This window comes from Paenibacillus sp. J22P169 (assembly GCF_059691995.1).
The window spans coordinates 57,672-115,342 of record NZ_JCAUAO010000002.1; the positions used below are offsets into that span (position 1 = coordinate 57,672).

Sequence of the window (57,671 nt, forward strand, 5' to 3'; positions counted from 1 at the left end):
TGATGCGCTCAAGACGATTCAAGCGAATTGGGTCAAACATGGCAACGAAGTTATTTCTTATCGAGACGCAGCCTACCCATTGAACGAAACGTTTAGCTACCCATCCGTTTTTGAGAAGTCGCTTCTTGAGCAGTTGCGAGATGGGAATGATGAGGGAACTTGCTTGGAGTTAGATCGATTTGCTGCCCATCTAGAGCAAGAGGGCATAGCTTTCCAATTGATGAAAACCTACTACGTACAGCTGCTCGTGTCCATCATCAGGGTGCTGCAGGAATATGACGATAATCTCACGCACGTTTTTGGCAATCATAATCCATACGCAGATCTTGTAGGATTGGACAGTACCAAAACCATACAGGACTGGTTCAAGAGCAGCGTTATTGTCCCGATCATTACCTTTATTCGAACGTTGCGTAAAAACCGCACCAAAGGAATGATTGAGCAAACCAAGGAATTTATTGCGGATCGGTATGCCCAAGATCTGAGCCTGCAGTTTGTTGCGGATTATTTCCGAGTTAGTCCTTCCTATCTCAGTCAAGTGTTTAAGAAGGAAGTTGGAGATACGTTCATTAATTATGTAATTCGCTATCGGATTGAGCGCGTGAAGGTGTTACTGGTGGAGTCTGAGCTCAGCATTGCCAAGATTTCAGAGGAAGTGGGTTACAGTAATGCGCAACAGTTGATTCGTGTTTTCAAAAAGTTGGAAGGCATGACACCCGGAGAATATCGCGATTCACAACTAAAATACGCGCTTAAGGAAGGATAGCTGATGCGAAGTTATTATGATATCGAAGGGCAGGAAATTAGGGCCAAAGAAATCAATCGTTTGCTGGTGAATTATCATCTAAAGGATTTTGATCAGCAGGGCACCTATCATGGAGCTAGTGGTGTGGGCGGTATGCGGGAACGGCTATGGTTTGCTCGATCATTCCTTGCTTCGGAATCTTTGGAAGCAAGGAAGATGGCTAACCTCATCATCGAAACCACACCGTTTAGGCATTGCCATTTTGCTCCAATGACGGCGATTCAAATTTTGAGTGAATACAACGAACATCTGACCGATCAGGCACATGCTAAACTGTATAGCTACCTTGAAAATATCATTCAAAACAGTGCTGGCGCTGATATGGATTTTGTTGGTGTGAACGATAATTTTCCATGTATGAGCACATTTATCGCTTTGATTGGAGGCAGGATGCTGAACCTTCCTGCGATAGAAGCAATTGGAGCAAAAAGACTATATCAACTGAAGAGTCTTCTGACGAGACGTGGCTTTGCAACGGAGTTTAACAGTCCAACCTATACAGGGGTGCAATTACGTGCCTTGGCGGAAATATCCAATTATTTGGAAGATGGTGAGCTCAAACGAATTGCCTTGGCCTGCGAGGAGCGTATCTGGGTTGATCAACTCAGTCATCTCCATGTGCCGACTTCTCAGGTGGCCGGTCCTTATTCCCGTGCTTATACGGTTGATTCCGTTGGGCATACACATCACTCTCGATTTGCGCTATATGCGCTACTTGGTGATCAACTGCCAATTAACCTGCGCAATACATTATTTGTTTCAAAAGGCGGTGAGTTCGGCGAGGTGATCCATCATAGTGCTGCGTTCATGCACTTAAGCGCTGCAGATGTATTGAATACGACCTACCATTGTCCGACGGAGCTTGTCCATCATGCACTAAATAAAACGTATCCGTATCAGGTAATCGGTACAACCGAGTTTAGTTCCTCCACAGATGCCACTACAAGTGGAATACCTGAGGGAAATCTGCTCTTGAAGGCAGATATAAAGGAATATCCTGCTGGGACTGGCCAGATAACGACCTATATGAAAGAAGATTATGCTCTAGGCACTTCAACGCATGAGTTTCATAACGGTGTACAAACGGATTCCTTCCACCTGATGTATCGCAGAGTTCCGCAGGCAACTTCACAAAAGGATACACGTGCTGTCTACGCCAGGTACCTGCTGAATGAGCATATGCCTGGTCAAACGAATACGTATGAGCGCATGGCGTCCACATCGGCGGATAGCTTGTTATGGGACGAAGGACGTAAACTGGCGATCCAAGAGAAGGGAACAGCGATGGTTCTCTATAAACCAAAGCAGATGGGCCGTCTTCAAGTCAGCAGCATGAAGGTATCTATTATTTTTCCATGTCATTATGGTGACCCTGAAGAAGTCTGGATCGGTGAACGCAAACTTACGGACCTAGTCGGAGAAAGTGTGGAACCAATTTCTGTCTATGTGAAGGATGGACCTGTGTACATGGCTTTTCATCCACTCCTTTTAACGAATCATGGACGCCAATTTGCGTTGAAGGTAGAGAATGCCAACGGTTATTTGTTGTTTTCATATTACAATTATGAAGGCGAGAGCAGGGATTTCGATCCTGAGGAATACGTCCTTACGGGCAATGGCTTTGTAACGGAAATAGCCAGTGAGTCAGAGGTAGGAAGCTTTGACAAGTTCCGTATGGAAGCAAGCCAAGCCCAGATTCTTGATGAGGCTTCGGCCCATGTGCATTCTCGGCAGACTACGCTCCGTCGAACTTCTTTTCAGGGAAGAGGCGTAACGCTTGCTTGCGAATATAGTCCCGCAAGTGAAGGGATCAAATATGTGGAGATCAACGGTACCATTCCTGAAAACCGTCAACTCTCTGTTACCGGGCTTGATGTGAATAGACTGCCATTTATAAGACCGGAGCGTTAAATAACTGACAAGGTGGGATCCAACGTTATGTCAAGAACTAGGTCTTTGATTATGGAACGTGTGATAGAGGGTACGCTTAGAATGCCGCTTCGGGAATGGAACTGGAGTGAGGGAGTTGCGCTGTATGGCTTAGTTACAATGTGGAAAAAAGAGCGTCAAGATCGGATTATGGATTTTGTCCATCAATGGATTGACCAACAATTGGCAGCAGGTCATGTGTATGAGACCGTAAACGCCACTGCGCCATGTTTTGCGCTTTTGGAATTGTACCAACTGGAAGGTGATGAACGTTATAAAAAGATCATTCTATCTCGCGTTGATTTCCTATTGAATCGAGCGTTGAGATTGTCCAATGGCGCTTATGAGCATACTTTGGAGGAAACAAAATTTGGCGGACAAATGTGGGTAGATACCTTGTTTATGGCAGGACTATTCTTAATCAAGTCGGGTCTCATGTTCGGTCTGCCTGAGGCCATAGCGGAAGGTGTTCGGCAATACCGGGTTCACATCGAGATGCTGCAAGCTGAGAACGGCCTTTTTTTCCATGGGTGGGACGAGAAGCGTGATCGTGTTATTGGCTGCCAATGGGCTAGAGGCAATGCTTGGGCTGCTATCGTGTCGGTAGAACTATTGGAAATGTTGCCTGAGGATCATGAAGCCAGACGCGACATCCGAGACGCGTTGAACCGCCAGTTAGCAGGTCTACAAGCTAATCAAGATGTATCTGGTCTGTGGAGTACAGTTATCACGGATTCAGGCACTTATCTGGAAACTTCTGCGGCAGCGGGAATCTCCTATGCGATAAGCAAAGGTATTCGTCTGGGAGCCGTAGACATGAAATATGCACGCATGGGGGAATTAGCCATGCGGGGTGCACTGGCATTCGTTGATGGGAATGGAGTCTTCAAGGGAGTCTCTGCCGGTACTGCTGTGCAGAATCATGCTGGGGAATACAATGTGATCGCGCAAGATCGGATGGAAGGTTACGGTCAGGGTATCCTACTATTAATGTTGTCTGAGGAATTTACGCCAGTGCATGCATGATAGTAAATGGGATGATAAAAATAGAGAAATATGTTTCGTAAAGAAGTAGGGTAACCTGCTTCTTTTTTCATTATTGAAAATGGATGATGTGGTTGATGCGGTGCAACTGAAGATTGAGAAATCAAAAATTTACAGAAATTTGGAAATTCTGGACGACCGTGAGTAAGAAGTCCTAGTCGGAAGGTTTGGCTTGGAACTTGGTGGAGAAGAGCGGACACTGCGGGAGATTGCGAAGGAGCTGGGGATCTCAAGAAGCTACGTTTCACGGATCGAAAAAGGGGCACTCATGAAGCTTTATCATGAATTTTATAAGGTGAAACGGTATGTCGTTAGGTTGGAGCATCGTATTCTTCATTTATTTGGCTTCAAATAATGGGGGCGAAGATAATGACAGCCTTATTCCAAATTCAAATTGTTAGTAAAGTTTACTATATGGGCGGCGAGAAGATTCGAGCATTGGATGACATTACATTGGACATCGTGCAAGGTGAGTTTGTCGCCATTATTGGGCCGGCAGGTTCGGGCAAGTCCACGCTGATGAAAATTATCGGTTTTTTGGACGTGTCGGACGAAGGCTAGTATGTTCTGGATTGTAAGCAGATTCATTCGCTGAAGGATTCACAATTGGCTGAGATTCGGAATCGGAAGATCGGGTTTGTTTTTCAAAGCTTTAACCTGCTGCCGAGATTGAGCGCTTATGAGAATGTGGAGCTTCCGCTGATTTATCGGGGGAAGACGAGGAAGCAGCGTGAGCCGATGTTTATAGAAGCGCTGGAATCTGTCGATTTATTGGATCGCAGAAGGCACTTTCCTTCGGAGCTATCAGGTGGGCAGCAGCAGCGCGTTGCCATTGCGCGTACGTTAGCAGGTGATCCGCCGATCATCTTGGCGGATGAGCCTACGGGTGCGCTGGATTCGAAGACTGGCGCGGAGATCATGGAAATTTTTTAGGTGGTTGAAGGAGCAGGGACGGACGATTATTGTGATTACGCATGATCGGCAGGTTGCGGAGCAGGCGAAGCGGGTTGTGCGGTTTTGGGATGGGCGGTTGGTGCATTAGCAAGGGGACTAAATTAAAAATGAAGATTCAGGCCTTACGAGAATCGTAGGGCTATTTGAGCAAATGAAGGTGAGTTCTCTTGTTTGGCACCGAAGGTTACTAATCGCGTTTTACTTGAATAACTGTTGTAAACATGTGGTTTTTATGATTAAATCGATGGTGAATTAAACGCTAAGCCAATGAGTTGATTACGGATGCTAAGGGTGTTCAAATGGTGCAAAACTTTAATGCAATATCCACCACAAAAATGGTTGCAAAACCTAGTGGATTCTCTTCTAACTTGAGAGCCGCAGACACATTTTCCTTTACACTAAACCATTCTTCCCCTGCGATTGCAGTGATTGGGAGAGAGGTGCAAAGTATTATTTCTATTCATGATGGTTCTGTCGATATTGATCTGTCCGCTACAAAAATAAGTGTGTTGATTGGTAAAGATACAGTAACTTATGTCGTTACGAATTTACCCGCGCTTGACAGTGGCAAGTCCTATAAGCTGTTTATCAACGATGTCAATATCACAGTAACAGATCACACTTTTCAACCTAAAAGTTCTGCCATTACAAACATCAAGGCGTTAAACAATGGGATTCATATATCTAGCATTGATACGCTAACTAGTTCCGTCTACATGGTTCCCCTTTACAAAGTTGAGCATTTGTTGGCGGAGATCGACTCGACTGACAGCTCAATGCAAACTTATGAAGTTGTGAACAGTGCTGGAACTCTGAAAGCCCTATCCCATGACATCGACCAGGGTGATAAGCTTATTGTCACAGCTGAAAATGGAACGACTAGAGAATATGCGCTCTATGTATCCACGTTGAAAGCGAATCAGGCACAATATACGGTTGGACAATCCCAAGATATCGTGCTGGAATACACAATTAACAAAGCTAATCCAAACAGACAATTTCTATTTGGCACGCTTATCTTTCATTTGCCTGACGGCATTACAGCCTCACCTACAGATTGTTTCGACTTAATTGGGCGTGGTTTTGTAGACTTGAGCAATGATGCTATTTTTGCTGCCCCCAATTATAATCATTCCGGAAGGAATTGGATTACTCATGTAGGGAACAATGATGATTTGAGAACTAAGGTGGAAATTACTAACGGTGGTCAAACAGTTGTAATTAAAAACACGGATTTTAGTAGTTACAACGGGGTTGATCTGACCCTTGTTTTGAAAAATAAGACAATTCCCTCCAAAGGAGGCTGTTTTACAGCAACCTTTACGGGCTCAGGCTATCCTACTACTACAGCAACTGCTGCAGAAGACTACACAGAAACAGGAACAACTAAGTTCAATGTGTCCACCGCAGTAAGTGATTTGGTAATAAAGGCTGAAGAAGTTTCCTATTTGACACCGACAACGGCTGTTTTGGAAGCGCTATCCGCACAAGATGGCACAGTTGTGTATGCCAGCTTGGACAAGGGGCTAACTTGGGAAAATACTCAGGTAGCTCTAGTTGCTCATAGGGCTGTTTTGACCAATCTTTTGCCAGATACGATGTATTACTTTAAGCTGAGAACTGAGGATAGTTCTTCCGGTGTGGTCAGCTACTACACGGGTTTGTACGATGTCACCCGGTTTGGTGCTGTTGCTGACGCCACAATTACAGGCACATTAGAAAATCAAAACATCTACAACGGAACCGATAATACCTCATTTATCAATGCAGCTATTGTGGCAGCTAGTCGAAATGGCGGTGGAACCGTTTATTTCAAAGGCAACTCCAATTTTGGAACAGGTACATTGCATTTGAGAAGCAACGTACATCTTTATTTGGATGAAAATTGCCAGTTGGTTGTATTGCCTAATATTGATCCCATGGAGAGCAGCTTGAATCTACCTTTTGTACTTGCTCAAGACTTTGGTCATTGTTATTGGCAAGACTCGCTCATGTGGGGGGTCCGCGTAGAAAATATTAAAATTATAGGTAACTCTGCCAAAATTTATGGAAATATGAATCTGGATATTGGTGACACACCTACACCTGCGGGTGCGGGGACAAAAACCATTTCATTAAAATTGGCTAGAGATATTGTCATTGGCGGGACAGATGAAAGTCATTTGCTATCATTTGAACAGAGTGGTTGGTTCGCTATTTTAACTACCGGCTGCGATCATATTCGGGTTCAGAATATTCTGTTGGATAACTCCACTGCTGGTCGTCAAAGGGATACTTTCAATTTTATGGCCAACAACAATGCCGTTGCTTATAATGTAACAACTTTAAAATCAACGAATGATGTAGCAAAGGTGGGAAGCGACTTCTCACTGGGATTTGTAAGGCATGTTTCCAATATACATATTGAGAAGATTGTTGCTGGAGATATAAGAGGTGGGAACGTATTCCAATTGGGGTCTGAGACTGTTGGCGATATGGAAAATATTACGGTAACCGACTTGACGCTAACTACGAATTCCAACAAAACAGGTGTTGCCATCTGGGTCAATGATGGCTCCAACATCCGTAATGTGTTCTTATCCAAGTTAAACTTGATCAACACATCAGGTGGTATCGCGATTGGTTTGTCGCCCCGTTATGAAGGACAAGTGAATGGCATTAGCACAAGGCTTCCTAATGAGATCAGAAGACCAGGTTCGATTTCCGACGTGATAGTAGATGGTGCAGTCCTGTCTAAAAATGCTGGCGGACATGGCGGCTTCCCCATTTTGATCCAAGGGTATAAAAGATTTGCTGGCACTGGGGCGGATACCTTGGACTTAGGTTCTGTCGGAACCATTACGGACGGGAATGTTTATCCAGTCAAGAATATTATCTTAAAAAATATTCAGTTAACGGCTGCGCATAATGCAGCCAAGTTTGTGCCCAAGTTATCAGATGCTTTCAGTGTAATAGCAGAAGCTAAAAACAATGGCAGCTATCGGACGTCTGCCTATACCGATGCACAAACATTTCCTGCTTATGGCGTCCTTATGAAATATGTTGATCATGTAACCGTTTCTGACAGCAAGATTTCCTATGAAGATACGTTCAGATATGACCGATATGCCATTGTGATTGACAATGGAACTAACGTCAAACTGAATAATCTGGATATTTTGACTGGCGGCCTGGTTGGCGGTGCTGTTCAAGTAAGAGGTGTCTCCAGCTATGAATTTAGGGACATTCAAATCAGGGCCTTCACCAAAGAGTATCCAACCAAGATTCCTCTGACCATGGAAAGGGTAACAGGTTCTACTTACTTTAATAGTGCAGTTCAAGAAAACCTGCTAGAATCCTATGTGTATCCCACCTTATTTCTTACAAGCCTAATTGAGTCAGCCGCACTTCCCGAAGTTGCGTTAGATCTTGCTTATACCAATAAAGTGTTACATGTAGCGGATAGCAGTTTAACCGTAATACGAGGCGCTCTAGTACAAGCTGTACTGGATGGAATGATCTCACTCAAGCCTGTCAAAGCACTCTCGGTTGTAGATACTTCGGGAGCTGCTAGAGCTCCTGATGCAATTATTGTAACAGGCTACAGGCTGGCAGTCACAGCGCTTGACGGCTCAATTACTTATATCCCGTTACATGTGAGCGAGTAAGAACTCATTCCCTATCGAGAAGACACGGTAAAAAGTCTCTCGATAGGGTATTTTTGTTGATATTCTCCCTTATATCCTCAGATGATAATCGAATCTCCCATAGTGATTATTGCATTGTTGAATCATTGTTGAATTGTTCCTACCTCCCTATAAGGCTTTTGCTAGAATCACAGCGTGCTTCTGAAGTGATTATAGATAGTTATTCAGCCATCTCGTATGATGAACGCATAACATAAGAGTTGATGGGTGGGGTAAGTTGATGGCTTCTAATGAAACTGCCTTGGGACAAATTAGGCCAAAAACGCGCAAAATCAAAGTCAGTTTTTTGCCTTCTAAGCAAGCATTGTACCGAGATCGCTGGTTATATTTGATGCTATTGCCGGGCATGCTATTCTTTATTACAATGAAGTATTTGCCTATGTGGGGCGTACTGATTGCTTTTAAAAACTATCAGCCATTTCTTGGTTTCAACAAAAGCGAATGGGTTGGCTTCGAACATTTTAATACTTTTTTTCATGAATCGTCGTTCTGGCTGCTATTTCGAAATACAATCATATTGGCTTTATACAATATGCTGTTTTTCTTCCCGATGCCAATTATTATCGCGTTGATGCTGAACGAGTTGCGGTTAGAAGTGTTTAAGCGTTTTGTGCAAACGCTTATCTATATCCCTCATTTCTTCTCATGGGTTGTCGTCATCGGTATTAGCTATATCCTGTTTACGACTGAAGGTGGAGTTGTAAACGATCTCATAGTCCAAATGGGAGGGGCAAAGCTTGACTTCCTCTCGAGTGAAAGCATGTTCCGAACTATGATTACGTCGCAGGTAATTTGGAAGGAAACAGGTTGGGGAACGATTATCTTCTTGGCTGCACTGTCTGGCGTTGATCCTCAGCTCTATGAAGCTGCGCACATGGATGGGGCTAATCGTTGGAGACAAATGTGGCATATTACGCTGCCTGCATTGCGCACTACGATTATTATTTTGCTCATTTTACGTCTAGGGAACTTTATGGATAACGGATTTGAACAAATCTTTTTGATGCTTAACGCCATAAATCGTAATGTCGGTGAAGTGATTGATACCTATGTGTATGATACGGGTATTCGTCAAGGCCAATTGAGCTATTCAACGGCAGTTGGTTTGTTAAAGTCAGTCGTGGGACTTATTATGGTTGTGACCTCGAACTATTTGGCGAAAAAGGCCGGCGAAGAAGGGATTTACTAACTGGTATGAATGAGGAGGTGTATCCATGGTACAGAGCAGAATATGGGGCGAGCGTCTGTTTGATGGTGTCAACGTAGTGTTGCTAACTTTATTTTCAATGACGACGATTCTTCCTTTTATGTATATTTTGTCTGCTTCCTTTACGACTTCCGAAGAATTAACGCGTAAAGGAGTTGTCTTATTTCCTACTGTCTTCTCACTAGATGCGTATCAGTATATATTTTCTACTGAAACATTATTTCGAAGTCTTTCATTTACCATATTTTTGACGGTTTTAGGAACGTTTATGAACCTTTTTTTCACTTGTCTGATGGCGTACCCGCTAGCACGGCCAACGTTATTTGGAAGAAAGGCAATTATGATGATGGTCGTATTCACGATGTTGTTTAGCGGTGGCATGATTCCAATGTTTCTAGTTGTCAAAGAGTTCTACATGTTGGATACGATATGGGCTTTAATCATTCCCGGACTTATTAGCGCTTTCAATCTTGTCATTCTTAAAAATTTTTTTCAACAATTGCCTGATGGGCTTGAGGAATCGGCCAAAATAGATGGTTGCAGCGATATCGGCATTTTATTCCGAATTGTACTGCCGCTATCCATGCCAGCAATGGCTACATTCTCACTTTTTTACGCAGTTGGTCATTGGAATAGTTATTTCTCGGCACTTCTCTATATGAATGATTCCAGCAAATGGCCGATCCAAGTGTTATTACGTCAAATTGTCATTATGGCTCAAGGTGGCATCGGGGATGAGACGACGATGGACGCAAGTTTTGTACTTCCGCCAGTGCAAACGATTAAAATGGCCGTTATCGTTGTTGCTACATTCCCCATTCTACTTGTGTATCCTTTTTTGCAGAAGCATTTTGCGAAAGGCGTATTGATAGGTTCGGTTAAAGGTTGAATTATCTTTATGAAATATAATTTTTGATATAATGAATTAAATTTACACTTCAGGAGGTCAAGCACAAATGAAACAAAAGCGGAAAAAAGGTTTTCTTCAAACAACGCTTATTTCCACTTGTATGATGGCATTGAGTGCAAGTTTACTTGCTGCTTGCGGTGGCAACAATGCGGCTCCAGCGGAAAACAAAGCTCCGCTTGATCTAAGTATTATGACGATTTATTATGGCACAGAACCACCCAAAGCGGACAATGAAATCATTGTTGCTTACGAAAAGCTGCTGAACGTGAAGTACAACACAACGTGGGTACCATCAGCAAACTATAATGACAAAGTAAACACAACCATTGCTTCCAACACCATGCCAAAAGTGATGTTAGCTACAGACATTAAAGCGCCAATTATTGTTAACTCTGCTCGCTCAGGCGCATTCTGGGAAATCGGCCCATTATTGAAAGACTATCCGAACCTGGGCAAAATGAATCCAATTTCCGTGGCAAACAGTTCAATTGACGGAAAAACATATGGATTGTATCGTCCGCGTCCGTTGTCACGTGCTGGTGTCGTTTACCGCAAAGACTGGCTGGATACGGTTAATATGAAAGCACCAACAACAATCGATGAATTCTATAAAATGTTGCAAGCGTTCAAAGAAAAAGATCCTGACAAAAATGGCAAAAATGACACCATTCCATTTTACGTAAATCAAGATTTGGCCTTCACTGCCGTTTCCTCGTGGTTCGGTGTGCCAAACAAATGGGAAGTGAAAGACAACAAGCTTTCACCAGATTTTATGACTAAAGAATATATCGAAGCTATGAAATTCTATAAAAAACTGTACGCTGAAAAGTTAATTAATCAAGACTTTGCTGTTGTGAAATCAACACAAGTCTTTGAAAATATCAACAAAGGCAAAGCTGGCGTATACGTGGGCAATATGGGTGATGCGACGAATAAACACGAAGATCTGTATAAATTGTTCCCGAACGCACAAATTGATATTCAAAACGTAATGAATGGTACGAAAGGCGCTAAGTGGCCTTCAGAGCCAGGATTCAATGGTGTCTATTTATTTCCGAAAAAGAGTGTTAAGACTGAAGCAGAATTGAAACAAATTTTGGCTGCATTTGATAAGCTGTCTTCACAAGAAGGAACTGACTTGCAATACTACGGAATTAAAGGGAAGCACTGGGAGTTAGAGAATGGCAAAGTGAAGAAACTGATTGACACGGATTCCTGGAATAAGCTGAAAAATGATGTATGGGCTTATGAATTGACGTATACGAAAGAGACATCATCCGTGATATCTGATAAAGATTCGCCGCTTAGCGTGAAAGTAGCGAAAGCGACAGAAGAGAATGAGAAGTTGGTTACTACGAACCCTGGCGAGGCGATTATTTCGGATACATTCTCAACAAAAGGTCCTAATTTGGAAAAAATCTATAAGGATGCCCGTACTAAATTTATCATGGGACAACTTGATGAAGCGGGGTGGAACGCAGCGATTGAACAATGGCGCAAAGATGGCGGCGACAAGATTATGGAGGAAATGTCCGCTGAATATGCTAAAATGAAAAAATGATTTTAAAACGGAATATGCAGCGAGAGGAAGATTTTGCCCATGATGATAAAGAAACCGTCGTATTTGAGAAGATTGCTGTTATACAGCATTCTCTTGGGAACATTTCCAGTTATCATCTTAGGCATTTCCTCTTATTGGAAGTCATCGTCTGCTATTCAATCAAAGGTTGAGGAAAGCACCAGGCAGTTGTTGCTGCAAAGTCAACTGAAAGTAGAATATGTGCTTCAATCGGCTGACCAGAAGATGACGTCGTTCATTATTTCTAACCTTGCTTATGACGCACTCCAACAGGAGAAAGCTACTTTTCGCTTTGATTTGTTTCAAATGCTGCAAAAGAGTATTGTCGATCTGCAAGTCCCGGGAATAAATGCACAAGAAGTACAATTGATAAACCTGAAGAAGCAGTGGGTGATTGAAAATCGTGGGCTGTATGATCTGAAAGAAGTGGTTGATGACGCTCAATTGGAACAATATGAGGGGCTCTCATCTGCCTCCGAATGGATCAAGATGAGGAATTCACCCAATCATTCAGCCTATGATGTCAGTTTGGTCAAGCATATGCCAATCAACATGCCCAAAGCTGTCGGATTACTGAAGATACAAATTCCTAGCTTTGAGCTGAACCAGCTCATAACCAACGGGGAACGTATCGGCAACATGATGATTTTGGATGGAGATTTTACGATATTGGCTCATTCGCGGACAGAGTTGCTTGGCACGAAGGTATCAGGCGTGTTCCATGATAAGCTTTTATCGGAATCCTCATCACTTTCAGAGGGCACATTTACAGTCAGTCTTGAAGACGACAAACATAGTATCACATTCCGAAAGTCGTCTTATAATGGCTGGATTTATATATCGGATAATGCAATAAGCGACATGACGAAGGATGCGAAAGCAATCCGCTGGTTCACATTCTTAACAGTGCTTATGATTACGTTATTAATTTCATTGCTTTCATGGTACGGCTCGAAAACGATGTACTCCCCCGTGCGTAAATTGTACCAATTAGTTGATTCGAAGACGGGTGCGAGAACGAAAAGCAGTGATGAGTTTGATCAAATTTTGGAATTTTTTGGTAGTTTAGCTGAGAGTGAATCAAGTATGAAAAGCGAGCTTCAGGTGCAATTGCCTCAGTTGAAGGAGTTATTTGTATTCAAATTGCTGCAGGGTGACATTGATGCCAATGATATTGAACAAAAATTAGCCGGATTTGGTTATGCCCATTGGTCTTCTTTTACCGTACTTTCCTTACAATTGGATCAGTTGGAGAACACCCGCTTTCAGGAGTCCGACACGGATCTGTTGATGTTCGCAATCAATAACATTGTGACAGAGCTCGTTTCTCAGAACAATGGCTTACAGCCCATTCTCTACAATCGTTCGCAAGTGACAGTGGTAGGCAACGATTCAATGGATGAGGACCAGTTTAAGCGTATGATTGCTGAACTGACGAATAAGATTCAACATACAATCATGCAATATATGAAAATCAAGGTCAGCATCGGCATTAGCCGGCCGCACCGTTTTCTCAAAGAAGCTCCTCATGCGCTTAATGAAGCAGAAGCCGCGCTAAAGTATCGCATTACGCTAGGTGAAGGCTCAATTTTGTTTATCGATGAGGTGCAGCCAAGCAGGATGACTCGCGACTTTTTTCCTGAAGAACTTAGTAAAAAGCTGCTGGATGCAGTCAAGCTTGCTGAGTATTCGATCGTAGAGGAATGTGTGAAGCGCTGTATGGCAGAACTGTTCAGTGATACGCTATCACAGCGGGAAGTGCAAATGGCGCTTGTTCGTTTCATTATCAATTTTATGAAGGAAGTAGAAGTCGATTCTGAATTGTATGAGAGACTCCATGCCACTCAGCGCAGCTTGTTTGAAGAGAAAGTCGAGATGAAGACGGCTCAAGAAGTGGAGGCGTGGTTCCGCGAGGTTGTTGTATTGCCAGTGACACATTACATGGAGAGCCGAGCGAAGGATCATTACAAAACGATCTCTGACCGCATGCGACAAATGATTCATGAAGAGTTCGATACTGACATTACATTAGAATCGTGTGCAGACCGACTGAGCTACCACCCTGATTATATCAAGAAGGTGTTTCGTAAAGAAACAGGCACCAATTTCAGCGATTATGTGGGTCAGTATCGGATGGATATGGCGAAGCAATGGCTGCGCGAAACAGACTTGAAAATCAACGAAATTGCTGAAAAGTTAAGATATACAAATGCACAAAATTTTATTCGATTTTTCCGTAAGCTGGAAGGGAAAACGCCTGGGCAATATCGCAACGAGTATCGGGAAAATGAGTAAACAAAATATACAAGGCTAAAGGCAGGGATGGACAAGTGAGCAGAAACTTGTACTGCAAACCAGAGCAATCTGATCTGTTTGTACCGTGGGTAGACCCAGAATCTGGCGTTACCAGTTATTTATTAAAAGACCGTCATGCTCCTTTTCAACAAGCATTTTACTTTACGAACTCGAATATGACCAATGACGGGCGATACATGTGGTTTTATGCATCATATCCGCCATCGCCGGGTCAGTGTATGGGCATTGTGGACATGCAGAAGCAAGAAGTTCGGATTTATCCAGAGACACGCTTTGTGTCAGAAGCGCCATGGATTGATCCGGATACTGGGGTCGTGTATTGGGCAATTGATGCTAATGTGTACAGACGGGGACCAGAGGCTAATGACATTCCACAGCTACTCGGTTATTTCCCGAAATCAACGTTTGGCAGCGAGATTCGGCGTATTACCACACACTTGACACGTTCGGCTGATGGAAAGAGCTTGAATTTGGATTTAATCGCCGGAGATAACTGGCGTTTGTGCACGATGGAGATTGAAACAGGCAAGCTAGATGAGTGGCAATCGTTCAAGGCTTGTTATAAGCACGCCCAGTTTAGTCCAACTGATACTGATCTAATGATGTTGTGTCAAGATCATTGGAACGATATTAAGACGGGTGAGCATTTCGGTTACCAAAACCGTATCTGGCTCATTCGTCGGGGAGAAGAAGCAAAGCCACTTTATCCAGATGGTTCAGGCCGCAATATGCATATGCATACCCATGAATGGTGGGCGAAGGACGGTAACGGCATTTGGTACGTGGATTATGATTATGGTACGGAGTATTTCGACTTACGTACTGGTGAGCAGACAAATGTTTGGCCGCATGGCACCTGCCATTCGCATGCCTCGAGAGATGATCGATATCTAGTCGGCGATATAGGCACGTATCAGTGGAATAACGGTCCAGCACTATCTTTGGTTGCGTTCTATAACACCGTAACCAAAAAGGAAATTGCCATTGCGAGCGGCATGCCTAATCCTCCGGAAGTCACAAGGCGCGGGTTCTTCCATGCCCACCCCCATCCACAATTTGTGCTTGATGATGAATACATCGCCTACACGTCTACAGTACGAGGGACACTAGATTATGCCATGGTACGAGTAGCGGACTTAATTAATCGCACTTCATAAGCCACGAATGTAAACGCTTACGTATTGTTTAAGAGGGTTGGCACAAGTACAAGACTACTAGACAAGGAAGTGTAAAGCAATGGATGATGTCTCTAGCATATGGAGTATTTCACACGGAGAGTTACTGTTACGGATGGTTCTAGCCGCAGTTCTTGGTGGATTAGTAGGCTTAGAACGGGAGTGGCATAACCACGCCGCTGGATTTCGCACGCACATTCTCGTATGCCTTGGTTCTGCCATGATTATGCTGCTTTCCATATATGGCTTCTCCGAATATGTGAATGAGCCGAATGTCCGAATTGATCCAGCACGTTTAGCGGCACAGGTCATAAGCGGTATTGGGTTTCTTGGTGCCGGAGCTATCCTTCGTAATGGCTCAGCGATCAGCGGTTTGACAACGGCAGCCTCTGTTTGGGTCGTTGCTGCAATTGGCTTATGTGTGGGCGCGGGTTTCTTATATCCGGCTGTATTGTGTACAATGATGGTTTTGGTCAGTCTATTGCTGCTCAACAAGTGGGAGAAGCATCTAATGAGACATCGCAGAAATCATGAAATAAAGTTAAGAGCAATTGATTTTCCTGGAGTACTTGGTAAAATCGCTTCTACCTTTGGCGAGCAGGGGATTCAAATTGACAATATTAAAATAGAAAAGGACCTCGAGGTATCTGGGGGGATCGAGAAGAATGACAGGCAGCCAACTGTTCAACTTTGCTTCCAATTAAAGGTTCATAGTCAGGATAAATACATAGCTGCAGTAGACCAGATCAAAGCCCTCTCTTTTGTTATAGGGATGGAATTTTCAGGTACTGCTGCAACTGTTGAAAGTTCAAGGAAACGATTAGCAAGGGCACATGTCAATTAGCTGAATCGATGAAATGATTTCGTGATACTGCAGACCTGCCGATGAAGGCAGGCTGTTTTTTTTGCTATTTTCCGCCGTGGCAATATTGCCAATCCGGATAATCATGAGAATAAACGATAGTCTATTCTGATTATTTACCCGGATGAAATGCTTCATTTATCCGTTTTTTCTGAACACCCCCTAAATGATTGTAGAGTGTTATCGCATTCCCCGCTACGATGAATGTGCAACAACAATCACCGAACATCAGACATATGCTGTGTTGCGGATTCTAGGGGGGACTGTGCTTGATTTTAAATGGATCCAAATTGGGAGGAAGGATGGTACGAAACCGGTGGTTATACTTGATGCTATCACCCGGCTTATTGTACTTCATTCTCTTCAAGTATTGGCCGATGTGGGGGATCTCCATCGCATTTATGGATTACCAACCATTTCTCGGCGTGACAGGGAGCAAGTGGGTAGGCTTAAAGCATTTTGAACGGTTCTTTAGCGAGCCCTCCTTCACTACATTATTCGTCAATACCATTGTGCTGGCTTTTTATAATTTAGTCTTTTTCTTTCCGCTGCCAATTATTATCGCGCTCTTGTTAAACGAAGTGAGATCGGCCGTTTATAAACGAATTGTGCAAACGCTTACCTATGTACCGCATTTCGTATCGTGGGTCGTTGTCGTCGGGATCGTCTATATCTTCTTTACGACCGAAGGCGGACTTGTCAACGAAGCCTTTGCGGCCTTGGGAATTGAAAAGGCACCCTTTCTCGTAAGCGCCGAATGGTTTCGACCAATGATTACAGCGGAAGTCATCTGGAAAGAGACAGGTTGGGGGACTATCATCTTTCTTGCCGCGCTGGCTGGAGTCGACATGGACTTGTATGAAGCGGCCCGAATTGATGGGGCGAACCGGTGGCGGCAAATGTGGCATATTACCCTCCCTTCAATTCGCGGAACGATTATCATTCTGCTGATCCTTAGGCTCGGATCGTTCTTAGATAGCGGATTCGAGCAAATATGGCTGATGCTCAATGCGATGAACCGCCAGGTAGGAGAAGTGTTCGACACCTATGTTTATACCACAGGAATTGAAAACGCTTTATATAGCTACAGCACGGCCGTTGGTTTATTTAAATCCGTTATAGGATTGATATTGGTCATAGGCTCTAATCGTTTGGCAAAGAAATTTGGCGAAGAAGGCATCTATTAGAGGCCAGAGCACGCCTTGAGTCGACATCAAGAAAGGAATGACTCCAATGCAAGACAAATCATTCTTAAACCGATGCTTCAATTGGTTCAACTACAGCTTTCTCTTACTTTTTTCTATCGTTACTGTCGTCCCTTTTATCTATGTACTAGCCGCATCATTCACTGCGCCGGAGGAAGTGCTGCAGCATCGCTTCACGCTTTTTCCGACCAAGTTCTCATTTGACGCCTACCGCTACATCTTTTCCACACCGACATTGACTAGGAGCTTATTAGTTACAAGCTGGATTACCATAGCAGGTACTTTCGTTAACCTGCTTCTGACTTCGCTCATGGCTTATCCATTAGCCCGTAAAGACTTGGATGGCAGAAAAGTAATTGTCATGATGGTGCTCTTTACGATGTTGTTCAGCGGTGGGATGATTCCGACGTTTCTTGTTGTAAAGCAGCTGGGTCTCTTAAATTCGTACTGGTCAATCATTCTTGTAGGTGCAATCAATCCCTTCAATTTGATCGTAATGAGAAGCTTTTTTCAACAGCTGCCTGTCGGGCTGGAGGAGTCTGCTAAGATTGATGGCTGTAATGATTTGGGAATATTTTTTCGAATAGTACTTCCGCTTTCAATGCCTGTCATGGCTACCTTTGCCTTATTTTATTCGGTGGGACATTGGAATTCTTTTTTCAGCGCCATTCTGTACATTAACGATTACACCAAATGGCCGATTCAAGTGCTTCTGCGGCAAATTGTCATCCTGTCTGAAGGGGGAATCGGCGACGCACAAGCAGTTAGTGAAACCTATATCCCTGTTGCACAGACCATCAAGATGGCAACCATTATTGTATCTACACTTCCTATTTTATGTGTGTATCCGTTCTTGCAAAAACATTTTGCAAAGGGCGTTATGCTAGGCTCGATTAAAGGTTAAACAAAAAATAACTGGAGGTAGATTAACCATGAAGAAATTGAATCACTTGAAAATGACAGTAGTCCTATCCTGCATCGTGAGCACAACCAGTATTTTAGCAGGTTGCGGCAGCACGGGGAGTGAAACAAAAAGTGTGGCGAATACTCCGAAAGCAACGGCCAAGTCGGAACCCTTAAAAATCAACATGATGAATATCTATTACACAACGGAGCCGCCAAGCAAAGATAATCCGATCTACCAAGAAATTCAAAAGTATGTAAATGCGCAATTCGAGATTACCTGGGTCCCATCCACTGCTTATGACAACAAATTTGCTGCGACGATGGCTGGAGGCGATCTTCCGCAAGTATTGCTGGCTAGGGATAGCAAGTCTACTGCATTAGTGAATGCGACTCGATCAGGCATGTTCTGGGAAATCGGTCCTTACTTAAAGGATTATCCGAATTTGAGCAAGCTTAACCAGACAGCATTGAAAAATTTGTCCATCGATGGCAAAGTTTATGCGCTCCCTCGCTCACGTCCGCTTACGCGTAACGGTCTTGTATATCGGAAGGACTGGCTAGACACATTGGGGCTAAAGGAACCTAAAACAATTGATGACATGGTCAAGGTAATCCGCGCTTTCGCAAATGATGATCCTGACCGCAATGGTAAAAAAGATACAATTGGGATCAGCATGGCAGGCGGCCCAAGCGGACTAGGAACGTTTGTCGTTTGGAATGGAGGGCCGTCCGGATGGGGACTGAAAGATGGTAAAGTCATTCCTGAATTTATGACAGATGAGTTTATGACTTCAATCAAGCTCTATAAGCAGTTTTTTGATGAGAAAGTAGTCAATCAGGATTTTCCTGTGGTGAAGGCAAGTTCCGATTTGTTCAACCAGGGTAAAGCAGGGGTATATTTTGGGAAAATCGATGATGTTGCGACTCGTTTCGGCGATCTCGTGAAGGCGAACCCGCAGGCCAAGCTCGATGTGATCGATACCGTGGAGGGTCCAAAGGGACGGAAAATACAGTCAGACCTTGGCTTTAACGGAATTTTCACTTTCCCGAAGACTAACATAAAGACAGAAGCACAGTTAAAGCAGATTTTATCGGTTTATGATAAGCTGATGGACAAAAAAATGCAGGACTTGTTTGATTGGGGAGTTGAGGGAATCCACTACAAAGTGGATAACGGCAAGCCAGCGCGTCTCGACGAAAAATTATATACGGATGCCTACACGCCAATGATGCAGATGAGAATTGATGACGGCTCTTTATCGATGAAGGGCACCCTTGCGCCTGCAGTCGAAAAATACCAGAAGATGTTTAAAGAAAACGATGCTAATCCGAATGTGATGATTAGTTCTGCGGCAGGTTCGTTTATTTCTCAAACTGACGTAGAAAAAGGTGCGCAGCTAATGAAAGGCATCAATGATAGTCAGATCCAATTTATTATGGGCAAAATCGGCGAGACCGAGTTGCGTGCTGCGGTTGAGCTGTGGCGTAAAAACGGCGGCGACAAAATTATTGAGGAATATACCGCAGAATACAATAAAACTGGCGGTAAATAACTTGGAATTGGACAAGTGTACATCTTGAAATGGAGCGAGAGCGAATGAACACTACAATTAATAATGGCGTTTGGCCAACAATGGTGACACCTTTTAAAGAAAATAAAGAGATTGATTTTCACGCTTTGGAGTATTTGATTGAGTGGTATATTGCTAAAGGGGTTCACGGTTTGTTCGCAGTTTGCCAATCGAGTGAGATGTTTTATCTTTCATTGAAGGAAAGGGTGCAGCTGGCTCAATTTGTAACGGAAACCGCAGCAGGACGCGTTCAAGTTATCGCGTCCGGGCATACATCGGAAACGACCCAGGATCAAATTGAGGAAATCAAACGGATCTCAGAGGTCGGAATCGATGCATTCGTCATGGTCAGCAATCGGCTTGCGCAAGCGAGTGAGTCTGAAGAAGTGTGGAAGCGGAATTCGGAGACTATCCTGTCCCAAATCCCAGATATTGCATTTGGGATCTATGAATGTCCTTCTCCATATAAACGACTCATATCGCCAGAGCTGTTGAAGTGGTGTGCAGATACAGAAAGGTTCCTATTCCTGAAGGATACAAGCTGTGACCCCGACCAAATCAAGGCGAAATTACAAGCTGTTGATAAAAGCAGGCTGAAGTTATTTAATGCCAATGCTGCAACCACACTTGAATCACTTCAGCTCGGGGCTGCTGGGTTCAGCGGTGTGATGGCCAACTTTCACCCAGATTTATATGTGAGATTGTTGGAGCTGAGCGTAGATAATCCGGCAGCTGCAAGGCGCTTGCAAGCTTTCCTCGGCCTTGCCTCAGCCCTGGAACGTCAGTTATATCCAGTTAACGCCAAGTATCATTTACAATTGGAAGGCTTGCCTATTGGCTTAACAACACGATCAAACACGAATAGATTAACCGTTGCCATGAAACGAGAAATAGAGCAGCTAAGGGAAGTCGCTACTGAGTACCGAAGTCAATTATAGGACACGGATCAAGCCGTATCACATAGGAGGTGTGCTTTACAAATGACAATCAGAATCTATGTCGTCAGACATGCTCAACCAGCGGATCAGGAACCGGGCTACCCCGGTCATCCCAATTCTCCGCTTGGCGTTCGCGGACAAGCGCAAGCGGCATGTGTAGGGGAACAATTTGCAAGCTGGGGACGTTTGGATGCAATTTATTCTAGTTCGTTGCAGCGGGCGATGCAAACGGCGGACGCAATTTACCGCAGGATGAACGTGCCTTGGCACGTATGGTCTATCCTTTGTGAAACGGACCGAAGAGGCTGGCCGGCGATTCGTCAATTGGAGATCGAAGGGAAATATGAGGCTCACGCCGCAGAAAAGGCTGCTATAAGAGCATCCCAAAGTGAGCATTATCCAAGGCTGTCGCAGCTTGGAGAGTTGTTCCAGGGAGCTCAGCCAAGTCAGCAATTCAATTGTCCAGACGTTTGGCAGCCCAGGTTAGAAGCCGAAACTAGGGAGAAAACCTATGGACGTGCCAGACAGGCGATAGACACCATTCGGCGGACATATACAGGTACTGACGTCCGCATCGCCGTTGTGTGTCACGCTGCATTCGGTTCGGTCTTTCTGAACGAACTAATGGGGTGTGAGCCGTGCGATCATAACCGCTTCAGCTTCTCACATGCCGCCATTACTAGGGTCGACGTCGAAGATGACGGGGCTGTAAGTCTGCGGATGGTCAACTATGTGGGGCACATGCCGCACGATATGATTACGGAAGGCATCGACTTGTAGACAGCATACGAGGCATAAACTACTAAGGACAGAACCACTTGATTGTTCTGTCTTTAGTAGAGTTACCAATGTAGCAGCTTTAATAGACCTGAGGCATACAGGAATGATCTCGCAGAGAGGATATGGGCAATGGATCGGAAAACGGATTTCATGCATCTCAGGAAGGCAGAGGTATATTTTTTTGATCTTGATGGTTGTATATATCATACAGATCAGCCAGCTTCCGGTGCAAAGGAGTTGCTGGAGCAGCTCCGAAATGATGGGAAACGAGTCGGGTTTATCACCAATAATTCCCGAGACATGGCTGTTGGTCTTGCGGAAAAAATTCAGCAAATGGGGCTTAGGATTAACCCAGAGGAGGTAATTCCGGCAACGGATGTTTCCGGCTTTTACCTTAAGGAGCGATATGGCATTCAAACGGTAAAGGTCGCCGGATCAATAGGTCTGGTACGTTCGATCGAGCAATGGGGTCATCGTGTTGTTGACTTTGCTGCATTAGAACCTGTGGACGTTATCGTCATTGGAAGGGATACGGAATTTACTTACGATAAGTTACAGCAGATTGCTGAGTTTGAAGCTGCGGGGGCTCGAGTAGTGGCGGTAAATCCGGATAACTATCATCCCGGCCAGCGAGGGAGAAGAGTACCCGAAACGGGTGCACTGGTTGCTGCGATCGAAGCAATTATAGGCAAACCTCTAGAATACGTAGGTAAACCGGCAGCGACGATCTTCGATTTTGCGATGCTACGTTACGGAGTAGAATCACAACAATGCATCATGGTGGGCGATAATCTTTACACGGATATTGAAGGCGGAATTCGAGCCAAGATGAGGACCATCTGGATTCGCGGGGCAGGGATGAACCAAACTTTGTCCGACGGTGTTCTTAATTCCCCTAGGCCGAATATAATCGTTGATTCGATGGATGAATTGCTGGCGCTTTATCGAGATGGAGGTGCATAACTTCATGGCAGTGAAGGAAGAATTTAGCTTTATCATTATTCCGGATACCCAATCATTAGCCAAGTCGTATCCGGAGGTTTTCAGTACCATGACCAGGTGCATTGTTGACCGCGCGAACGAGCTGAACATCAAGTTCGTCTTGCATCTAGGCGATCTAGTTGATCGAGGCGCAGAATATGAATATGAGTATGAGAATGCAATTCAAGCATTGCAATTGATTTATGATGCCGATCTTCCACTGCTCATCGCACCGGGAAATCATGATTACGATATGCGTATCTCCTCGCTGGCCAGTCTTCCTGTCGATCCCAGCAGAAGCTTGAGTATGTTTAATAAGTATGTCGGCGTTCACCGGTTTCAGCATAAGCCGTGGTTTGGCGGTGTGTTCGAGGAAGGGAAGGCCGAGAACACGTATGCTTTGTTCGATGCAGAAGGAATCCCCTTCATCATCCTTATATTGGAATTTGGTCCGAGAGATCAAGTGATGGAATGGGCGGGACAACTGTTAGAGCAGCATGAGGAACGGAAGGCTATTATTATTACGCATTCTTACATGTATATGCATGGAGAGCGAACGAAGCCGGGCGATGACCATAATCCTAAAATATATGCAGCGATACCAGATGCCAACGACGGGGAAGATATGTGGCAGAAGGTTTTGCGCCATCATAAGAACGTTACGGCGGTTTTCTCTGGTCATCATGTGGATGGAAATCTAAGTCACCGGACCGATCGAGGGATACACGGGAACACTGTGATCCAATCTTTTCAAAACTGGCAGAGCAAGGAAAACGGAGGGGAGGGACGCATCAGAGTGGTGAATTATAATGGCCTTAAAAAAACGATGAATCTGCAAGTATTCAATCCCGTAACAAATCAGTATGAAACCGAATCTGGTTGTGAATTGTCCTTTCATATCGATGAATAACATCCTGCATCCAATTGAAACTGTCGTAGCCGCCAATGGGTTGAACCAATCGATTACTGTGCTCCATGTGACGGATCTTCATTTGACCGAAGCGGATGAGCGCGATCCAGAAGCATTGCAATATGCGGATGAGTACCGTGATTTGTTCGATCAGTATCTTCCGAAGGATTCACCTTATCCAGTTTCGCGTAAAATGTATCTGGATCACATTGTGCAACTCGCTAATCAGCGCAATGTGGATGCCGTCGTCTTCACAGGCGATATTATACACTATCCAAGTGCAGCCAATTTGGAGGCACTGGCAGACGGCCTAAAGAACCTACGGGCTCCTTATTTGTATACGATGGGAAATCATGATTGGCATTTTCCGCATCTGCCATGGAATGAACAGACACGCTCTCAGTTCTACCCCAGCTTCATGCCTTTCTCGCAGGGTCATCCCGCTGTGCAGGTGAAAGACATTGCAGGCATGCGATTGATTGCGGTAGACAACAGCAATTACCAAATCGATGACGAGCAGCTGAATGCAATCAAAGAACTGCTGGCTTCACCGGTTCCTTGCCTGCTGTTCATGCATATTCCAATCTACCTTCCCGAATTGGTGGAAAAAAGCATTGCGAAATGGCAAGCACCCATTCTGATGGCGGCACCAGGCTGGAGCGAACAAAATAAGGTGAAATGGGAAGTGCGTGACACAGATGCATCTACACAAGCGGTTTATGATTTGATTAAGGCTAATGACGCCAAATCGCTGCATGGTATTTTCAGCGGGCATGTGCACTTCGACCACGAAGAACGTGTATCCGGAGAACTAAAGCAATATGTAACAAAGCCAGGTTATGAAGGCTGCGTTCGAATCGTGCATTTGGTGAGAGGTGGCGGTCATTGAAGGCGCTGATTATTTCCGATATCCACGCTAATATTTATGCCTTAGAAGCCATATGGAAACAAGAGAAAGACAGCGAAGTCATTTATTGTGCTGGTGATTTAGTCGATTATGGGCCATATCCTAAGGAAGTGTTGCAGTGGGTCAAGGAGCACAAAGCTTTATGTGTAAAAGGGAACCATGATGAGCGTGTAGCTGCCTTATATCGCAATCAAGATCAATTGTGGAATGTCCCGGATGAGGAGCGAACCTGGGCGCATGACAATGCGCAGAAGCTTAGCTTACCGGAAATCGAATTTTTGGAGAAACTACCGTATTCCTTGACGTTTTCGATGGATTCGATTGGGTACAGCATGCAGCATATGTACAACAATTACGACACTATCGCAAGTCTCCATCAGTATTACAGCTTATGGGAAAAGCAGACCGAGGAGCCGCTCAGGAGCATGCAGCAGAAGCGAATGATTTTTGGTCACACGCATCGGAGAGCCATCCACTACTTGGACAACCACGAGCTCTGGTTGAATCCGGGAAGTGTTTCGTATCGAAGAACTGACGATCCATGCAAGCGAGCACATTATATGACGATTACGGACGGTCACATCGAAATGAAGAGCTTACAATACGATCGCAAGCCGCTGCTGCAGGCCACCTTGTCCACAACGCTGAAGCCGCGAGGCGAGCTTGACGTAGCGCTTGTCTTTTTCGGGTAAGTTTAGCTAAAGGGGTGACAATCATGTGGAATCCGGACGATTATTTGAAGCATGTATATGACAGCATTCTACCTTCCCACAGCTTTAAAGGACAGTCGTGGACCAATTGGCAGCAATGGCGGAACGACTTTAGGGAGCATTTTGTCAAGCTGTTAGGAGGTTTCCCAGAGCAGTCTCCAGCGCTGTCCCCGGTACTATTGGAATCGGTGGATTGCGGGGGATACACGAGACTACGGATCCAAATTCAAACATTTGAGCGGCTATTTATGCCGGTGTATGTGCTTATCCCGAAGCAGGTCAATCAGAAGCGGCGGGCTGTTATTGCCTTGCATGGTCACGGATATGGCAGCAGGGATATCGTAGGGCTGAACCCCGACGGGTCCGACAAAACGGGAGAAGCCGGCTACCAGAACAATTTTGCCGTCGAGCTGGTGAAGAAAGGGTTTCTCGTTGCAGCGCCGGAGCTGTTCGGATTTGGAGACCGGAAATTGACGGAAGACCAACATGATCCGAACTCGTGCCACCGAATCTCCAGTTTTTTATTGGCGGTAGGAAAAACGATGGCATCTTACCGTGTGTTTGAAACGATGCGTTGTGTGGACTATTTGCTGACCCGTGACGATGTCGATGCGAAGCGGATCGGGTGCATGGGTATCTCAGGCGGCGGATTGGTTTGCTCGTATATGGCTGCCATTGACGAGAGGATTTCAGCGGCTGTCGTCAGCGGGTTCGCGAACACGTTTCAGGACAGCCTTTTCTCGGTCCGCCATTGCATCGACAATTATGTGCCGGGCCTGTCCTTAGCGGCGGAGATGCCGGACGTACTCAGCCTGATCGCACCGCGTCCTTTACTTATCGAAGCCGGTAAAAGTGACCGCATTTTTCCTGAAAATGGTACTTTAAAAGCTTACGAAGCGCTCAGTACGGTATATTCCCTATTGGAGGTGAGAGATCGGTTAGAGCTAGACCTGTTCGACGGCGGTCATAAAATCTCAGGGAAAGTGGCTTATGATTGGTTGGATGGTTTCTTGTAGCTGGGCATGTAAACGTTAACGCATTTCATGTATTAACGTTTACATATATGTATTTTTTGTAAGCGCAAACAAATACATTATTGGAGGGAACACAATGAATAAGAATATCAATTTAGTTAGTAAAGTTGCTACTTTCGGGTTAACTGTTGCTATGATGACCTCATGTTCAAGTCCTGGAGATTCTACAGCTTCACCTGCATCTTCTGAATCAGCTTCAACTCCTGCATCAGCTTCAACTCCTACATCTGCTGCACCAACAATCAATATCGGTTTTAAAGGGGTATTTGCAGATGGAGACCGAACAAACAATCCAGTACTAACAGAATTACAGAAAAAAACAAACACGGTCATTAAAGTTCAAGAAATGCCGGAAGAAGGTTATGTTCAAAAGATTACCTTGCAATTTAACAGTGGTACAGCACCTGATATCGTTCATGGTAGTACTGATACTACAACAATTGGTATGATGAACAACTTTGGCGCAAACGGTATGTTAAAGAAATTATCAGACCTATTACCTAAAATGCCTAATGTTCAAAAATTTTATGACAAAGAAATGCAAAGCAAATTCGTAAATGCAGACGGTAATGTATATATCATGCCTACACCAAGAGATGTTGGTTATGGCGCTGTATTTATTAGACAAGACTGGTTGGATAATTTAGGTTTAAAATCTCCAAAGACATTTGATGAATATAAGGAAGTATTAAAACAATTTGCCACGAAAGACCCTGACAAAAATGGTAAGGTTGGCGATACTTACGGTGCTGTATTTGATAAAGTAACTGGTTGGGAACCAGCATTAGCACCTTTCGGTGTTCCTAACGCAGATTGGATGAAAACTGCTGACAACAAATTAATTTGGTCACAAATTACTCCTGAATACAAAAAAGCTATAGGTTTTGCAAGAGAACTAGTTGCAGCCAAAATAGTTGACCCTGAATTTGTAACTTATCAAGCAAACAATGGTAAAGCTCAACTTGTAAAAAATAGCAGAGTCGGTGTTTATCAAGGAACTTCGTCTGGTACTGCTGCAGACGCAGTTGTTATTCAAGAAAAAACACCAGATGCTAAAATCGTTGTTTTAGATGTACCACCGGCTCCAGGAGTTGCAAAAAGTGTAGCATCTTATGGTAACGTTGTTTCAAAAAATAAAGAAGGAATGCCTATTGGTTTCTCTAGTATATTTGCTGTGAATTCCAAGGTAAAAGCCGATGTTTTAGATGGTGTTGCAAGAATTTTTAACTTCACAGCTGGCGACAATTTATTGACAGTTGGTATTGAAGGTACAGATCACACAAAATCAGGTAGTGAAACAAAATTATCTAAAGACTTAAAAGGGTTAAGAAAAGATGGTGCTTGGGACGTTTACACCATGGGCTACATGAACCAAAGAGAGTACTGGAAATCCCTGTGGCCGGCAGAAACAGCTGATAACATGCTTAAGACAGGCGCATCAACACAAGCAAGACTAGTTTTCTTCTCAACTCCTACAACAGATGCACAACTAACACAAATTACAGCTAAAGCAACTGAACTATTTACACAAATTATTTCAGGTAAAGTGGAATTAGAAGCAGGTTGGGCTGAGTGGGAAAAACAATTTAAATTGTTAAAAGGCGATGTCATGACGCAAGAAATAAATGACAGATATGCTAAATCGGGTAAATAAGGCAAACTAGTGGGTTACTTTAATTGTATAAGTGCAAGGATTCGGAATTACTCTTGTCCTTGCACTTTATGATTAATAGATATACAACTCCGTGTAGTAAAAAGGAGATGCTAAGATGTTTGTACAAAATATCAAGAAACACTTTCCACTGTATATGCTTTTATTGCCTGGGATCTTATTTTATATCGTTTTTAAATATGTGCCTATTGTTGGTTATTTAATGGCTTTTCAAGATTTCAAAATAGGAAAAGGTCTATTCGGGAGTCCATGGGTTGGCTTAGATAACTTTCGCTTTATGTTTCAAGATAATAACTTTTTTAACGCTTTAAGAAACACGCTCATAATCAGTGTATATAAACTTTTTTTTGGAACAATCGGACCCATTATTTTGGCATTATTATTAAATGAAATAATAGGCAGTAAATTTAAAAAAATAGTCCAAACTATATCTTACTTGCCTCACTTTATATCATGGGTAATCATTGCTGGTATATTGACAGGGATCCTTTCTTCTAAAGGTATTATAAATTATGTTTTAGTTGAGATGCTTCATCAAGATAAAATTATATTTTTGGCAGACCCCAAATATTTTAGAAGCATTATGGTAATTACTGAAGTTTGGAAAAACCTAGGCTGGGGCACAATTATTTATCTTGCTGCCATTTCCGGAATAGATACAGAAATGTATGAAGCGGCCATTGTAGATGGGTGTTCCAGATTTAAACAAGCTCTGCATATAACACTTCCTTGTATGATACCAACGATAATTGTTCTGTTGATATTGCATCTAGGCGGTATTCTTAACGCAGGGTTTGAGCAAATTTACTTGTTCTATACGCCACCTGTGTATCCTGTTGCGGATATTCTGGACACATTGGCTTTGCGTATTGGTATCCAAAATAACTTTAACTACGGTGTTGCAACGGCTATATCCATATTTAAATCAGTTGTAGGTTTAATCTTAATTATTGCAGTAAACAAAATAGTAAAATATGTGGATAAAGAACATGGCATATGGTAGGAGGCTAAGATGACAAGACGTACAACAGGTGAGAAAATATTCAGTTACGTTAATGGGTTCCTATTAATTTTATTCAGTATATCAATTTTATATCCATTTATTAATATTATTGCCATATCTTTTAGCTCTACGGCTGCTGCTAACACAGGTGCAGTTACTATTTTTCCTATCGGTTTTAATATATCAGCATATAAATATCTAGCTAATTACAGTCAACTCTTGACGGGTTTTAATGTAACTATGTTTGTAACGGTTGTAGGTACAATGTTAAATTTGGTTTTCACAGTCATTACCGCATATCCGTTATCAAGAAAATATTTACCTTACAGAAAACCTGTTAAATTTTTCATATTACTTACCATGCTTTTTCCAGCAGGTATTGTGCAACTTTATGTTCTCTATATCAATTTAAACTTAATAGATTCTGTATGGGTTCTAATTATTCCGGGACTTATTAATACATTTAACGTCATTGTTATGATTAGTTTCTTTGAAACCATTCCACAAGAAATTATTGATGCTTCCAGAATTGATGGTTTATCAGAGCTGCAAATGATTTTCAGAATTATATTCCCGCTATCAATGGCAGCTATAAGCACAATAGGATTGTTCTATGCTGTAGAACACTGGAATGCTTGGTTTAGTGGATCTATTTTTATAAACACAAATTCAAAATGGCCTTTACAGCTAGTGTTGAAAAATATTTTAAGTACAACGATAGCCGCCGACAATAATGTTGATACGGGTACAATGCCTCCAGCCTATCAAATTCAAATGGCAATGGTATTAATTACAACATTACCTATTTTGCTTGTATATCCATTTATCCAAAAATACTTTGTAAAAGGAGTTATGATTGGTGGAATAAAAGGTTAATATCCCCAAAAAGCATCAATTAAAAATAGATTATGTCATCATGACTAGTCTATTTTTTCTACTTTTATAAAAAAAAACAGGGGGTACTTATGATAGAAGTAAGAAATTTAACGAAACATTACGGAAAACATGTAGCGGTTGATGATGTAAGTTTTACAATAGCTGATGGAGAAATTGTAGGCTTTCTTGGACCAAATGGAGCAGGTAAATCTACTACAATGAATATCATGACAGGATACATGGCTGCAACAGAAGGGGCGGTTATCATATCAGGACATCATATTTTGGATGAGCCAGAAAAAGCAAAATCTAAAATTGGATATTTGCCTGAACAACCACCGCTATATGTCGACATGAAAGTGGATGAATATTTGAACTTTGTGGCTGATATAAAAAGAGTCAAGTCAAGTCAAAAAAAGGCCATGATTGAAGAAATAAAAGAAACTGTACGAATTAAGGAAGTGTCTAACAGATTAATAAAAAATTTATCTAAAGGATATAAGCAAAGAGTTGGTTTAGCACAAGCGATGATAGGTAATCCTGAAATCATTATTTTGGACGAGCCTACAGTAGGTTTAGATCCTAAACAAATTATTGAAATGCGCGACGTTATTAAAAAATTAGGTAGTAAATATACAGTCCTATTAAGCTCGCACATCCTTTCAGAAGTTAGTGCAGTTTGTGACAGAGTTTTAATAATGAATAAAGGCAAAATTGTTGCTAGCGATACACCTGATCGACTGTCAAACAACGTGATACAAGGCTCAAAATTGTTGTCTCGTATTAAAGGGACAGAAGCAGAAATTAAAAATGCGATTGCAAGTTTTCCATTAATAAAGCATGTAAAAATAGTGGGCAGCAAAGAAAGCGATACCCTAGATGTTATTTTTGAGGGCGACGATCACACGGATATAAGAGAATCAATTTTTAGTGCTATGGCCAATAAAAATTTACCCGTATTAACACAGCAACCACTTAATCTTTCCTTAGAGGAAATTTTCTTACAAGTAACAGGAGAAAGGAGCATTTATGACAAGCATAATTAAGAAAGAATTAAGAACTTATTTTACTTCCATGTCAGGATATATATTTTTAGCATTTTTATTATTACTTTCAGCGGTTTATTTTGTAATTGGAAATATAAGTACACAGTCAGCAGATTTTTCGGGTGTATTAACAGGAATTGCTGTTTATTATTTATTTTTAATACCAATATTGACCATGAGGTTATTTTCGGAAGAAGCTAAATTAAAAACAGACCAATTATTATACACATCGCCTATTTCAATAACGAATATAGCTGTAGGAAAATTTGTAGCTGCTGCGATTGTATTATGTATAGGTATGGTAATTACATTCATTTTTCCTATCATATTATTACTATTTTCAGATATTAGTTTGATGCTCATCATAGTTAGTTATTTGGGTTTTTTATTGTTTGGTTTAAGCTTAATTAGTGTTGGATTGTTTGTATCGTCATTAACAGAAAACCAAATCATAGCTGCGGTTATAACCTTTGCAACCGTATTTTTGTTCTTTATCATGGACAGTTTGGCTAGAGCATTGCCAGCAGATAAAATGAGCTCAGTATTTTTTATTACAGCATTAATAGGTGTATTTGGTTTCATCGTGTACGACAGTACTAATAATAAAGCTGTGGCAGTTATGATTACCATTATATTCGTAGTAGTTGAAGCGGCTTTATATTTTATAAAGCCAACCCTATTTGATGGTGCAATTTCCTATGTTTTACAATGGTTTTCTGTGTTTAACCGATTTACTAATTTTCAACGTGGCGTTTTACATGTGTCTGACATTATTTATAACGTTACTTTTTGTATTGCGTTCGTATATTTAACTATAAATGGCATTGAAAAGAGAAGATGGAGGTAATAATGAACAATTTAATTCATAGCTTGAATAATAAAAAATTAAGATATGGAGCATTTTCAACATTAACGGCAATCGTAGTAATCGCAGTGTTGATCGTTGTTAACCTAATATTCACCAATTTAAATCTAAGCTATGATGTTAGCAAGTACAAATCATATTCCATATCCAAATATTCAATAGATATTATCAAACAAGTACAAGAACCCATTCATATTTATGTTTTGGCGAAGCCTGGAAGCGAGGATCCTAATTTTAAAGATATCATACTCGATTATACAAAATATAACAGTAAAATTAAGGTTGAAGTCATAGATCCAAATTTATATCCGCAGCTCGTGGAGAAATTTAAATCTGACCCCTCACAATCTGTTTCAGCTAACAGTGTTGTTGTAGTGAATGGAAAGACTAACAAGTTCAAATTAATAGATGCTGGACAAATGTTTACAACAGGATTTGACCAGCAGACTCTCAGAGAATATGTTCAGTCAATCGATGTTGAGCCGCAAATTACGAATGCGATTGAGAATGTTACAAGTGATAAAACACATGTAATTTATAGTATAACAGGTAATGGAGAACTAGCTTTGCCGGAACAATTCATTAATTCCATTAAACTGGCCAATTATGAGATTAAAGATGTAAATGTGTTACTAGAAGATGTTTCAAAAGAGGCAAACTTACTATTTGTAACAACACCTGCCAAAGACTGGACACCAGAGATGGCAAATAAAGTGACAACATATTTGCAAAATGGTGGCAAAGCGTTCTTTGCTCTTAATTTTACGACTTCCGGTTTTCCTAATTTAATGTCGGTGTTGAGTGCTTTTGGAGTGTCTGTAGATAATAAAGTAGTAATAGAACCTAATACAACCAATTCTTTACCGAATCAACCTACGCTATTACTGCCTAACATGGAAACAAATGAGATTACCAAAAGTTTAGCAGATAAACAATACAAAGTATTGCTGCCGGTAGTAACTGATATTAAACAAAATAATATGAAGAGAAATTCATTAAAAGTTAATCCATTATTAACTAGTTCCGTTAAGTCATATGCTAAAAATAATTCAACTCAAAGTGTTGAAAAAGCAAATGGCGATGTGTCAGGACCATTTAATTTGGCAGTTATGATTACGGATTATACAGATACGAAAGCGTATTTCGAAACAAAATTGATAGTTATAGGTACAGATACGATAATATCACCTGAAGCAAATTCAGTATCAGGAGGAACGAATTATAATTTCATAGTAAATGCAATAAATTGGACGCAAGGCAAAGATAGTGGAAGCTACATCCCTCCAAAACCCCCTAATGTAGCTACGCAGTTACAATTAAGTGGGGGACAGGCGGTTATCATAACAGTAGTAACCGTAATTGTAATTCCTTTGATCATATTCGTTATTGGTTTAGTGGTTTGGGGTAGAAGGAGAAATAGTTAAATGAAAAAAAAATCTTATTCTTTAATTGCGATCCTATTCGTTTTGGGAATCTTGTTAATTATTCAATTTTCAATTCAAGAAAACAATAATAAAGATGGCACTCAAGCAGCTGAAACAACCGTATCAACTACTACATTTTCGATTGATGGAAGTGTAAGCGATGTAAAAAAAATCAAAATCGTAAACTCAGAGGGTATGTTTGAATTGGTACCTACTATGGGTACTGCGGGTAGCAAGCGTATAGATTGGGTATTGGAAACAAAGCCAGACTTTCCGGTTGACCAGAATTTGTTAAACAATGTTGCTATAAGTGCTATTTTAACTAAATCCAATTTACTTGAAGAACATGCAACGGATTTGAAACAATTCGGGTTAGACCCTGCAAATGCTGAAGTAATTGTTACTTTTAGTAATGGTAGAGATCATATAATAAAAATAGGTAAGCCAACTCCTGACCAGGCCTATTACTATGCTCAGATTAACAATGAAAAAGGAATCTATTTAATGAATAGCAGTGATGCAAAGAATTTATTATTTTCTGCAAACGAGTTGTTTGACAAAAAAATTCCTGATATTAATTTAAAAAATGTAAAGTCGATTGAAATACTTAAATCAGGAAAGCTTTTCTTAGATGTTAAAGCAAAAAAGTACAAAGATTCTCCCCCTACATCGTTACCTGGAGCACAACTTGTACCAACGAATCATTTAATTATGATGTATCCTGCACCTAACAGAAATGTATATTTGGAAGATTTCGCTAAAATTACATTTGGATTGCCTGAAGGTTCATTCAATCTAACTAATAATAAGATAAAAGTATTATCCATAGTTGATCTGAAGCCGTTAGATCTGGGACGTTATGGGCTTTCGGTGCCTGCATTAGAGCTTAAAATTCAAGATGATAAAAATGATTATCATTTAATGTTAGGTGATGCTAGCGGCGATAAAATCTATGCTAAATTCGCTGACAAGAACTATATATTTTTGATTAATAGAGACAGTATCCATTCATTACTTACATTTGAGCCTACAAAGGTTATAGATCGCTTTATTGCGTTAGTTAATATTGATGATTGTGAGCAAATTTCAATAGAAGCTTCATCGTCGAAATTCAATGTAAAAATTAATCATAATGAACAACGGTTAGTAAATGGACAATCTACTCCTGGAGAAGAACAAAGTGGAACAGTTAACGGTAAAGTGATTGGTACTGATCAATTTAAAAAATTTTATCAAATGATAATAGGACTAAGTTTTGATGCGGTTATAGAACCTGTAGAAAAGCCTGACAATACTCTAACCACGATAAGATATTCAACTAAAAAAGGAGAAACGACAGTAACTTTCCATGCATATAATGATAATTTCTATTTAGTTAAAGTAGGTGACGAACCTGCTCAATATTTAATTAATGAACAAGCACTTAGTGAAGTTATAATGGCCTGTAAAGATATCATGTCAGATAGATTTTAATTGACCGTCAAAATACAATAGGGTCCCGTTTTTCCATTGAAGTAAAGGGCAGCACAGATGAATGATTATTTACTTTGCTTTAATGAAAGAAAACCTGCCCTAAATCTTCGTTCTACCGCATTTACAGACTTTTCCGCTTATATTAACATAACGATAAATGACTCCAATGTAGTTGGAGTCATTTTTTTCCATGTCTTATGTAAAGGGAATCTTTTATCTACTGTAGAAAGTACTTGTTTAATTAACATGAACATGACACTGGAGTGATTAAGTTTGAAGCAGTTACTGTATCGACTTTCGATAAAAAGGCGGATATGGGTTTCCTTTGTTCTCCTTATGACATTGGCCATTTCTGCTACAGGCTTGAGCTCTTACATTATTTCTTCGAGGATTGTGGAACACAATGCACTCCGGTTAAGTCAGGACTCTTTAAATAAGTCATCACAGGTGCTTGATGAGAAATTAAAGAAAATCATTTTGTCAGTGTTGTCCCTCCAGATGAGCGACCCATATAAATCTATGTTAACTGATGTATCGAGAGGTAATGTAAGTAATTATTACAATACTTTCTCTGCGCTACAATCCATTCTGGCGCAGCTTAAATTCAATGACAACTTTATCCAGTCTATTTTAATAGCTACACCGATAGGCGATTTTTATTCCACGAACTACACACGATTGAGTGAGAATTCATTCTATCAGTCCGAAATGTATGAGAAGATTAAACGTCTTAAGCGGGGAGTCTGGATGGAGGGACATGAGGACAATTTCTTTTACGGTAGAGATCGAGTGCTTTCCTTTGTGGTGGATGGTTCCGGCGGCAACTCTCAGGATGTATATATTGTCGTCAATATTAAGGAGAAAGATTTGCAAAACCTAATTGTCGATCAACTTAGTAACTCTGCCCAATATTCAGTGGTCAATAGAGACGGAAGACCTGTAATTGGATTTAGCAGCACGGATAAGGAAAATTGGAGACAAGATCCAGCATTTCTAGCTGGGTTTACTAAGCAGGTGAAGAATGGGAATTTCAATTTCGTATCTGACCATAATGATTTATTAATTAATTACTCCCGAATGGACGTTGGTGAAGAGTGGGTATTATACGCAGTTCAATCCAAGCACGATGTCTTGCAGGAGGTGAATGCGATTAAATGGACGACACTTGTGTTCATTCTCGGATTTGTTTTGTTGGCGCTGCTTTTGTCTAACATGCTGACAAGCCTGTTATTGAGACCCCTTTTTCATTTACACAACCTGATGAAGCGCGTGGAGAATAACAATCTGGACGTCCGTTTTCACAGTATGTATCAGGATGAGGTATCACATCTAGGTTCGAGGTTTAACTCCATGCTTGAAGAAATCACGAAGCTGATTCATAAAGTAAAGCGAGGGGAGCAGGAGAAGCGGAGAATAGAAATTAAAGCGCTCTCATCGCAAATGGAGCCTCACTTTTTATACAATACGTTAAACACGATATATTGCAAATCGGTACTAGGAAATACGGAAGATGTTAACAAAATGATTTTATCCTTGTCAACGATGTTTAAGCTTGGATTAAGTCATGGAAAAGATATTGTAAGTATCGAGGATGAGTTGAAGCATGTTAGACATTATTTGGCACTTCAGCAGCAATGCTACGAGGATCGCTTTGACTTTCATATTGAGGTTGAAGATACGGCCATTTTACAGTTCAACATTCCTAAGCTAATTTTGCAGCCTCTAGTTGAAAACTCGATTATTCATGGTTTTCAAGACCTGGAAGAAGGCGGTCATATTCGGATTGTGCTGAAAAAGACGGAGCAGTCGATCTGTATGTCTGTGGAAGATAACGGTGTTGGTATGAATGTGAATCACTTGCTTCAGTCCATGAAGGAGCCTTTAGATTCGCATAAAGGCTATGCAATTAGGAATATTGCGCACCGACTACGGCTGTGTTATGGGGAAGATGCAAGGATTCATTTTGAGAGTAAACCAGGGATCGGTTCTAGAGTTGATTTGATCATATCGCTCAATGGGGGGGGAATGTTATATGCAGGCCATGGAAACGAAAATCAAGATATGTGTGATTGATGATATAAAGAGTACTGTAGCCATGATTGCCACCAAAATTGATTGGCACATGTACGGCATTGAAGTCGCTGGTACAGCGAAGAATGGAGAGGAAGGGCTGAGGCTGATTGAACAAACGCGCCCCGATATTATTTTGACCGATATCCGCATGCCTCGGATGGATGGGCTGGAAATGACTCGACGCATTACCGATTTGCTCCCTCAGAGTAAAATAATTATTCTCAGCGCTTATACGGATTTTGAATATGCCAAGCAAGCAATTCGTTTAGGGGCATTTGATTTCGTGAAGAAGCCGTTCTCCATAGAGGAGATTACGAAGGTTGTTTTGGAGGCTAAACAAGAGTTCGAGAGTGAGTATGACAAGTATGAACGGATACAGTATATGGAGAAAAAAGTTCAGGATGGCCTTCCTCTCCTGCGTCAGGAATATTTCGGGAGATTATTGAATCATGAGACACGAGAAGAGGATGCTCAGCGTTATTGGGATGAGATGCACCTTGACATGGACAGGGAGGGTCTAACGGTTTTCATTATTGAAATTGATCAATTTATGGAGAAATACGGCGCTTTACCGATTCATGAGATCGAGCTCGTACGCTTTTCTCTGCACAATATCATCGAGGAAACCATTCGCAGTATGACTCGTGGCATCGTTTTTCGTGATGGCCCGAGCCAATATGTTTGCATCATCAATTGTCTGCACACCGAAGAGGCCAAACGTATTGCGGAGGCGTGCTGCTCGAACATTGCGGGCAATACGCGTTTCACGATATCTATAGGTGTTGGAACCAGCGTGCACGTCTTACAGGAATTGCCGGGGTCATATAAGTCGGCTTTATCTGCGCTAGCTTATCATTTCTATACAGGTGGTAATGGGGTGTTTAGTAGTGAGGACTTGCCAAAAGAGAGAGAGGCAATTCCGAGATATGCACAGGATAAAGAGCAGGAATTGCTCATCTCCCTCAGAGCGGGCAATCTCGATAAGTCGTTACAAGAACTGGAACAGTTTTTTGGTGATATGAATCAATTACATCCGCTGCCAGATCCTCAATATATCCAAAGTCTATATTATGATATGGCCCTAATGATGCTGAGAACCTTCCATGAGCTGGTTCCGATATCCGTTCTGCAACCTTACGATTACAAATTAAGGGACCGCCGCATCCAAAAACTGGCCACGATCAAGGAGTTTCAGCTGCTGCTTAATGAAATGTGCGAAGCGGGTTGTGCCTGGATCGGAAGGGAAAGAGTCAGCGACTCCGCACAATTAATTTATAGGTCTATTGAATATATCCGAGCGAATTTGCATCTGGATCTAACGGTAGAGTACTGCGCCAGACATATGAATTTAAGCGGAGGACATTTTGCTAACCTCTTCAAAAAGGTTGCAGGCACGACGTTCAACCAATTCGTAACAACAGAGCGGATTGATCGTGCCAAGCGGCTGCTCGTTGAGAATTATCAGGTGCAGGAGATCGCATTATCTTTGGGTTATGAACACAGGCGTTATTTTAGTGATGTTTTTAAAAAGCATACGGGCCAAACGCCTTCGGAGTTTAAAGAAGCATATCTAGGGCAGAAATGATGAATTTCTGCCCTTTCTCTTCGTTATGCCACATTATGCGCAATGAGCTCGTCAGCTACAATAAATATCAAGAACAGTCACATGTTTGAAACCATACAAGGGGAGGACTTCTAGAATGAAGAAGATGACTTTAACTGTAATGAGCGCTCTAATGGCAGTAAGTTTGGCAGGATGCGGATCAGGATCAAAGGAAGAGAGTGTAGGTGCAAAAGCAAGCCCAGTTGCAGCATCGACGGGCAAGCCTGCTGAGAAAACGAAAATTACATACTGGACGCTGGATCGTCATGATGCTGATTATATCAAGCAGGTGATCGACAATTTTAATGCGTCGAACAAAGATAACATTGAGGTTGAACTCGTCGTCAAGGCCGATGACTATGCGCAGGCGCTGGATCTAGCGTTTGCCGCAGCCCAGGCTCCAGATGTGTTCAGGGTCAAAGAAGGTACGATCCAGACTTATTATAAAAAAGGATACATGGCTCCTATTGACGAGTATTTAACCGCTGACCAGAAAAAGAATTTTCCAGTTATGCCGGATTTGAATCAGTTCGATGGCAAATTGTACAGCCTACCGAACTATGGCAGCACGATGAGACTTGTTTACAATAAGGATCTCTTTGACAAAGCCGGTATTACAAAGCCTCCTGTAACGATTGCAGAGATGGTGGAGGACGCCAAGAAGCTTACGGCTGCAGGGAAATCTTCGGGAGCGTACGGCTTTGCGTTACCATTCAAAAATGCAGGTAGCGCATGGAACCGTTCCGCTCGAGTGATCGCGGAGTTAAGCGGATATGGAGGCTTCGGTTACGATTTCAAAACAGCGCGCTTCGATGTATCCGGCTTTAAGGATATCGCCAAGGCGTTCAAGCAAATGCGCGATGACGGCAGCACATTGCCGGGGATGGAAGCGTTGGATATCGATCCGCTACGCGCGCAGTTCGCGGAAGGTAAAATCGGGATGTACCTGTCTTACTCTTCAGAGCCTGGCGTGTATAAGAGTCAATTCCCAGCGAAGATTAACTGGGCTGCGGCGCCAGCGCCAACGATCGATGGATCGATTAAGGGAGCTTCCGGTTTCCTTGGAGGTCAATGGTTAGCTATCAACAAAAACTCGGCTAAGAAAGACGCGGCTTGGAAATTTATTAACTACATGTATGCCGATACAATTCTTCAACCTTACCATGAGAAGGGCTATGGAATTTCTATGGTTCCGTCAATTGTTGCCAAGGCGAAAAAGCCTGACATCAACGGCATTGAAGGATTCCTGCCTACTAAATATGATGGTGTATGGCCAATTCAGCCGACTGTTAGCGTTCAGGGTGTCAAGTATGAGGAAGCTTTCTGGAAATATATCCTGGAAGGCGGAGATTTGGACAAAATCGTTGCTGATGTGAACAAGCGTTACAATGAAGCTTTGGATAAGGCGATTGCTACAGGAGAAGTCAAAGTCAAGCCAGACCCAACTTTCGATCCTGCTAAAATGCAAGGAACTTTTGCGAAATAGCAATGAATTTGGAGCTTGTTGGCTTGATGCCGACGGCTCCGACTTTTTCAATCAGGAGGTGGAAGGTAGATGAGAAAATGGAGAGAACATATCCCGGGCTTCGGATTTACACTGCCTAGTCTATTATTGACGCTAGTGTTTGGTGTGTATCCCATTTTTTGGGCGATGAGGTATATGTTTTACGATTATAAGGGCTACGGCAAGGAACGATTCGTTGGTTTTGATAATTTTTCTAGATTATTTGAGGATCATACGTATTGGGATTCTGTGGTGAATACCTTCGTATATGCAGGAGGAAAGCTCATTCTGACAATTCCGCTGTCACTTATTTTGGCAGTGATATTAAATAGAGGTTTGCGCGGAAAGCATTTGCTGAGGGCGATTTATTTTATGCCGACAATTGTAAGCGCATCGGTCATGTCTGTTGTGTTTTTTATCATTTTCAACTCCTATAATGGCATATTGAATCAATTTTTACTTCGCTACCATTTGATTTCCAAAAATATTGATTGGCTTGGGCCAGATCATGCCATGCTCAGTGTTATTGTAATTGCGGTATGGGGAGCCGTTGGAAACTACATGCTGCTCTTTCTGGCAGGACTGCAGAATATTCCAAACGATGTTTATGAGAGTGCTTCGTTAGATGGGGCGAATGCGACACAGAAGTTTTGGTATATTACAGTTCCCATGCTCGGTCCTGTTATGCAAATGGTCATTATGCTCGCGATTATTAACTCCTTGAAGGGGTATGAGAGCATCATGGTGTTGACTGAAGGCGGCCCTATTGGTAAGACGGAAGTTATGTTCCTCTATGTGTATAAATTGTTCTTCCCGCTGTCGACGTCGGGTTCGAGTCTGGAACAGCAGATTGGATACGGCAGCGCCGTCGGTTTTGTTACTGCGATGATTGTCGGTATTGTAACTTTGATTTATTTCTATGCATCCAAACGGATGAATAAGGTGTTCTAGGTGTTCTAGTCAGCCATGTCCGTGTAAAACGGAAACTTACAGGAGGTATCCCGATGACAACGGAAGTCGTAAAGCTTCAGCGATCCGTAATTCGCACATGGTCGATAGGACCAGTCGTAAAAAAGACGGTATTATGGATCTTTTTGCTCCTAATCGCGCTGTTAACTATTTTTCCTATCTTGATGGCCTTCTTGGGCTCATTTAAATCTAATGCAGAGCTTACTGGCGGTGCAACGATATTGCCGTCAGAGTGGCATTTCAGCAACTATGCGGAGGTGTGGGAGCAGGCGCATTTCTCCACCTATACGTGGAACAGTTTGTTTATTAGTGTGCTCACGACTGTTGGCACTTTAATTGTAGCTTCGATGGCTGCTTATGCAGTCGATCGTTTAAGTTTTGCCGGGAAGAGTTTCTATGTTGCACTGCAAGCCTCTACGATGTTTATTTCTATTGGGGCAGTGGTTCTTCGTCCGCAGTTCGAGCTCATGGTTAAACTGCACATGAATACGTCACTATGGGCTGTCATTATTATTTTAATTAGCGGCCATGCTTCTATTTTCTTTATTCTGCTTAGCTTCGTAAAGGCGATACCCAAAGAGTTAGACGAGGCTGCGATGATGGATGGCTGCTCGAAGCTGTGGATTTATACCCGAATCATTGTTCCACTATTAACTCCTGGACTTGGTGTTGCAGCTTTGTTCACATTCAGGCATGCATGGAATGAATACATTTTGCCGCTTGTGTTTACGATGAGCCAGCCGAAGCTGCAAGTGTTGACAGTTGGACTCGCAGGTCTGCGCTACGGGATCTCTTCTGCGGCTCAGACACACTTTATGATGGCTGGCGCTTGTTTGTCCATTTTACCGTTGCTGATCGTGTACATATTGGCTAACAAAACGTTCATGCAAGTGACTTCCGGTTCCATTAAAGGTTGATAGGTCCCCAATGCGGAAAGGAGACATTGTTCATGAATGCACCACGGTTGAAAAAGCTGCTGCGTAACTTCCATGATCCAGCGTTTTTGCAAGCTGTAGAGTTGCTGCGCGAACAGGCTCAAAGTGCAATGGAGATCCGTTATACGATCACGGAGAAGGAATATGGTAATTGGGGACATTATTATTATTGCCATCATGACGGAAGTCCCCTTCGCTTTGAATGGAGCAAGCCTAGGCAGCACGTATGTTCCGTTTGTTGTAAAGAATGGAGCGGTGAGCCTTATAATGCCGCCTGGGTGACACTGGCACACTCAAAACTAGGGATCGGTATGAAACAGCTTGCGGTCTATAGTCTGACTACGAACGGAGACGAGGCTGCGGCAAAAGTAAAAGATGTTCTGTTAGCCTACTCCCAATTCTATGAAGGCTATGAGGTGCATGGAAATATTCCCTACAACGGGCCTGGCAAGCTGTTTGCGCAAACGTTGGACGAAGCTCACTGGATCATTGATTTGTGTTATGCCTTTCAGTTCATCGCAAGCAGGCTTACAGAGGATGAGAAACAATGTATTCACGATGGGTTGCTTAGACCTTGTGCGCAGTTTCTCATTAATCATAAGGAGTATCAGCTTCATAATCATGCTTTGCTGATTACTTCAGCTATTGGGATGCTGGGATTTCTGCTTCAAGATAACGAGATTCACCGGGCGGGTCTAGAAGGGCCTCACGGTTTGCTCGATCAGTTGGAGCGAGGCGTTTTGGAAGACGGCATGTGGTATGAAGGTAATTTTCAATATCATTTTTACGGCTATCAGTCTTTACTTCAGTATGCGATTCTTGTGGAAGGCACGGTGTGGGAACTAAAAGACAACCCTACACTAAAGAAAATGTTTGATTTTCCGTTGGGGCATATTTTACCGGATGGCTCGCTGCCGAATATGAATGATGCGAGCTACAGAATGGCTGTTCCAACTTTAGCTCCTCATTATGAGATAGCGTTTGCGTGGTACAAGGATGCTGCATACAAAGAGCTGCTGCAACTTGCCTATGGTTTAATCGGTACGGATGGCATACCGCATTATACGGCTTCTTCCGTTGATCGTAACTCTCTGGAATCTTTGTGGTTTGGCGAGGATTTGAACGAAACGTTGATAAGCAAAGAGAGCGGGGGCTGTACTCCTTCTTTGGCTGAACAGATCGTCACAGATAGTACTTCTGAAGTTAGCGGTCTGACGAAGCTTGTCAACCGGGCTGGATGGCACCTGTTAATCAAACATAGCACGTTCGGCGGAGAACATGATCATATGGATCGCCTCGGCCTATCATTTTGCGCCGGAAGTGTGCCGCTTTTCATCGATCCAGGGACGACTGCTTATGGCGTGCCTGCGCACTACGGCTGGTTTAAGCACACCTATTCTCACAATACGGTATGCTTAAACGGCAAGGATCAGCCGCCAATTGACGGCAAGCTGCTGCAATACCTCCGAGAGGATTGGGGCTCGTGGGTGGAATGCGCTGCGGAGTGGAACGTCGAGGGATGCCGCATGCAAGGATCCATCATTTTGCCGCCGGATATGTGCCCTTGGGATGAGCAGACTTACCGTGGAGCGAGTATTCGGAGAATTAGCGCACTGACCGATAATCTGCTGCTTGATCTCGTTAAAGTTAAGATCCCTGCGGAGCGGGAGATCGACCTCTTGTATCATATTAGCGGCCGTTTGGCGGACGAGGAATCCTGGCAGCCTTACGATGGCATGGTGAGTGGGCTTTCACAGGAATGGCTGAAGGAGAAACAGAGTAGGACACTCAAACAGGCGGATTCTTTCCTTTGGCAGATGAATGAGGGTACGCTGTTGCAAGCAAGTTGGTGCTCACAACCAGCTAAACTAATCACAGCTATCACACCTGACAATCCGATTAACGGCTCCAGACAAACGTTCGTGCAGCGGGTGCCAGGTTCGGTAGGACGTGAAGTTATCTTTATCAATGCCTTTACTTATAAACCGGATAGTGGGGATAGACAATTGGAACAGCATTTACGACTACATGTTCAAGCTGGAGAGGAGGGAAACATGCTGCTTCGCCTCAGCTCGGAGAGTAGAGAGAATGTTTGGATATTGGAGTGGACAGATAAAAAGGCTGCACTCAAGTTAGTGGATTAACTTGTGTAACAGGACCGATTTTATTCCTGAAGGAGCTATAAGATGAAGCCGAATATTTTACTGATTTCTGTTGATCAAATGCGAGGCGATTGCCTAAGCATCCTGAACCATCCCGTAGTGGACACACCTAATCTTGATCAATTGGCGCGCTCCGGTGTGCTGTTTCGAAACGCTTATTCCGCGACGCCAAGTTGTATCCCTGCAAGGGCAGCCATGCTTACGGGCATGAGCCAACGAAGTCACGGCAGAGTTGGCTATCAAGAGCATGTGCCGTGGGACTACGAGCATACACTGCCCTCGGTGCTGTCAGCAGCCGGATACCATACACAATGTGTCGGCAAAATGCATGTATCTCCTGCGCGCAATTTATGTGGTTTTCACAATGTGATTCTGCATGACGGCTACTTGCATTATAATCGTATGCGCACAAAAACGGCCTCAGCCGAATTCTTCGATAATTGCGATGATTATCTGCCTTGGCTCCGTGAGCGGGCAGGGGCGACAAGCGATCTACTGGATCTGGGTCTTGATTGTAATGCCTCCACGATGGCGAGGCCTTGGCATTTGTCCGAGTCGCTGCACCCGACGAATTGGGTAGTTACCCAATCGATTGATTTCCTGCGCCGTCGGGATCCGCGCAAACCCTTTTTTCTCAGCATGTCCTTCGTTCGTCCTCATCCGCCGTTCGATCCACCGCAAGCTTTTCTCGATATGTACCTGAATGCGGATATGCCAGAGCCTGCAATTGGAGAATGGGTGGACGATCATGATGTGGAGAGAAGCGGCTTGGACCCCATTACCTACAAAGGTATTGTTCCTAAAAACAGGCTAAAACTGGCGAGAGCTGCTTACTATGCTTTAATTACACATGTCGATCATCAGATCGGTAGATTTATGCAAGCCATGCATGAGTACGATGTTCTCAGCAATACGGTTATTCTCTTCGTATCCGATCACGGCGAGCTGTTAGGTGACCATCATTTATTCCGTAAGGCGATGCCGTATGAAGGCAGCGTGAAGGTCCCTTTTATATTAGCTGATCCAGGTGGTCTTTTACATTTGGATAAAAATACGAAAAACGATCATGTTATCGAAATCAGGGATATTATGCCGACATTGCTGGAGGCGGCCGGTGTGCCGATTCCTGAAACGGTCGAGGGCATGAGTGTAATCCCGTTGGCAAAAGGAGAACGCATCACCTGGCGCGAAGTCCTGCATGGCGAACACATGTTTAGAGCGATGTCGAACCATTACATGACAGACGGTGTCCAAAAATATATCTGGTTTTCCCAAACAGGGAAAGAACAGTTGTTTGATTTAAGGAACGATCCTCAAGAACTCAAAAATTTGGTTGATGATACGCTGTATAATGCCAGTCTGAAGAACTGGCGTGAACGACTGGCAGCTGAATTGGCAGACCGAGAGGAAGGCTACAGTGACGGGAAACAACTTATTGCTGGCCAGACTCCGCAAACGGTGCTATGGACAGTCCACGAGCACGCGGGAAAGGAATAAAAAGCGGGGAAGGCGAAGCGGGTTGTGAGGTTTCGGGATGGGAGATTGAATGAAGTTGAATAGTGTTTATAAGACCGGGACCTCTTGGGAAATAAGGGGTTCCGGTTTATTTTGTAACCCTAAGTAATTATTCAATTCACTTTCCATCTATTAAGGGCTTTCAGTGTTTAGGTGTTTGTGGACTCCGTTTTCTAAATTAATGATAGAATAAAACAGAAAATATCATTATTATTGGTAGTATTATTCATAGACAAAGGTATTGGAGGAGTAAACAACATGATAATTCGTCAAGTTAACGAGAGTGATGCGGGATTACTGAATCAGTTATTTAAGAAGGTTGACGGTGAAAGCTCCTATTTGTTGTATGAACTCGGAGAAAGAAAATCAACCGAAGACGAAGTTCGTGATCAAATTCGGAAGCTTATAAATAGCGGTAACTCGACCATCTTTGTGGCGGAATCGGAAGAAGGAAATCTTGTAGGCTACTTAATAGCCGTTGGTGGTGAGGCCGCACGCAATAAACATAGCGTCTACCTTGTAATTGGCATTATGAAGACATATACCGGTCAGAAAATCGGAACTAAGTTGTTTGAAGCATTGGAGCAATGGGCCAGAACCAAGGGAATTGTCCGTCTTAGCCTTGGGCTGATGGAGCCAAATCATACCGCACTGGCCTTGTATACGAAAATGGGGTTTGAAATGGAAGGGCGCAAAAAGCATGTCTTTTATTTGAATGGACAATTCGTTGATGAGTTGATCATGGGCAAGCTGTTAAACCAAACAGTAAGAGAGGAGAAGTAACGGGATGTTTACAGTACTTGTGGCAGAAGATGAAATTTGGATTCGCAGCGCCATTACGGAAATGATTGAGCGCTTGGACTCGGACTTTACTGTTGTGGCAGAGGCAGCTAATGGTGAGGAAGCGTGGAATTACATACAGGAGTGCTGGCCGACTATCTTGATAACGGATATTATGATGCCCAAGAAGGATGGATTATGGCTTATCCAACAAATCTCGAAATATAATATTCCGATCGTCCCGATCATAGTGAGTGGGTATGACAACTTTAACTATGCGCAGCAAGCGATGCGTCACGGAGTGTCCGAATACTTGCTCAAACCGATTAATGAAGATGAATTATCTGGAGCATTGAAAAGATCCATTCAAAAACTCCAAGGATTTACTGAGATGCGCAATGCCTGCTTACGGATTCAATCATTTATTGAACAACTTTCCGAGCTGGATAAGCAAGAGCTCATGCTAGAACAACAGACACTCACAAGCTATATTTTGAAGTTGAAAGTGACTCATCCAAGTATCCGTTCCAGCTATTTTCGTATCTTAATCAACAAAATGAACGACCTTATTACAGGTGTGTACCCCGAATTTGAACGTGTATCAATTGTCGGGACGGGAGAGTCGGAGTTGATGCATCATGTTCGGAGCTTAACGGAAACTTGGTTGAAACACTATAAGGATCATTCCAGATCCAGCATAAAAATCGTGATCAAAAAAGCGTGCGAGTATATTCAAAGTCACTACGCCGAAGATCTTCAACCTGCGAAGATAGCGGAAATGTCCTTTATGAGCGAATCTTACTTCGGTACCTTGTTCAAAAAGCAAACCGGCTCCACCTTCATTCATTATTTAAATCGGGTTCGTATTGACAAGGCCAAACAACTGCTGCTTGATCCTGAAATGAAAATTTACATGGTAGCAGATCGGGTTGGTTTTGTAACATTGCCTTATTTTAACCGGGTGTTTAAACAAATGGTCGGCATGTCGCCAAATGAATATAGAAAGAGCATGGGTTTGTGAAATGAGGGTGAAAAGTACATCCATCAATGTGAAAATGACCGTCGCTTTTTTGAGTGTTAGCCTTATTTCCATTTTGCTTCTCGGTTATTTTTCGAACGTCTACTACAGTAAAGCTGTGGAAAAAGATTTTTTCAATATTTCTAAAGAAGCGGTTACCCGCTTAAATCATCATATGGAATATTATTTCAAGCAGATTCGCCAATCGTCTTCATCTTTGGTTCAGAGCCAGATTGTCCAGCAATGGCTTGCGGGAGATCCATCAGTGGAGATTGAAGACCTTGGAAAAGATTTGAAAAGATATATAGCGCTCGATTATTCGGAAATCGCAGGAATGGGTTTGGTCGCAAGCGATGGACGGCTTGTTTCGATTACTGATTATTACGGTTCACAGAAAATAGAGCAGCAGCAGCGATGGTCCGAGTTTCCTTTAGTCCAAGAGATGAAGGTTATGCCGACCCATACTTTATCGAATAATCAAACCAATGGGGAACCTATTCTGACGTTGCTAATCCCGATTTACAGCACAAGGACACTGGAACTAAGCGGGATGCTCATTATTGATCTGAAGCTAACAGAATTAGATGCAACCTTTAGTCGTTCCAACCTAGGCAAAACAGGCATATTCTTTGTCCTATCCAAAGACGATATTGTCATCTATCACCCTGAGAGTAAGTGGCTTGGACTGCCTCGCTCCGAGACAGATCTAGCACCGCTTGATCTGAAAAAATCAGAGCAAACTTCCGTACAGATGTGGCAGGGGAAAAAGATGTTAAACGCTGTGATTGAATCTCAAAGTACAGGATGGTCTATTGTTACACTCGTTCCCTTCGACGAAATGAACAGCGGACTTGTTGCGGCTCGCAATTCCACTTATATTGTCATCTTTATTATTTTCATAGGAATTGTGCTGGTAGTCCCTCTATTGTCTTTTCGATTCGTTCAGCCGATCCTTAAGCTGAAAAGATTAATGGGACAAGTCGCTAAAGGCAATTTAGACGTAAGGGCGGATATGATACCCGGACATGATGAGTTTCAGCAATTGAACCTCAGTTTTAATGTCATGATTCAACAGTTGAACGACTTAATGGTGACTGTTGCGGATTTAAAGGTTCAGGAGGTGCAGAGTCAACTTCGACAGAAGGTGGCCGTCATTCATGCTCTGCAAAATCAAATAAACCCTCATTTGCTATATAATTCATTAGAAATTATCCGTAGTCTAGCCTATTTGGAAAACGTTCCCATGATTGAAACGATGTCCCGTAATTTGGCCGATTTATACCGCTATACGGCAAAATGGACCGACATGACGGTATCTCTAAAGGAAGAGCTTCATCATTTGAAAAAATATCTTGAAATTATTCATATCCGTTTTCCTAAGTATTTTCAAAGTGAAATTGAAGTTCCGGAACAGTACCTATCATCTGAAATTGTCAAACTTACGCTGCAACCCATTGTCGAAAATGCAGTTAAATACGCAATAGAGCCATTAGGCGGAAGAGGGACTATTCTAATTAGCGCCTATACGGTAAATAACGATCTCATTATCGAAATCACAGACAATGGTCCTGGATTCGAGAAAGATGAGATTATGGAACTAAAGAAACGGTTAACTTACATGACCTCCCACATCGACGAGGGGATCGTAAAGCAGGATTCGTTAGGATTGACTAATGTTCATGCTCGGCTCGTCATGAAATATGGAGAGGAGTATGGCATTACGCTGGCTTCGTATCCCAAAATGGGATGTGTTATATCTGTGAGGATACCTTATCGTATTCCTGAATCCACCTTCCCTAATGAAATAGAATAAGATAAGAAAACAAGGTTTTGTGTAACGAACTGCATGCTTATTTCCGATATAATGATCCTAAATCATAAAGTATTAACCATATTGGAGGGGAATTGACAGTGAGAAAATGGCTACTTACAGCGTCATCACTTGTGATTTTGACGTCTAGCTTAGTTGGTTGCAGCAGCAGTAATGAACCCGCGACGCAATCGGTTGCAGGTACAAGTACACCCACTCCAGTAGCGACGGCGAAAGATGACAAAGCAGAAAAACTGACGATAACGATGATGACCAACAGCTGGGAAGGCGGAGGGTGGCAGGAAAAGAATCCAATTATTGATGAATTAAACAAGAAGCTTAACATTGATCTGAAGATTCAGTGGGTGCCCGGTGACAACTATAAAGAGAAACTAAATGTCATGGCAGCTTCTAACGAATTCCCGGACGTATTCATGGTATATACCGCCGAATTTGCGAAATGGATCGACAAGGGCTTGTTCATGGATCTAAAGCCTGAAATCGATAAGTATCCGAACCTAAAGAAGTACATACCTGAATCGCAGCTCCAATTTATGAGCCCGAAAGGCAAGTATTATGGACTTCCTTATTATTCCACAGATATTCGGGATTCTCTCGTAATTCGTAAAGACTGGCTTGATAAGCTTGGATTGAAGGTACCAACAACGACGGACGAGCTGTATGATGTTGCCAAAGCATTCGCAACAAAGGATCCAGACGGAAACGGACAGAACGATACAATCGGAATGTCTTTCGCTGTCACAGCTAGCACCGGTGCGTTTACGGATAATGATCATATTCGGTATGCATTTGGCTTGGGTAATGTATGGAAAGAGATAAATGGTAAGATTGTTCCGGTGCAAGAGCAAGTCGAAGAAACGAAAGCATTCGCCAATTACTACCGCAAAGCGTATGCAGAAGGCGTTCTTGACAAAGATTTTGCAATTAACAAAATCGGTGATCCGCTTGAGAAATTTACGGCAGGCAAGCTTGGCATCAGTTGGATTAATCCGAACCAGTATTTCGATAAAGTCGAACCCACTCTATTGAAAGTACAACCGAAAGCCGAAGTGCTTCAGATCGACCCTCCTACGGGACCTAATGGGGGGCGCGGAACTAAAACCTTCACGCCGGGCACTACCAAATTTGTCATCAATGCGAAAATCGATAAAAAGAAGCAGGATCGCATTATGCAATTCATGGACTATTTGCTATCCGATGAAGGCGACAATTTGACTCGCCACGGTATTGAGGGAGTTCACTACAAGAAGACAGCGGATGGGAAGTTCGAGAAACTTGACGAATTTGAGAAAGATCGTCCGTACTTAATCCCATCGTGGTTCCTACGAAGATATGACCCGATGATTCTTGTTCGTAAGTGGGACAATCAAGATTTGGTTGGCAAAATCAAAAATTTCTACACGAACAATGCCAAGTACCCTATTTATAACCCTGGAGCAGCATTTAACCCAGAAACAAGTGCAAAGCTTTCAACCCCGCTCAACGCCAAATATGTGGATACCTTGGTAAAAGTGATTTCCGGCAAGGAACCTGTGGAATCCATCGATAAAGCAGTACAAACATGGAAATCAGGCGGTGGAGATAAAATCGTAGAAGAAATGAATGCAGAATACGCGAAATCTAAATAAAAACCACGAGCCCTCCTTTTTGGAGGGTTCTCTATTAGGAGGTGAAGAATGATAATGTCTAAACGACTTGTATGGAGACAATGGACCAGAGGAGTTCCGCTGTATTTGATGATTTTACCCGGACTATTGTTTTTTCTGCTGTTCAAATATTTGCCAATGGCAGGCATTGTCATCGCCTTTCAGCAATACGACCCGTTTCTAGGTTATCAGGACAGCCCTTGGGTTGGACTGATGCATTTCAAGAATTTGTTTTCCGAACAGGACTTTTTGCTGCTGTTGAAAAACACCATGATTCTCAGTGCATTCAATTTGTTTCTGTTTTTCCCTATACCGATTCTTCTTGCTGTTTTATTAAATGAAGTAAGAGTTTCCTGGTTTCGTAAAACGATGCAGACTATTGTCTATATGCCTCATTTCTTATCCTGGGTTGTCATTGTCGGCATCACAGTGCTGCTGTTTGCCACACAAAGCGGCGGAATCAATCAAGTGCTTGCAAACTGGAATTTACCTAGACTCGAGCTGTTGACTGATATGAATTATTTCCGTTATATCTACTTGTTTCAAAATATTTGGAAAGAAGCTGGCTGGAGCGCGATCATTTTCCTTGCGGCGCTTGCTTCGGTGGATCCGAGCTTGTATGAAGCAGCAGTTGTAGATGGAGCGGGACGTTGGCGACAGATTTGGCATATTACGCTGCCAGCGTTGCGCACGACGATTATTATCTTATTTATCTTAAGACTCGGAAGTGTGATGGAGATTGGCTTTGAGCATATTTATCTCATGCAAAACAGCTTAAATCGCGAAGTTTCCGATGTGTTCGACACTTACGTGTACCGGAACGGGGTTATGCAGGGAGAATTCAGTTATACAACGGCCGTTGGGCTGTTCAAATCCGTTGTCGGACTTGTGCTGATCATTATTGCTAACTTCGCGTCTAAGAAGATTGGAGAGGAAGGGGTGTACTAATGATGCGTAAATTCGATGCACGGGGCAAGAACGCTTTGTTCACCACTCTCGTTTACGGCTTACTGGGTGTTACATTAATCCTGATACTGCTTCCACTTCTTTATGTGCTGATCAGTTCTTTTTCAAGCAAACACGAAATTGCAACCAGAGGTTTTTTTCTTATTCCGCACGAGTGGGTGATTGATGCCTACGGTTATTTGCTCAGCAACGAGAATTTTAAAACTGCCTTTTCTAATTCCGTTACCATTACGGTGGTAGGCACACTAATTAATATTGTGTTTACCAGCTTGATGGCTTATGGGCTATCCAAAACGTGGTTGAAGGGACGCAGAACACTGAATTTTATTGTATTGTTCACGATGCTATTCAGCGGGGGGATGATCCCCACTTATCTGGTCGTACGAGAACTTCACTTGCTCGACAGCTATTGGTCTTTATTTCTTGTTGGAGCCATCGCACCCTTCAACTTAATTGTGATGCGTAGTTTCTTTCAGAACATTCCGCCCGAACTCGAAGAAGCAGCTAAAATCGATGGTTGTAGTGAACTGCGCCTATTCTGGACGATTGTCATACCACTGTCGATGCCTGCCATTGCTACTTTCACACTGTTTTATGCGGTGCATAATTGGAACACTTATTTCTTAGCCATCTTGTATATCAATGATTCTTCGAAATGGCCGCTGCAAGTGTTTCTGAGACAGATGCTGATCGTATCGGAATCGAGCATGGAGAACCAAGCAGGAAGTTTTGAATTCGGACCGGCTGTTAAAATGGCTGCAGTCATCTTGACGGCGCTCCCGTTGCTGATTGTTTACCCTTTCATGCAAAAATACTTCAACAAGGGGATGCTTCTCGGTTCAGTAAAAGGTTAATTCATAGGAGGTTGTAGTTATTATGCGAATTTTGCTGCTAGATCTAGATTCGTTAAATCCTGAACATTTGGGCTGTTACGGCTATCGTCGTAACACCTCTCCCAATATAGACTCAATAGCTAATCAAGGAATCCGATTCACGAATTACTATACATCGGATGCTCCCTGCTTCCCTTCCAGAACGGCACTGATGACGGGACGATTCGGTATTCATAACGGAGTCGTTGGCCACGGCGGAACTGCGGCAGATGTCCGTTATGAAGGGGCTGAGCGTGGATTCCGCGATCAGCTGTCCAAAGACAGCTTGCCCGCATTTTTGCGTACTGTCGGATTAAAAACGACTCTGATTAGTCCCTTTGCCGAAAGGCATGCTTCCTGGTCGTTCTATGCAGGGTTCAACGAAATGCACAACACCGGAAGAAGAGGGATGGAGTCCGCAGAAGAGGTGACTCCCTCCGTCTTAAAGTGGATTGAACAGAATGGTGAGGAAGACAATTGGTTCCTATATGTGAATTATTGGGACCCGCATACGCCATATCGCGCACCGGAAAGCTTTGGTAATCCTTTTAAGGATGAGCCATTGCCCGATTGGTGCACAGAAGATATGCTTCAGCGCAACAAGGAGAAAGTCGGACCCCACAGCGTTCATGAAATCAATATGTTTGACAATCATACGTACCCGCAATACCCGCGTTACCCAGGCGAAATTACCGATATGGACAGCATGAAAATGATGATCGATGGATATGATTGCGGGATTCGCCATATGGACGATCATATCGGCCTGTTGTTTCAATCTCTGGCTTCCAAAGGCGTTCTGGAGGACCTAGTGATCATCATCACCTCCGACCATGGAGAAAACATGGGCCAACTAGGCATTTACGGAGAACACGGAACTGCCGATCAGGGTACTTGCCGTATCCCTATGATCATCCGATGGCCTAATGCCCCTGAGGGACTTGTTAATGAGGGTTTGCACTATCATTTGGATTTATTGCCGACGTTAGCCGATCTGTTTCAAAAACCTCCAGCTTCAAGCTGGGACGGACAGAGCTATGCATCTGTACTGAAGGAGGAATCGTCTTCTTCCAGCGGACGTGAGTATCTGGTTGTTTCCCAATGTGCGCACGTCTGTCAAAGAAGCGTCCGGTTCGGAGATTGGCTGTATATACGCACCTATCATGACGGCTATCACCTATTTGACGAAGAGATGCTATTTCATTTACGCGAGGATCCATTGGAACAGAACAATATAGCTTCACAAAATAGGCATATCTGTAAGGATGCGGTGTATTACTTGAATCAATGGCATGATGACATGATGAAGTCAATGCCGTTCGATACGGATCCATTGTGGACGGTAATGAAAGAAGGAGGCCCTTTTCACGCGAAAGGGTATTTAAGGGCTTACTCGGAGAGGCTGGAGCTAACTGGTAGGGGACATGCTGTATCTGAACTCAGGCGTCGCCACCCCCGTGAATTTGAGTAATCTTAAATAATTTTTTATTGGGAGGAAGCAACAATGTCGGAACAAGTGAAAGATCAACTACCTACGGTATTAGTGATAAGCATTGATGGATTGTCCTTTAACAGCTGGAATCGGGATAATGTACCGATGCCCAACTTGAAAAAGCTTGCGGAGCGAGGTGCAAAAGCTAGAATGAGAAGTATTACTCCAACTGCTACCTGGGCGATTCATACAAGTCTCGCATGCGGTACGGATCCCCGTAAACATGGCGTGTTGGGGAATTGGGTCATTGACAGAGAAACCAATTCGGTTGGAGAGCATTTTGGGGAACGCATGTACCCGAAGGAAGAATCGGTTCATAGTGAGACGATTTATGATGCAGTGAAAAAGCTGGGCGGGACGACTGCAGCGATTTGTTGGCCCAAGACGTTTGGCGCCAAGAGTCTTGATTTCGTCATTCCGGAATGCTACGAACAAGAGTTAATGGAAGCAGGCAGTACGCCAGAATTATGGAAGGAATTAGTAGACCTTGGACTTCCCATGCAAAGTTACGGGCCTTGGAGCAAAGACCATGCACGTGGACAGATGCAGGATTGGCTGACGACCGAGGTGGCCAAGCATATTATTCGTAAACATTCTCCAAATCTTCTGCTCGTTCATTACCTGCTTCCGGACAGCTATCAGCACGACTACGGAACGAACTCTCCAGAACTTGACTGGTCACTAACATATACGGACGAACGCATCGGAGAGCTTATTAAGGAACTGGAAGAGATGGGCCGCTTAGAGGATACTTACGTGGTTGTATTGTCCGATCATGGCTTTTCTGATGCGCTTTGGACATTTTATCCTAACGTTTTGTTTAAGCAGCATGGCTTATTCGATGAAGAGCACCCGGAGCAGAGCAAGGTAATGGCGGTCTCCAACGGTGGAAGCGGATACGCCTACTTGTTGGAACAGGATCCAGAAATGCGTGAAGTACTTCGCTCAAAAGTGCGTTCGCTGATTGGGGAGACTAAGGGAGTGGTGAGATTGCTCGAGTCTGATGAAGACTTCGCCTTATGGGGGCTTCCTGTCGGTGAAGAGCATGCCCGATTTAAACCTGATTTTGTGTTTGAAATGGAACTGGATTGTTTCGTTAACTTTGGGCACAAAGGCAATGATGTCACGGTGGAACGGGCAAAATTCACCGGAATGCACGGTTATTTTTCCGATCGTGATGCGATGAAAGCGATGTTCGTAGCTGCCGGACCTGGGATAGGTCAAGGTCTGACGCTGCCGGAAATCAACATTGTGGATACAGCACCTACGATTGCAGGTTGGTTCGGAATTAATTTACCGGACGCTGACGGGAGAAATCTACAACTGGAACGAGAGGAAGTGTTCCATGCAGGACCAAAAGCTTGACCTTCAGGTAGTTTCGGGTGCATGTGAAGCGTTGCTCAAAGCGGAAGCCGTTTTTTTCGATCTGGACGGGTGCATCTATTTTAGCGATAGGTTAGCAGGTGGAGCCAAAGAGCTGCTTCATTTTCTGGAAGAGAAAAAGAAACAAATAAGGTATGTGACGAATAACTCAACCGATTCGGGCGTACAAGTAGCGGCTCGCTTATCTAGAATGGGGCTGGAGGTCCGGCCGGAATATGTAATGACTGCAACTGAGCTTGTAGGCCTACATCTGGTAAAAGTATATGGAAAAAAGACACTGAAAGTAATCGGCAGTCAGTCGCTGCATGCAGCTTTAGAGCAGTATGGGCATGATGTGCTTCCTTTAGACAGTTCGACTCAGGCACAGATGGTTGTCATTGGTAGGGATACCGAGTTCGATTACAAAAAGCTTCAATTCCTTGTAGAGGAAGCAGATCGTGGTACGCCGCTGCTAGCAACCAATCCCGATCTGACCCATCCAGGGAACAGGGGGCAGAAAGTGCTGGAAACGGGAGCCTTATATGCTCCGGTGGAGGCTATTACGCGTAATAAGGTCGATTACTTCGGTAAACCGGCGCCATACATGTTCCAACTCACTATGGAAAAGTGCGGGATTCAGGGTTCTAAAGCTTGTGTGATGGTTGGCGACAATCTCTATACGGACATTGCCGGAGGTCGCTCGGCTGGGATGAAAACGATTTGGCTGTACGGACCAAGCGGTTCATCGACAATTCCGAAAGATGCTGTGAGTCCCGATTATGCTGTCCAAGATTTGCAGACATTGGCGGGTTTCATTAAAAACTAAGCGGAGGCCAAATGAATGAGTAAACAGGATGCTGCATGTCCAATTGAGGCTATCGTTGACGAAATCTCCGTAAGTCTAGAGCAGGGAATCCTAGAGGGCATTTTCCCGGGGGGAATCTGCAGTTTGGAAGTAGGCAAACATCCTCCCATTGTTATTGCTAGAGGCACTATGGAAGCCGGTCGTAAAGATAAACCTGTTAGTCAAGATACCCTCTATGATCTGGCTTCACTAACGAAGGTGGTTGTAGCGCTGCCGCTTATTTTACGCAGCGTGCAGGCGGGGCGTTTGTCTTTGAACGACCCGATCTTGACCTACCTTCCCGAGCTCTCAGAAGGACAGGATGCCGAAGTTAAGAAGCAGATTACTTTGTACCATCTTCTGACCCATACTTCGGGATTACCCGGATGGAGACCATTTTACCTACAAGGTAATGGTAGGGAGTCTTATCTCCGCTTGATAGCTGAAGAAGCATTGGTCGGCACACCGGGAAGTCAGGTTATTTACAGCGATTTAGGATTTATACTGCTAGGCTTTATTATAGAAAAGGTCTGGGATGAGCCACTCGATCAACTTGCGAGGAGAATGTTATTCCAAGCCAATGGCATGGCTACAGCTTCTTATAAACCACTGGAACAGCATCCAATTCTAGCTTCGAACATCGCTCCAACGGAAGATGGGAACATGTTTGAACGCGGGATGATTACTCAGGACAACGCCTATCAGCATTTAGATCGTCGAGTCCATACATTTCCTTGGCGGCAAGGAGTGATTTGCGGAACCGTGCATGACGGTAACGCCTATTACGGCCTGGACGGGGTGAGCGGACATGCTGGTTTATTCTCGAGCATTTCAGATCTGCAGAACTATATGAAGATTTGGACCGGGAAAACGGAAACCGGATTTATCGATCCCGTGCTTCGCAATTTTGCAACCCGTTCTCATACAAGTACATTTTCTTCGATTCAGAGAGGGCTCGGTTGGGAGGTGTCGCCGACGGGTGGCACTATGAGTGCGGTCATATCCGGATGTACCGGAGGCGATCTGGTTTCGCCCGAAGCATCTGGCCATACAGGATTTACCGGTACCTCGATATGGCAAGATCCGCTTCGTCAGGCTACACTGATTACTTTAACCAATCGGGTGAACCCGACCGTTAGCCTTCAAATCAAACAATGGCGAAGAAGTCATCATAATCGAATTTTTTCAAAATTGAAGGGGAGATAAGCCTATCGGTCGATTGGGCTTGAAATAAGCTTTATCAAAAGAGGGGTGTGCACCTATTAGGGGGCTTCCCCTTTTTTCTAACAGGAAAGGAACGTTCAGGATGGCCCAGCTTATAAAACCACGGC

General features: G+C 43.1%; 45 protein-coding genes and 2 pseudogenes (2 of these 47 cut by a window edge). All 47 read left to right on the top strand.

Annotated elements, in window-relative coordinates; genetic code table 11:
* Nucleotides 1-766, top strand: the final stretch of a protein-coding gene (locus tag AC58QG_RS14835) for a helix-turn-helix domain-containing protein (protein WP_497362899.1). The gene continues 1,577 nt to the left of window position 1, outside the view; the window shows 766 of its 2,343 coding nt (coding positions 1,578-2,343); its start codon lies off the left edge, out of view; its stop codon occupies nucleotides 764-766.
* A gap of 3 nt (nucleotides 767-769) precedes the next feature.
* A complete protein-coding gene (locus AC58QG_RS14840) occupies nucleotides 770-2,716 on the top strand; it encodes a DUF8769 domain-containing protein (protein WP_497362900.1) in 1,947 nt (648 codons plus the stop codon).
* Nucleotides 2,717-2,743: 27 nt separating this feature from the next.
* Complete coding sequence (locus AC58QG_RS14845; RefSeq protein ID WP_497362901.1) at nucleotides 2,744-3,760, top strand: glycoside hydrolase family 88/105 protein; 1,017 nt, start codon at nucleotides 2,744-2,746, stop codon at nucleotides 3,758-3,760.
* 82 nt (nucleotides 3,761-3,842) lie between these two features.
* Nucleotides 3,843-4,133 (top strand): annotated as a pseudogene (locus tag AC58QG_RS14850) (sigma factor-like helix-turn-helix DNA-binding protein); the annotation flags it as partial.
* Between the two features lie 11 nt (nucleotides 4,134-4,144).
* A pseudogene (locus tag AC58QG_RS14855) lies at nucleotides 4,145-4,820 on the top strand (ABC transporter ATP-binding protein).
* Nucleotides 4,821-5,067: 247 nt separating this feature from the next.
* Nucleotides 5,068-8,379: a hypothetical protein gene (locus tag AC58QG_RS14860; protein WP_497362902.1), complete on the top strand. Its 3,312-nt coding sequence runs from the start codon at nucleotides 5,068-5,070 to the stop codon at nucleotides 8,377-8,379.
* 259 nt (nucleotides 8,380-8,638) lie between these two features.
* Nucleotides 8,639-9,607 carry an ABC transporter permease gene (locus AC58QG_RS14865; RefSeq protein ID WP_497362903.1) on the top strand — a complete coding sequence of 323 codons (969 nt, stop codon included), beginning with the start codon at nucleotides 8,639-8,641 and terminating at the stop codon, nucleotides 9,605-9,607.
* 25 nt (nucleotides 9,608-9,632) lie between these two features.
* Complete coding sequence (locus AC58QG_RS14870) at nucleotides 9,633-10,514, top strand: carbohydrate ABC transporter permease (RefSeq protein WP_497362904.1); 882 nt, start codon at nucleotides 9,633-9,635, stop codon at nucleotides 10,512-10,514.
* A 67-nt stretch (nucleotides 10,515-10,581) separates the two neighbouring features.
* Nucleotides 10,582-12,096, top strand: coding sequence for an extracellular solute-binding protein (locus AC58QG_RS14875; protein WP_497362905.1), 1,515 nt, complete (start codon nucleotides 10,582-10,584; stop codon nucleotides 12,094-12,096).
* 39 nt (nucleotides 12,097-12,135) lie between these two features.
* The gene (locus tag AC58QG_RS14880; RefSeq protein ID WP_497362906.1) at nucleotides 12,136-14,409 is read left to right on the top strand and encodes an AraC family transcriptional regulator; all 2,274 of its coding nucleotides are present in this window, start codon (nucleotides 12,136-12,138) and stop codon (nucleotides 14,407-14,409) included.
* Between the two features lie 35 nt (nucleotides 14,410-14,444).
* Complete coding sequence (locus AC58QG_RS14885; RefSeq protein WP_497362907.1) at nucleotides 14,445-15,587, top strand: hypothetical protein; 1,143 nt, start codon at nucleotides 14,445-14,447, stop codon at nucleotides 15,585-15,587.
* Nucleotides 15,588-15,666: 79 nt separating this feature from the next.
* A complete protein-coding gene (locus AC58QG_RS14890; protein WP_497362908.1) occupies nucleotides 15,667-16,449 on the top strand; it encodes an MgtC/SapB family protein in 783 nt (260 codons plus the stop codon).
* A 320-nt stretch (nucleotides 16,450-16,769) separates the two neighbouring features.
* The gene (locus tag AC58QG_RS14895) at nucleotides 16,770-17,654 is read left to right on the top strand and encodes an ABC transporter permease (RefSeq protein ID WP_497362909.1); all 885 of its coding nucleotides are present in this window, start codon (nucleotides 16,770-16,772) and stop codon (nucleotides 17,652-17,654) included.
* Nucleotides 17,655-17,700: 46 nt separating this feature from the next.
* Nucleotides 17,701-18,576 carry a carbohydrate ABC transporter permease gene (locus tag AC58QG_RS14900; protein ID WP_497362910.1) on the top strand — a complete coding sequence of 292 codons (876 nt, stop codon included), beginning with the start codon at nucleotides 17,701-17,703 and terminating at the stop codon, nucleotides 18,574-18,576.
* 28 nt (nucleotides 18,577-18,604) lie between these two features.
* A complete protein-coding gene (locus AC58QG_RS14905; RefSeq protein WP_497362911.1) occupies nucleotides 18,605-20,131 on the top strand; it encodes an extracellular solute-binding protein in 1,527 nt (508 codons plus the stop codon).
* Nucleotides 20,132-20,175: 44 nt separating this feature from the next.
* Entirely contained in the window at nucleotides 20,176-21,087 is a 912-nt protein-coding gene (locus tag AC58QG_RS14910; protein WP_497362912.1) for a dihydrodipicolinate synthase family protein, read from the top strand.
* A gap of 42 nt (nucleotides 21,088-21,129) precedes the next feature.
* Complete coding sequence (locus AC58QG_RS14915; protein WP_497362913.1) at nucleotides 21,130-21,867, top strand: histidine phosphatase family protein; 738 nt, start codon at nucleotides 21,130-21,132, stop codon at nucleotides 21,865-21,867.
* Between the two features lie 129 nt (nucleotides 21,868-21,996).
* Nucleotides 21,997-22,830 carry an HAD-IIA family hydrolase gene (locus AC58QG_RS14920; protein WP_497362914.1) on the top strand — a complete coding sequence of 278 codons (834 nt, stop codon included), beginning with the start codon at nucleotides 21,997-21,999 and terminating at the stop codon, nucleotides 22,828-22,830.
* A 4-nt stretch (nucleotides 22,831-22,834) separates the two neighbouring features.
* Nucleotides 22,835-23,758, top strand: coding sequence for a metallophosphoesterase (locus AC58QG_RS14925; RefSeq protein ID WP_497362915.1), 924 nt, complete (start codon nucleotides 22,835-22,837; stop codon nucleotides 23,756-23,758).
* Nucleotides 23,751-24,647: a metallophosphoesterase family protein gene (locus AC58QG_RS14930; protein ID WP_497362916.1), complete on the top strand. Its 897-nt coding sequence runs from the start codon at nucleotides 23,751-23,753 to the stop codon at nucleotides 24,645-24,647. Before AC58QG_RS14925 ends, AC58QG_RS14930 begins: the two co-directional genes overlap by 8 nt.
* Nucleotides 24,644-25,357 carry a metallophosphoesterase family protein gene (locus AC58QG_RS14935; protein ID WP_497362917.1) on the top strand — a complete coding sequence of 238 codons (714 nt, stop codon included), beginning with the start codon at nucleotides 24,644-24,646 and terminating at the stop codon, nucleotides 25,355-25,357. Before AC58QG_RS14930 ends, AC58QG_RS14935 begins: the two co-directional genes overlap by 4 nt.
* 23 nt (nucleotides 25,358-25,380) lie before the next feature.
* A complete protein-coding gene (locus tag AC58QG_RS14940) occupies nucleotides 25,381-26,391 on the top strand; it encodes an alpha/beta hydrolase family protein (RefSeq protein ID WP_497362918.1) in 1,011 nt (336 codons plus the stop codon).
* Nucleotides 26,392-26,485: 94 nt separating this feature from the next.
* The gene (locus AC58QG_RS14945; RefSeq protein ID WP_497362919.1) at nucleotides 26,486-28,063 is read left to right on the top strand and encodes an extracellular solute-binding protein; all 1,578 of its coding nucleotides are present in this window, start codon (nucleotides 26,486-26,488) and stop codon (nucleotides 28,061-28,063) included.
* Between the two features lie 115 nt (nucleotides 28,064-28,178).
* Nucleotides 28,179-29,084, top strand: coding sequence for an ABC transporter permease (locus AC58QG_RS14950; RefSeq protein ID WP_497362920.1), 906 nt, complete (start codon nucleotides 28,179-28,181; stop codon nucleotides 29,082-29,084).
* Nucleotides 29,085-29,093: 9 nt separating this feature from the next.
* On the top strand, nucleotides 29,094-29,960 hold the full coding sequence (locus tag AC58QG_RS14955) for a carbohydrate ABC transporter permease (protein WP_497362921.1): 867 nt from the start codon (nucleotides 29,094-29,096) through the stop codon (nucleotides 29,958-29,960).
* Between the two features lie 89 nt (nucleotides 29,961-30,049).
* Nucleotides 30,050-31,006 (top strand): ABC transporter ATP-binding protein, encoded by a 957-nt coding sequence (locus tag AC58QG_RS14960; protein WP_497362922.1) that lies wholly within the window; start codon nucleotides 30,050-30,052, stop codon nucleotides 31,004-31,006.
* Nucleotides 30,990-31,853 (top strand): ABC transporter permease, encoded by an 864-nt coding sequence (locus AC58QG_RS14965; RefSeq protein ID WP_497362923.1) that lies wholly within the window; start codon nucleotides 30,990-30,992, stop codon nucleotides 31,851-31,853. Before AC58QG_RS14960 ends, AC58QG_RS14965 begins: the two co-directional genes overlap by 17 nt.
* 2 nt (nucleotides 31,854-31,855) lie before the next feature.
* Nucleotides 31,856-33,295 (top strand): DUF7088 domain-containing protein, encoded by a 1,440-nt coding sequence (locus tag AC58QG_RS14970; protein WP_497362924.1) that lies wholly within the window; start codon nucleotides 31,856-31,858, stop codon nucleotides 33,293-33,295.
* Entirely contained in the window at nucleotides 33,296-34,768 is a 1,473-nt protein-coding gene (locus AC58QG_RS14975) for a DUF4340 domain-containing protein (RefSeq protein ID WP_497362925.1), read from the top strand.
* A 336-nt stretch (nucleotides 34,769-35,104) separates the two neighbouring features.
* Entirely contained in the window at nucleotides 35,105-36,841 is a 1,737-nt protein-coding gene (locus AC58QG_RS14980) for a sensor histidine kinase (protein ID WP_497362926.1), read from the top strand.
* Nucleotides 36,810-38,426, top strand: coding sequence for a response regulator (locus AC58QG_RS14985; protein ID WP_497362927.1), 1,617 nt, complete (start codon nucleotides 36,810-36,812; stop codon nucleotides 38,424-38,426). Before AC58QG_RS14980 ends, AC58QG_RS14985 begins: the two co-directional genes overlap by 32 nt.
* Before the next feature lie 115 nt (nucleotides 38,427-38,541).
* Nucleotides 38,542-39,930 (top strand): ABC transporter substrate-binding protein, encoded by a 1,389-nt coding sequence (locus tag AC58QG_RS14990; protein WP_497362928.1) that lies wholly within the window; start codon nucleotides 38,542-38,544, stop codon nucleotides 39,928-39,930.
* 69 nt (nucleotides 39,931-39,999) lie between these two features.
* Nucleotides 40,000-40,899, top strand: coding sequence for a carbohydrate ABC transporter permease (locus AC58QG_RS14995; RefSeq protein ID WP_497362929.1), 900 nt, complete (start codon nucleotides 40,000-40,002; stop codon nucleotides 40,897-40,899).
* Nucleotides 40,900-40,952: 53 nt separating this feature from the next.
* On the top strand, nucleotides 40,953-41,834 hold the full coding sequence (locus AC58QG_RS15000) for a carbohydrate ABC transporter permease (RefSeq protein WP_497362930.1): 882 nt from the start codon (nucleotides 40,953-40,955) through the stop codon (nucleotides 41,832-41,834).
* A 32-nt stretch (nucleotides 41,835-41,866) separates the two neighbouring features.
* Nucleotides 41,867-43,996: a heparinase II/III domain-containing protein gene (locus AC58QG_RS15005; protein WP_497362931.1), complete on the top strand. Its 2,130-nt coding sequence runs from the start codon at nucleotides 41,867-41,869 to the stop codon at nucleotides 43,994-43,996.
* Between the two features lie 42 nt (nucleotides 43,997-44,038).
* Nucleotides 44,039-45,511: an arylsulfatase gene (locus tag AC58QG_RS15010; protein WP_497362932.1), complete on the top strand. Its 1,473-nt coding sequence runs from the start codon at nucleotides 44,039-44,041 to the stop codon at nucleotides 45,509-45,511.
* A 276-nt stretch (nucleotides 45,512-45,787) separates the two neighbouring features.
* Nucleotides 45,788-46,312 (top strand): GNAT family N-acetyltransferase, encoded by a 525-nt coding sequence (locus tag AC58QG_RS15015; protein WP_497362933.1) that lies wholly within the window; start codon nucleotides 45,788-45,790, stop codon nucleotides 46,310-46,312.
* Nucleotides 46,313-46,316: 4 nt separating this feature from the next.
* A complete protein-coding gene (locus AC58QG_RS15020; protein ID WP_497362934.1) occupies nucleotides 46,317-47,330 on the top strand; it encodes a response regulator transcription factor in 1,014 nt (337 codons plus the stop codon).
* Nucleotides 47,331-47,337: 7 nt separating this feature from the next.
* Nucleotides 47,338-49,140, top strand: a complete 1,803-nt coding sequence (locus AC58QG_RS15025; RefSeq protein WP_497362935.1) for a sensor histidine kinase — start codon at nucleotides 47,338-47,340, stop codon at nucleotides 49,138-49,140.
* Between the two features lie 98 nt (nucleotides 49,141-49,238).
* A complete protein-coding gene (locus tag AC58QG_RS15030) occupies nucleotides 49,239-50,786 on the top strand; it encodes an extracellular solute-binding protein (protein ID WP_497362936.1) in 1,548 nt (515 codons plus the stop codon).
* Between the two features lie 54 nt (nucleotides 50,787-50,840).
* On the top strand, nucleotides 50,841-51,752 hold the full coding sequence (locus AC58QG_RS15035; protein ID WP_497362937.1) for an ABC transporter permease: 912 nt from the start codon (nucleotides 50,841-50,843) through the stop codon (nucleotides 51,750-51,752).
* 2 nt (nucleotides 51,753-51,754) lie between these two features.
* Entirely contained in the window at nucleotides 51,755-52,624 is an 870-nt protein-coding gene (locus AC58QG_RS15040) for a carbohydrate ABC transporter permease (RefSeq protein WP_497363448.1), read from the top strand.
* A 22-nt stretch (nucleotides 52,625-52,646) separates the two neighbouring features.
* Nucleotides 52,647-54,113 (top strand): sulfatase family protein, encoded by a 1,467-nt coding sequence (locus AC58QG_RS15045; RefSeq protein ID WP_497362938.1) that lies wholly within the window; start codon nucleotides 52,647-52,649, stop codon nucleotides 54,111-54,113.
* Between the two features lie 33 nt (nucleotides 54,114-54,146).
* Complete coding sequence (locus AC58QG_RS15050) at nucleotides 54,147-55,499, top strand: alkaline phosphatase family protein (protein ID WP_497362939.1); 1,353 nt, start codon at nucleotides 54,147-54,149, stop codon at nucleotides 55,497-55,499.
* A complete protein-coding gene (locus AC58QG_RS15055) occupies nucleotides 55,480-56,322 on the top strand; it encodes an HAD-IIA family hydrolase (protein ID WP_497362940.1) in 843 nt (280 codons plus the stop codon). The genes AC58QG_RS15050 and AC58QG_RS15055 overlap by 20 nt, the downstream gene beginning before the upstream one ends.
* A 15-nt stretch (nucleotides 56,323-56,337) precedes the next feature.
* Complete coding sequence (locus AC58QG_RS15060) at nucleotides 56,338-57,546, top strand: serine hydrolase domain-containing protein (RefSeq protein ID WP_497362941.1); 1,209 nt, start codon at nucleotides 56,338-56,340, stop codon at nucleotides 57,544-57,546.
* Between the two features lie 100 nt (nucleotides 57,547-57,646).
* A protein-coding gene (locus AC58QG_RS15065) for a S66 peptidase family protein (protein ID WP_497362942.1) crosses the window boundary here: on the top strand, nucleotides 57,647-57,671 show its start. It continues 908 nt past the right edge of the window; 25 of the gene's 933 nt are visible here — the first part of the coding sequence; its start codon is at nucleotides 57,647-57,649; the stop codon falls past the right edge of the window.

Bases quoted from the DNA above. Each gene is read 5' to 3' on its own strand.
- AC58QG_RS14900 (WP_497362910.1), top strand. From the start codon at position 17,701: ATGCAAGACAAATCATTCTTAAACCGATGCTTCAATTGGTTCAACTAC.
- AC58QG_RS14985 (WP_497362927.1), top strand. From the start codon at position 36,810: ATGGAAACGAAAATCAAGATATGTGTGATTGATGATATAAAGAGTACT.
- AC58QG_RS14960 (WP_497362922.1), top strand. From the start codon at position 30,050: ATGATAGAAGTAAGAAATTTAACGAAACATTACGGAAAACATGTAGCG.
- AC58QG_RS14965 (WP_497362923.1), top strand. From the start codon at position 30,990: ATGACAAGCATAATTAAGAAAGAATTAAGAACTTATTTTACTTCCATG.
- AC58QG_RS14940 (WP_497362918.1), top strand. From the start codon at position 25,381: ATGTGGAATCCGGACGATTATTTGAAGCATGTATATGACAGCATTCTA.
- AC58QG_RS14875 (WP_497362905.1), top strand. From the start codon at position 10,582: ATGAAACAAAAGCGGAAAAAAGGTTTTCTTCAAACAACGCTTATTTCC.
- AC58QG_RS14945 (WP_497362919.1), top strand. From the start codon at position 26,486: ATGAATAAGAATATCAATTTAGTTAGTAAAGTTGCTACTTTCGGGTTA.
- AC58QG_RS15010 (WP_497362932.1), top strand. From the start codon at position 44,039: ATGAAGCCGAATATTTTACTGATTTCTGTTGATCAAATGCGAGGCGAT.
- AC58QG_RS14890 (WP_497362908.1), top strand. From the start codon at position 15,667: ATGGATGATGTCTCTAGCATATGGAGTATTTCACACGGAGAGTTACTG.
- AC58QG_RS14955 (WP_497362921.1), top strand. From the start codon at position 29,094: ATGACAAGACGTACAACAGGTGAGAAAATATTCAGTTACGTTAATGGG.
- AC58QG_RS14995 (WP_497362929.1), top strand. From the start codon at position 40,000: ATGAGAAAATGGAGAGAACATATCCCGGGCTTCGGATTTACACTGCCT.
- AC58QG_RS15050 (WP_497362939.1), top strand. From the start codon at position 54,147: ATGTCGGAACAAGTGAAAGATCAACTACCTACGGTATTAGTGATAAGC.
- AC58QG_RS14880 (WP_497362906.1), top strand. From the start codon at position 12,136: ATGATGATAAAGAAACCGTCGTATTTGAGAAGATTGCTGTTATACAGC.
- AC58QG_RS15040 (WP_497363448.1), top strand. From the start codon at position 51,755: ATGCGTAAATTCGATGCACGGGGCAAGAACGCTTTGTTCACCACTCTC.
- AC58QG_RS14970 (WP_497362924.1), top strand. From the start codon at position 31,856: ATGAACAATTTAATTCATAGCTTGAATAATAAAAAATTAAGATATGGA.
- AC58QG_RS14915 (WP_497362913.1), top strand. From the start codon at position 21,130: ATGACAATCAGAATCTATGTCGTCAGACATGCTCAACCAGCGGATCAG.
- AC58QG_RS15055 (WP_497362940.1), top strand. From the start codon at position 55,480: ATGCAGGACCAAAAGCTTGACCTTCAGGTAGTTTCGGGTGCATGTGAA.
- AC58QG_RS14870 (WP_497362904.1), top strand. From the start codon at position 9,633: ATGGTACAGAGCAGAATATGGGGCGAGCGTCTGTTTGATGGTGTCAAC.
- AC58QG_RS14990 (WP_497362928.1), top strand. From the start codon at position 38,542: ATGAAGAAGATGACTTTAACTGTAATGAGCGCTCTAATGGCAGTAAGT.
- AC58QG_RS15015 (WP_497362933.1), top strand. From the start codon at position 45,788: ATGATAATTCGTCAAGTTAACGAGAGTGATGCGGGATTACTGAATCAG.
- AC58QG_RS15045 (WP_497362938.1), top strand. From the start codon at position 52,647: ATGCGAATTTTGCTGCTAGATCTAGATTCGTTAAATCCTGAACATTTG.
- AC58QG_RS14950 (WP_497362920.1), top strand. From the start codon at position 28,179: ATGTTTGTACAAAATATCAAGAAACACTTTCCACTGTATATGCTTTTA.
- AC58QG_RS14910 (WP_497362912.1), top strand. From the start codon at position 20,176: ATGAACACTACAATTAATAATGGCGTTTGGCCAACAATGGTGACACCT.
- AC58QG_RS14865 (WP_497362903.1), top strand. From the start codon at position 8,639: ATGGCTTCTAATGAAACTGCCTTGGGACAAATTAGGCCAAAAACGCGC.
- AC58QG_RS14925 (WP_497362915.1), top strand. From the start codon at position 22,835: ATGGCAGTGAAGGAAGAATTTAGCTTTATCATTATTCCGGATACCCAA.
- AC58QG_RS14845 (WP_497362901.1), top strand. From the start codon at position 2,744: ATGTCAAGAACTAGGTCTTTGATTATGGAACGTGTGATAGAGGGTACG.
- AC58QG_RS15000 (WP_497362930.1), top strand. From the start codon at position 40,953: ATGACAACGGAAGTCGTAAAGCTTCAGCGATCCGTAATTCGCACATGG.
- AC58QG_RS15020 (WP_497362934.1), top strand. From the start codon at position 46,317: ATGTTTACAGTACTTGTGGCAGAAGATGAAATTTGGATTCGCAGCGCC.
- AC58QG_RS14840 (WP_497362900.1), top strand. From the start codon at position 770: ATGCGAAGTTATTATGATATCGAAGGGCAGGAAATTAGGGCCAAAGAA.
- AC58QG_RS15035 (WP_497362937.1), top strand. From the start codon at position 50,841: ATGTCTAAACGACTTGTATGGAGACAATGGACCAGAGGAGTTCCGCTG.
- AC58QG_RS14860 (WP_497362902.1), top strand. From the start codon at position 5,068: ATGGTTGCAAAACCTAGTGGATTCTCTTCTAACTTGAGAGCCGCAGAC.
- AC58QG_RS14975 (WP_497362925.1), top strand. From the start codon at position 33,296: ATGAAAAAAAAATCTTATTCTTTAATTGCGATCCTATTCGTTTTGGGA.
- AC58QG_RS15060 (WP_497362941.1), top strand. From the start codon at position 56,338: ATGAGTAAACAGGATGCTGCATGTCCAATTGAGGCTATCGTTGACGAA.
- AC58QG_RS14920 (WP_497362914.1), top strand. From the start codon at position 21,997: ATGGATCGGAAAACGGATTTCATGCATCTCAGGAAGGCAGAGGTATAT.
- AC58QG_RS14895 (WP_497362909.1), top strand. From the start codon at position 16,770: ATGGTACGAAACCGGTGGTTATACTTGATGCTATCACCCGGCTTATTG.
- AC58QG_RS14980 (WP_497362926.1), top strand. From the start codon at position 35,105: ATGACATTGGCCATTTCTGCTACAGGCTTGAGCTCTTACATTATTTCT.
- AC58QG_RS15005 (WP_497362931.1), top strand. From the start codon at position 41,867: ATGAATGCACCACGGTTGAAAAAGCTGCTGCGTAACTTCCATGATCCA.
- AC58QG_RS14930 (WP_497362916.1), top strand. From the start codon at position 23,751: ATGAATAACATCCTGCATCCAATTGAAACTGTCGTAGCCGCCAATGGG.
- AC58QG_RS14905 (WP_497362911.1), top strand. From the start codon at position 18,605: ATGAAGAAATTGAATCACTTGAAAATGACAGTAGTCCTATCCTGCATC.